A 57518-nucleotide genomic window follows, 5' to 3' on the forward strand; every position below is an offset into this window, starting at 1 on the left:
ACTCCTGGCTATAGCCGCCCAGATCAGTCCCCTTGGGGAAGTACTGCCGCAGCAATCCATTGGTGTTTTCGTTGGAGCCCCGCTGCCAGGGGCTGTAGGGGTCACAGAAGTACACCTTCATGCCCGTGTTCTCGGTGAGCTTGGCATGCTCTGCCATCTCACTGCCACGGTCATAGGTCAGGCTCTGGCGCATCGGGCTGGCAATGCCATTGAGCTTGTCGCTGAAGGCCTGCAGTACATGTGCCGCTGTCGCCGGGTTGGGGTGCGGCAGCTTGACCAGCACCACCAGGCGGGTCGTGCGCTCGAGCAGCGTGCCAATGGCACTGGCATTGCCTTTGCCCTTGATGAGGTCGCCCTCCCAGTGCCCGGGCAACTGACGATCCTCAATCTCGGGTGGGCGCACATGGATGCTCAGCAGGTCGGTGATTTGCCCACGCCGATCCTCGCCTTTGGAGCGCGGCCAGCGCTTGGCGCGGGCCATGCGCAAGCAGGCCACCAGCTCCTTCTTGAGCTCTCCGCGGGGCTGGGCGTAGATGCAGGTGTAGATGCTCTCGTGGGACACTTGTTTGCGCTTGTTGTCAGGGTGCAGTTTCTTCAACTGCCCAGCGATTTGCTGGGGAGACCAGTGCCGGAGCAGATAGTCGCGAACGATCTTGAACAAAGGTCCATCGCGGTGCAGTTTGGGCTGGGGACGGGCAAAGCATCTGCGCCTGTCGCTGCGTTGCTGGGCGAACTTGGAGGTGTAGGCCTTGGCGCCCGCATTGCGTTGGCATTCCCGGCTGATGGTGCTCTTGCAGCGCCCCAAGGCCCGCGCTATGGCACTGAGGCTTTGCTTTTGCTGCAGCCCCAAGGCTATCGCATGGCGTTCGCTCTGGCTCAAATGCTGGTAGTTCTTCTTTGTCATCTTGACCTCAATTCTCGGTGTTGCACTTCGGAATTGAGGCCGCCAAGCGCTACAGGCGGATTTCTTGCCCGTCCGGAAAATTCTCACGCCCCGGGGCGGATGTCATGGCATAACTCGGGAGTGTCGGTGCCTACCACCCACCACCCACCGCCCTCTTGCTGCGCGCCGGCAGCCGCCCGGGGCAATCCATCCCGATGACTTCTGCGCAGCCGGCAGCCGTGGGGGTGATGGTCACTTTGGCGCGTACCAGACGTAGCCGTAGTGCGCGGCAGGCGTGCCCTCGCGCACCATGTGAAACGGCAGGTCGATTGAGCGAACCGGCTGCGGTGCAACGCGTGAAAGTGCCTGCTCCCACCAGTCGGGAGCAATACGGTCTGCGCGCGAGACCAGCAGCAACCCCTTGCCGGCCTGCCTGCTGCGCTCGGCGTGGTCCGCCACGCATTGCGGGACACTGTTCTTGGCAGACATGCAGGCATCCACCAGGGCTTGGGGGAAGCGCACGCGCAGCATGCCCGCCAGCATATGGTCCGATGCCACGATTGTGCCCAGGCCGTCGTAGCCCGCCGTGCGCAGTTCCTGGGCTAGCTCAACGGCGGGGTGATTGAGCTCATCCACCTCGCCGCGCAGCCCGCTGAACCAGGGGCGCACGCCGGCCGCAACGAGGAGGATGACCGCCATGCCGAAAATCGCCACCGAATAGCGGCCAGCACGCGGATCCTGCTGCAGCTGAGGCCGTGCCGCAAAGGCGACCAGGGGTGCCACGCACAGTAGCGGCAGTATCCAGCGGCCCTTGAAGCTCGTAACCCCGGCAAACAGCACCATGCCAGCCAGCGTCAGCATGACCAGCATCAGAAAGCGCAGCAGCATTTGATGGATCGCGGGGGAGGCGGGCGCAACGGGTGTGCGCCACCAGTGCGCCCGAAAGGCCCACAGCGCGATCAATACCCACAGCAGCAGTGAGGCTGCCACACCGTCGATAAGGCTCAAAAAGCCTTGGGCCCGGCCAACTTCCGGCTGGATGTTCATTTTTCCGATGGTTTCGGCGGTGGCCTCGTGCAGGTGTGAAAACAGCCAAACCGCATGTGGCAGCACCACCAGCAGCCCGATGAACGGAGCCCACCACCAGCCACGGGACAGCAGGGCGCTGCGTGTCGTGCGAACCGACAGCGCCGCCACCAGCATGGCCACCGCCACCATCGCGAAGCTGTACTTGGCCAGCATGCCCAGCCCGCACACCAGCCCCAGCAGGGCAAAATCCAGTGAGCGCGGCTTGCGCGCAATGCGCAGCAGCAGCCACCAGGCGGCGCAGACCATGGCCGTAACCAACACCGTGTGGGTCTGGTCGCGCACCGAATACCAGCCCAGGGGGGGCATCAGCAGCATGCTGGCGGATGCCCAGAAGGCACCGCGCTCATCAAGCACTTCGCGGGCCGCCAGGTACATGAACGCATAGGTCATGGCCAGCAGAGAATGCTTGAGCACCGACAGCGACAGCACGCTGGGCCCCAGAACCTGGTTCACCAGCCACTGCAGCCAGGTGTAGAGCGGTGGCTGGGAGCCGTAACCCATGGACAGCTGCTGGGTCCACAACATCTGCTCGGCCTCGTCCCATTTGAGTGCGGGCGAGACTGCCACGCGCACAGCAATGTGCGCGAACGCAAAAAATGCCAGCCAGAACAGAGGGTGCGCCCATACGGGGCCTGACGAAAACGCGCGGGGCGCAGTGGGGGCGGTCATGAAGCGAGTGATAGGGGTGCAGCGGCCGGGGGCGGTTTCCCCGGAGCATGGGGTGCTCAAGGCACAATCGTATCCATTTTCTCGCTACAGTCTGTTGCTTCCATGACCACCGCCTTTCCCTCCACGCCCGATGTATCCATCGTGGTGCCCATCTATAACGAGGTCGAAAATCTGCCCGATCTCGTGGAGCGCATCGCCCATGCCATGTCTGCGCAGCCTCTCAGCTTCGAATTGCTGGCAGTGGACGATGGTTCGCGCGATGGCAGCGCGGACAAGTTGCGCGAGCTTGCCGCGACGCGCCCCTGGCTGCGCCCGGTGTTCCTGGCGCGCAACTACGGTCAGTCCAGCGCGCTGCAGGCGGGCTTTGATCGCGTGCGCGGGCGCTATGTGGTGACGTTGGACGCCGACCTGCAAAACGAGCCGGACGATATTCCGCTGCTGCTGACGCGTCTGGAAACCGACCCCGGCGTGGACATGGTCAGTGGCTGGCGTAAGGACCGGCAGGACGCCGAGCTTTCGCGCAAGCTGCCCTCGCGTATCGCCAACCGCATCATCTCGCGCACCACCGGCGTGTACCTGCATGACTATGGCTGTGCGCTCAAGGCCTACCGCCGTCCCATCATCGACCGCATACGGCTGTATGGCGAGCTGCACCGCTTCATTCCCTCGCTGGCCAAAGACGTGGGCGCGCGCATCACCGAGGTGCCGGTACGCCACCATGCCCGCACGCGCGGGGTGTCCAACTACGGCATCGACCGCACCTTCCGTGTCATCCTGGACCTGATCCTCATCGTGTTTTTCATGCGCTACCGCCAGCGGCCGCTGCACGCCTTCGGTGGATTGGGGCTGTGGCTGGCCGCGCCGGGTGGGCTGATCCTGACTTGGCTGCTGGTGCTAAAGCTGCTGGGTGAAAGCATTGGCGGCCGCCCGCTGCTGCTGGCCGGTGTGATGCTGGTGCTGATGGGCGTGCAAATGATCGCTGCCGGGCTGATCGGCGAACTGCTGATGCGCGTGTACCACGAAGCCGGGGGCGCGGCGCAGTTCCATGCGCAGGAATATGTGCCAGCAAACAGGCCAGAGCGGGCTGAATCTGGCGTACTTGTGGCGCAAGATGCTATTGATAAAGTAGCGTGAAGCGCCCCGGCAAAGCCCTGCTGCGCGGCCTGTTGGGGCTATCCCTGCTCGGCCTGGTTGTGGCGCTGACCGATCCGGCGCGCGTGGCGGCGCAATTGCGCCAGGCACAGCCCGGGTGGCTGCTGGTGGGGCTGCTGGCCGCGATGGCATCCAACATCGTTTCCGCACTGCGCTGGCGCGCGCTCGCGCGCTGGCTGGGGCCGAGGTGGGCTGGCTGGACGCCTGCCGCTGGTACTTCCAGGCCATGGGGCTCAACGCGCTGCTGCCGGGCGCTGTGGTGGGCGGCGACCTGTACCGCGCCATGGCGCTGCGTCGCGCGGGGCAGGACACGGCGGCGGCCGGCTGGTCGGTTGTGCTCGATCGCGTCAGCGGCCTGTGGATGCTCTGCGCGATGGGCGGCCTCGGCGCCGCAGCCTGTGCCGATGTGCTGGCACCGTGGCTGCGCTTGCCGGCGGGCGCTTTCGCCATGCTGATGGTGGCCGGAACGCTGCTGTGGCTGGCGCTGCCTTGGGCGCTGCCGCTGCTGCTGCGTTGGAGCCCCGCCCGACTGCAGGGGGGCTGGCTGGTGCCGCTGCGGGAGGCGGTGGAGCGGCCAGACTTTCGCCGCCAGTGGATGGGGCAGGCGCTGGCCTCGGCTGCGGTGCAGGTGCTGTCGGCGGCGGCGCTGGCTGCGGGCGGCATGGCGCTGGGCGTGGTCCTGCCTGCGCTCGTGTGGGCCTGGGCGATGGCCCCCGTTTTTCTGATGGCCGCGCTGCCCCTGAGCGTGGGCGGCTGGGGCACGCGCGAGGCCGCCGCTGTGGCTGCGCTGGCGCCCTTTGGCGTAGCAGCGCCGGCCGCCGTCGGCGTGGGGATGATCTATGGTCTCTACGGACTGGCGCAGGGCGCATTGGGGGCGCTGGCGCTGGGCTTGCCGCGCGGCGCGCCGCGGTGAGGGCGCTGGCAGTTTCGGCTGGTTTGGTATTGAAATGATAGCTACCAGCGCTTAGTGGATAAGAGCTAGAGGCATTTCCGGCTCAAAATTGTGCCGCTGCAGGCAGTGCCCCACCGGGCGTCAATCCGCTGGGCCCTCGTCCTGGCGGATTTGAAGTGCCTGCGAATACAGCGCATTGCGCGGCGCGCCCGTGATGTCGGCGGCCAGCTTGACGGCCGTCTTGGTCGGCAACTCGCCGAGCAGCAGGCGCAGCACGCGCTGTGCGTCGGCGCCATCGTCCTGTTGGGATGGCAGCGGGTGCAGCAGCACCACGAATTCCCCCTTCACCCGCTGCGGGGCGCCCGCCAGCCAGCCCGCCAGATCCCGCGCAGGGTGCGTGGAGATCTCCTCGAACTGCTTGGTTAGCTCGCGCGCCAGCGTCACCGGGCGCTCCCCCAGCACGGCCAGGGCGTCGGCCAGGTCTTCAATGCGGTGCGGGGCCTCCAGCAGCACCACGCAGCGGGGCTCGCTGGCAAGCTGCTGCACGGCCGTGGCCCGCTCGGCATTCTTCACCGGCAAAAAACCGGCAAAGAGAAAGCCGCCGCTTTCGGTGTTGTGCGCCACGGCGCCGGCCACGCTCAAGGCCGTGGTGATGCTGCTGGCGCCCGGCAGCGGCAGGGCGCGCAGGCCGGCCGCGTGCACGGCGGCCACCAGGCGCGCGCCGGGGTCGCTCACGCCGGGGGTGCCTGCGTCGCTCACGTAAGCAATGCGCTGGCCCTGCTGCAGCCGCTGCACCACGGCCAGTGCGGCTTCGGCCTCGTTGTGCTGGTGCACGGCCAGCAGCTGCGCGCTGGACTTGTCGATGCCATAGGCGCGCAGCAGCGCCTGGGTGTGGCGCGTGTCCTCGCAGGCAATGGCGTCTGCCAGTTGCAGCACATGCAGCGCGCGCAGGGTGATGTCGGCCAGGTTGCCGATCGGCGTGGCCACGACATACAGCGTGCCCTGCGGATAATGCTGTGCAGCCGCCGCATCGCGTGCGGCGTTCAAGGCAGATGCGAAAGATGCGCTCAATGAATTTCCTTGGAAAAATGCTATCCAGTGCCCGCCCAGGGGGCGCTGATGCCGCCAGCGGCCGCACCACGCGGCAGCGGGGCGATGCGGCCGAAGACCAGGCGCTGGCCTGTTTGCAGGCTGCGGGCCTGAAGCTGCTGGAGCGTAATTATCGGACGCCCGGGCGCGGCGGTGGCGAGATTGATCTGGTGATGCGCGATCGGGATGGCACCGTGGTGTTTGTCGAGGTGCGCAGCCGCGCCAGCAATGCCTTCGGTGGGGCCGGTGCGAGCATCGGCGCCGTCAAGCAGCGGCGCATCGTGTTTGCGGCGCGCCATTACCTGCTGCGCATGTCGGTGCCGCCGCCGTGCCGTTTCGACGTGGTGCTGGTGGATGATGCCTCGGTGCAATGGCTCAAGGCCGCCTTCGACGCCCAGTAAACACGTTCTGAGGGCGGATCACGAAAAGCCCTGTACGCCACGCCAGTAGCTACGGTTTGCTACAAAACCTATAACAACCCGAGGGTATCATCGGGCCTCCATGCTAGAGCAACGCATCCAACAACACTTTATCGACAGCGCCGACCTGAAATACCAGGCGGCGCAGGCCCTCAGTGCGCCCATCGCTGCGGCCGTGCAGGCCATTCTGGCCTGCGTGACCAGTGGCGGCAAAGTGCTGGCCTGCGGCAACGGCCCTTCGGCGGCCGAGGCGCTGCAGTTTGCGGCCTTTTGCGTGGCAGGGTTTGAGCGGGACCGGCCCGAGTTGGCCGCGCTGGCCCTGACCTCCGACAGCACCCTGCTCACGGTGGCCGGCGGCGGCAGTGATGTGGCCCAGCAGTTCGCCCGGCAGGTACGCGCGCTCGGCCAGGCGGGCGATGTCTTGCTGGCGCTGTCTGTCACCGGCAACGATGCCAACGTGATCGCCTCCACCGAAGCCGCCCACGAGCGCGACATGACGGTGGTGATTCTCACCGGTCGCACGGGCGGCAAACTGGCGGCCATGGTGCGCGAGACCGACGTGCTGATCAGCGTGCCGCACGACCGCGCCGCGCGGGTGCGCGAGGTCCATGCCCTGGTGTTGCACTGCCTGTGCGACGGCGTGGATGCCCAGTTACTTGGAGAACAGGAAATACCGCTATGAAGCTGACCATGAACCGTACCGCCTGCACCCTGCTGGCTGCCGCTGCGCTGGCCGCAGGCCTGTCCGCTTGTGCCCCCCTGGTTGTCGGAGGGGCGGTGATGGGCGGCATGATGGCCTCGGACCGCCGCACCACCGGCACCCAGGTGGAAGACGAAGGCATCGAGTTGCGTGCCGCCAACCGCATCCGGGAGGTGCTGGGCGACCGGGCCCATGTCAACGTCACCAGCTTCAACCGCCAGGCCTTGCTGACCGGCGAGGTGCCCACGGCGCAAGACCGTGCCACGGTGGAAAAAATCGTGACGGAGGTGAACAATGTGCGCGCGGTGGTGAACGATGTGGCCGTGATGCCCAACAGCTCGCTGGGCCAGCGCTCCAATGATGTCCTGATCACCGGCAAGGTCCGCGCAAGCTTTGTGGACGCCAAGGATGTTTTTGCCAGCGCCTACAAGGTGGTGACCGAACGCAATGTGGTCTACCTGCTGGGCCTGGTGACCCCGCGCGAGGCCACACGCGCCACCGAGATTGCGCGCGGCGTGGGCGGCGTGAGCAAGGTGGTGCGGGTGTTCGAGATGATCACGGAAGACGACCTGCGCCGCAACAGCATGCAGCCGCCCCGGCCATGACCACCGACAGCCCTCCGTCAAAGGGTAACTGACACCGGCAACAACGCCCGGCGGCGCAGCGGGTGCCCCCGCTGCGCCGTTTCGGGGCCGATTTCAGGTCAGGCGCTTGATCAGGCTGGACGTGTCCCAGCGGTTTCCGCCCATCTTCTGCACATCGGCATAGAACTGGTCTACCAGCGCGGTCACCGGCACGCGTGAGCCATTGCGGCGGGCTTCGTCCAGCACCAGGCCCAGGTCCTTGCGCATCCAGTCCACGGCAAAACCGAAATCGAATTGGCCGTCCACCATGGTCTTGCCGCGGTTGTCCATCTGCCAGCTCTGCGCCGCGCCCTTGCCAATCACGTCCAGCACCTGCTTCATGTCCAGCCCGGCATTCTGGCCAAAGGCCACTGCTTCGGACAGGCCCTGCACCAGGCCTGCGATGCAGATCTGGTTGACCATCTTGGCCAGCTGTCCCGAGCCACTGGCACCCAGCAGCGTGAACGCCCGCGAAAAGGCCATGGCCACGGGCTGGGCGGCGTCAAACGCGGCCTGGTCGCCGCCGCACATTACGGTGAGCTGACCGTTTTGTGCACCGGCCTGGCCGCCGGAGACCGGGGCATCGACAAAGTGCAGCCCCAGTGTGCGCGCGGCGGCATACAGCTCCCGCGCCACCTCAGCCGAGGCCGTGGTGTGGTCCACAAAGATCGCGCCCGGCTGCATGCCGGCGAACGCGCCGTCGGCGCCCAGCGTCACCGAGCGCAGGTCATCGTCGTTGCCCACGCAACAGAAAACGATGTCCGCACCCGCCGCTGCCTCGCGTGGCGTTGTGGCATGTTTTGGGGCTTTGGTACTTGCGTATTCTGCGCACCATGCTATTGATTTTGTGGTGGTGCGGTTGTACACCGTGACCGCATGGCCCGCCAGCGCGAGGTGGCCGGCCATGGGGTAGCCCATCACGCCCAGGCCGAGAAAGGCGACCTTGCGCGAAGGGGTTGCGTCGTAGTTGCGAGGGTTGGTGCTTGGCATGGGAAGGTTCAGGAAAAGGATGAAAACGAAGCCCGCCAGAACAAGGCGGGCAGCGAAAGCTGGTGAAGGAAATCCGCATCAACGGTCAAAGCCTGCGAATACCTGGCAACCTGTGCAAGGGGTGCAAATAATGCCAGCGTCACCGTGGAACGGGCTTTGCCCGGCCACTGGTGGCGTCCCCCTGAGGGGGAAGCGGCGTAGCCGCTCAGGGGCATCACACGATGGCGAAATGCTCGGTGCCCGAGGCCAGGTCGGGCGACTTGGCGCGCTGGCTGTTGAGCTTGATCTGCAGGCGCAGGTCGTTGAGCGAGTCGGCGTTGCGCAGCGCGTCCTCGTAGCTGATCACATTGGCCTCGTAGGCATCGAACAGCGCCTGGTCGAAGGTCTGCATGCCCAGGTTGCGGCTCTTTTTCATGACCTCCTTGATCTCGGCGACTTCGCCCTTGAAGATCAGGTCGGCAATCAGCGGGGTGTTGAGCATGACCTCCACCGCCGCAGCCCGGCCCTTGCCATCCTGCTTGGGGATGAGGCGCTGCGAAACCATGGCGCGCAGATTCAGCGAAAGATCCATCAGCAACTGGGCGCGGCGCTCTTCGGGGAAGAAGTTGATGATCCGGTCCAGCGCCTGGTTGGCACTGTTGGCGTGCAGCGTGGCCAGGCACAAGTGGCCGGTTTCGGAGAAAGCCACGGCATGTTCCATGGTCTCGCGGTCGCGGATTTCGCCCATCAGGATCACGTCGGGCGCCTGGCGCAGCGTGTTCTTCAGCGCCGCTTCCCAGCTGTCGGTGTCCAGCCCCACTTCACGCTGCGTCACTACACAATTCTTGTGCGCATGCACAAATTCGATGGGGTCTTCCACTGTGATGATGTGGCCGAACGAGTTTTCATTGCGCCAGTCCACCATGGCCGCGAGCGTGGTGGACTTGCCCGAGCCCGTGGCACCCACCAGGATGCACAGGCCGCGCTTGGTCATCGTCACTTCCTTGAGAACCTGCGGCACGCCCAGTCCGTCAATGGTGGGCAGCGTGAGCGGAATCGTCCGCAATACCATGCCGACCTTGCCCTGCTGGATGAAGGCGTTCACGCGAAAGCGGCCAATGCCGGCCGGCGAGATGGCGAAGTTGCATTCCTTGGTGCGCTCGAAGTCGGCCACCTGCTTGTCGCTCATGACGGCGCGCGCCAGCGTGAGAGTGTGGGTGCCCGTCAGCGGCTGGGGCGATACCTTGGTCACTTTTCCGTCGACCTTGATGGCCGGCGGAAACTCGGCTGTGATGAACAAGTCGCTGCCATTGCGGCTCACCATCAGTTTGAGCAAGTCGTTGATGAATTTACTGGCCTGATCGCGTTCCATCAGAGATCCTTCCGGGGGGCTGTGTCTGCAGGACGGGTGTTCATTATTTCTGGTTGTCGCTCAGCCGGGCGCTCACGACCCGCAGGCGCAGCGACAGCTTGCGCGCCAGCAGCGCAACCAGGCTGGCGGCCAGTTGGGGGTCTTCGGCCATCATCTGGTCCAGGGCTTCGGCGCTCAGCACGGCAATTTCGCAGTCGGTGAGGGTGGTGCAGGCCGAAAAGCGGATGCCGCTGTCGAGCAGCGACATTTCGCCCAGGATGTCGCCAGGCCGGGTCTCGGCCAGGCGCAATTGCTCACCCCAGGGCTGAAGGCGGTCCACCGCGATGGTGCCGGTGAGCAGCACCACCATGAAGTTCCCGTATTCGTCCTGCCGGATCACATCGCGGTTGGCTGGAACGGCGGCAAACTCAAAAAAACGCTCCATGCGCTCCACAGCGTCCGTGTCGAGGTGGGCCATGTATTTGTCCTTGGCCCACAACGCCTGCAGCAGACTGCCTCCGCGGCTGGGTGGCAGGCGCTTGGCGCCCACTTCCACGGCGCGTGCCTCCCAAGGCACAAGCATGGATACATCCACGCCCTGGCTGGCAAAGGCGGTGGAGAACAGCACGGAGTCGGTGTGCTCCTCCAGCGTCTTGGTGCCGCGGGTGTTGCGGCGCAGAAGGCTGAGAATGCCTTTCATAACTGGCTCCAATGTGCGGCGTCTGCTGCCGCTGTGTCTGACTGGTGCTTTGGCTGCAACGGGGGCGGGATCAGCCGGGGAAATTCTCGGGGATCTTGGCCTTGCTGCGGGCTTCGGCCGGGCTGATGATGTTGCGCCGCACCAGATCGGTAAGGTTCTGGTCCAGCGTCTGCATGCCCACGCTGTTGCTGGTCTGGATGGTGGAGTACATCTGCGCCACCTTGGCCTCGCGGATCAGGTTGCGGATGGCGCTGGTGCCCAGCATGATCTCGTGTGCGGCAACGCGGCCCGAGCCGTCTTTCAGCTTGCACAGCGTCTGCGAGATCACGGCCTGCAGCGATTCGGACAGCATGGCGCGGACCATTTCCTTTTCTTCGGCGGGGAACACGTCAATGATCCGGTCGATGGTCTTGGCGGCGCTGGAGGTGTGCAGCGTGCCAAACACCAGGTGGCCGGTTTCAGCCGCCGTCATGGCCAGGCGGATGGTTTCCAGGTCGCGCATTTCGCCCACCAGGATGGCGTCGGGATCTTCGCGCAGCGCGGACTTCAGGGCGGCCGCAAACGACAGCGTCATCGGCCCCACTTCGCGCTGGTTGATCAGGCACTTCTTGGACTCGTGCACGAACTCGATCGGGTCTTCCACCGTGAGGATGTGGCCGTATTCGGTTTCGTTGAGGTAGTTGACCATGGCCGCCAGCGTGGTGGACTTGCCCGAACCCGTGGGGCCGGTCACCAGCACCAGGCCGCGCGGCTTGAGGGCCAGGTCGCCGAATATCTTGGGCGCGTTGAGCTGCTCGAGCGTCAGGATTTTGCTCGGAATCGTGCGGAACACGGCTGCGGCGCCGCGGTTCTGGTTGAAGGCGTTGACGCGAAAGCGCGCCAGGCCTTCGATCTCAAACGAGAAGTCCACCTCCAGAAACTCTTCATACGTTTTGCGCTGCGAGTCGCTCATGATGTCGTACACCATGGCGTGCACGGTCTTGTGGTCCAGCGCGTCCACATTGATGCGGCGCACATCCCCGTGGACCCGGATCATGGGCGGCAACCCTGAGGACAAGTGCAGGTCGGAAGCCTTGTTCTTCACACTGAATGCGAGCAACTGGGTAATGTCCACGGGTTCCCTCTCTCTTTTGATACGCTTATTGCTCATTATGACCACGATTGCTAGCAACCTCCAACAGGTCCGGGACCGCATCGCGCAGGCCTGCGGGGCTGCCGGCCGGGACCCTGCCAGTGTCTCGCTGCTGGCTGTTTCCAAAACCTTCGGGGCCGAGGCGGTGGTGCAGGCCGCCGCCGCAGGCCAGCGGGCGTTTGGTGAAAACTACATCCAGGAGGGGGTGGAAAAGATCGCTGTCGTGGGGCGTGCGTTCGATCCCGCGCTGCAGTGGCACTGCATTGGCCCCATCCAGAGCAACAAGACGCGCCTGGTGTCCGAGCACTTTGACTGGGCGCACACCGTGGACCGGCTCAAGACCGCCGAGCGCCTTTCGGCCCAGCGCCCCGATCATTTGCTGCCCCTGCAAATATGTATCCAGGTGAACATCGACGGCGGCTCCACCAAGTCGGGCGTGGCCCCGGAAGAAACTTTGGCGTTGGTGCGAGCTGTGGCAAAACTACCACGCCTGCGGGTGCGTGGGCTGATGAGCATCCCCGACCATGCTCCTGATTTCGAAGCGCAACTGGCAATTCACAAAAGGGCTAAAAGGCTTTTTGACCAGATTTCTGGGCTGGGAGAGCCCGGGCTCGAAGGCTTTGACACCCTGTCCATGGGCATGACCGCCGACCTGGAAGCAGCCATCCACGCGGGCAGCACCCTGGTGCGCGTTGGCACCGGCATCTTCGGCGGCCGGACTTACCAGGCGCCCTGATCGTTCGTCAGTACCCATCGTCCGGCTAGCTGGGCTGATGGGCTTGGTGAGGTGCCTGGCGCCGCAGCCCGTGCTAAGCTGATTCGGCCACTTCATGGCGCGCTGCCCGAGGGCGGTGTGAAGCCATCACAACCCGTCAACGGAGATCTTTCATGCCCGGATTGCTGCCCGATATCGACCCCGATGGCCTGCTCGAATTTTCGGTGGTGTACACCGATCGCGCGCTCAACCACATGTCCAAGCGCTTCACGGGGGTGATGCAGGACATCCTGGCCACGCTCAAGGAGGTCTACCACGCCCACACCGCGGTGCTGGTGCCCGGCAGCGGCACCTTTGGCATGGAAGCCGTGGCGCGCCAGTTTGCCAACCGCGAAAAGGTACTCATCGTGCGCAACGGCTGGTTCAGCTACCGCTGGACGCAGATTTTCGATGCCGACAAAGGCCTGGGCGGCGGCGCCGTGGTGTGCAAGGCGCGCCAGCAGGGCAGCGGCCCGCAGGCTCCCTGGGCCCCTTGCCCGGCCGACGAGGTGGCGGCCACCATCCGCGCCGAAAAGCCCAAGGTGGTGTTTGCGCCCCATGTGGAAACGGCCAGCGGCATCATCCTGAGCGACGACTACATCCGCACGCTGACGGCCGCCGCGCACGAGGTGGGCGCGCTGTTTGTGCTCGATTGCGTGGCGTCCGGGGCGATGTGGGTAGATATGCAAGCTACTGGCGTGGATGTGCTCATCAGCGCCCCGCAAAAGGGCTGGAGCGGCTCGCCCTGCTGCGCCATGGTGATGCTCAGCGAACGCGCGCACCAGGCGATTGAGGGCACCACGAGCAGCAGTTTCTCGTGCGATCTCAAGAAGTGGATGCAGATCGCCGAGGGCTACGAAAAGGGCCAGCACGCCTACCACACCACCATGCCCACCGACGCCCTGGTGCGCCTGCGCGATGTGATGGCCGAGACCCGCGCCTACGGCTTCGCCAAGGTGCGTGACGAGCAGATCGCCCTGGGCACTGCGGTGCGTGCGCTGCTGGAGTCGCGCGGTTTTCCCAGCGTGGCGGCCGAGGGCTTCAAGGCGCCTGGCGTGGTGGTGAGCTACACCACCGACCCCGGCATCCAGAGCGGCAAGAAGTTCATGGAAGTTGGATTGCAGACCGCTGCCGGCGTGCCGCTGCAATGCGACGAAGGGCCCGACTTTAAGACCTTCCGCATCGGGCTGTTCGGCCTGGACAAATGGCACAACGTGGAGCGCACCGTGGGCCACCTGTCCAGTGCGCTGGACCAGATGGCGGCTGCGGTCTAGTGCCGGCACCTGCGCGCCGGCCGTGTTGCAAGGCTGGCGCTGCGGTCGTGCTCTTGGGCTTGCATGGACATGAAAAAAAGTGCCACCCTGGCCGCTGACTCCGCCGTTCTTGGCTTGCGGCGAGCCAAGCGGCAAGCACTCGCCCTGTTGCTGCTGGTGACGGCGGTGTTTGTGGCCACCAGCATGGTCGAGCGCGGCCTGCTGCTCGACTGCGTGAAAGCCATGGCCGAGGCTGCCATGGTGGGCGCCCTGGCCGACTGGTTTGCGGTGGTGGCGCTGTTTCGCCGGCCGCTTTCGCTGCCCATTCCGCACACAGCTGTGATCCCCCGCAACAAGGACCGCATTGGCACCAACCTGGCCGCCTTTGTGCGCGACCGCTTTCTCGACCCGCCGTCGCTGGTGGCGCTGCTGCGGCGCCACGACCCCGCGCTGCGGCTGGCCCAATGGTTGAGTGCTGCCGACAACGCCCGCCTGCTGGGGCAGCAGGCGGCACGGCTGCTCAGCGCGGCCCTCGATACCGTGCAGGATGCGCAGATGGAGCGCTTCATCCGCAAGGCGGCGCGCACCCTTATAGGGCGGGTGGATTTGTCGGGCACCCTGGCCACGGTGTTGGGGGCGCTCACCCACAACGGGCGCCACCAGGCGCTGCTCGACGATGCGCTGGGCCGGCTGATCGTGGTGCTGCAAGAGGAGGGCACGCGCCACCTGATTGCCACCACCATCGTGCAGTGGCTCAAAAAAGAGCATCCGCTCAAGGAAAAAATGCTGCCCACCGACTGGCTGGGCGACAAGGGCTCGGCCATGATCGCCAACGCACTCGAAGCCCTGCTGGCCGACGTGGCGCAGAACCCGCAGCACCAGTTGCGCGAACAGTTCGACGCAGCCGTGCAGCGGCTGGTGCACCGGCTGCAGACCGATCCCGACTGGGCGCGCAAGGGCGAGGAGATCCGGCGCTACCTGCAGACCAACGCCACCCTGGGCCGCTATGTGCAGGACTTGTGGCAAGGAATGCGCGCGGCCATCCAGCGCGATCTGGCCGATGAGCACTCGCCCATGGCGCGCAACGTGCACGCCATGGGCGCGTGGTTTGGCCGCTCGCTGGCGGGCGATGCGGCGCTGCGCCAGTCGCTCAACGAGCGGCTGGAAAGCTGGGTGCAAGGGCTGGCCCCCGATGTGGCGCAGTTTGCCGCGCAACATATCGAGGACACGGTGCAGCGCTGGGACGCGCAGGAACTGTCGCAGCTGATCGAGTTGAACATTGGCAAGGATTTGCAGTACATCCGCGTCAATGGCACGCTGGTCGGCGGCCTGGTAGGGCTGGTGTTGTACCTGGTTTCGCACGCGGGGGAGATTGGGCGGGCGGTGATGTCTGGGTGAGTTGCGGTAGGTTTTTGCTGTGGTGTCTGTGTCTGTGTCTGTGTCTGTGTCTGTGCTGAGTGCGGGAGCCGGGTCTCGGCCCGGCGGCCGACTCACTTTTCTTTGCTTCGCCAAAGAAAAGTAAGCCAAAGAAAGGCGACCCACAGTCTGCGACGGGTTTTGGGGTCAGAGCCCCAATTCACCGAGCCTTTGGCTCGCCCGGAGGGTCCGGTGCTGTGCACCGCAGTGAAATGGGTGTCTGACCCCAATAACCCGCGAACCTGCGTCGGGGCGCTTGCGGGGTGCGCCGTGGAACTCGCTTTGCGCTGCGCGCGCCGCTCGGACAACCACGGCGAGTCAGATAACGAAGCGTGTGTGTCCTGCGGCACACACGCTCACCCCGCAACCGCCCCGCCGCAGGCGCAGCCAGAAGGGGTGAGCCACCGAACAGCCATACGGGCCATCGCTGCGCAAGGTGCTTGCGCCTGCGCGTTTTGTGCCGAGCGCAGCGATGGCCCGCGAGGATGTCCGGCTTCGGGTTCCCTTCAGGATGCGCCGAGGAGCGCAGGGCGTGGGGCGTGGGGCGGGCGTGTGCCGAAGGACGCACGCCTTCGTCATCTGACTCGCTGCGGTTGTTTGAGCGAAGCGCGCAGCGCGAAGCGAGTTCCGCAGCGCGCCCCACGAACGAGCACCGCAGGTTGCCCGCAGCGAAGCGAAGGGACGCAGCGTGCAGGGTCGCCTTTTCTTTGCTTACTTTCTTTTGGCGAAGCAAAAGAAAGTGAGGCGCCCGCCGGGGCGAGACCCGGCCTCCGTCCTCAACTCACGCACGACGCCACCCATAAAAACCAGAGCTACCAGCGATTTGCAGAGCCAGCCAATTACGCTCAACAAAACCCAGCCCCACCCTCAAAACCTCGGCAACTCCGGATGCCTGATCTGCCCCCCCGCACCAGCATCTTCCCGTACTCCGCACACCGGTTCAGCGTCGGAATCACCTTGCCCGGGTTCAACAACCCCGCCGGGTCGAACGCATGCTTGAGGCCCAGCATCTGCGCGTTTTCCTCCGCAGAGAACTGCACGCACATGCTGTTGAGCTTCTCCACCCCCACGCCATGTTCGCCCGTCACCGTGCCCCCCATGGCCACGCTGGTCTCCAGGATGTCGGCGCCAAACAGCTCGCAGCGGTGCAGCTGGTCGGCATCGTTGGCGTCGAACAGGATCAGCGGGTGCAGATTGCCGTCGCCCGCGTGGAACACGTTGGCGCAGCGCAGCTGGTATTTTTTTTCCATCTCCTGGATCGCCAGCAGGATGTCGGCCAGGCGTTTGCGCGGGATGGTCGAGTCCATGCACATGTAGTCGGGGCTGATGCGGCCGCTGGCGGGGAAGGCGTTCTTGCGGCCGCTCCAGAATCGAAGGCGTTCGGCTTCATCGTTGCTGACGGATATGGCCGTGGCGCCGGCTGCGCGCAGAACGTCGCTCATGCGGCCGATTTCTTCCTCTACCTCTTCAGGTGTGCCGTCGCTTTCGCACAGCAGGATGGCTTCGGCCGTGAGGTCGTAGCCGGCGTGCACAAAGTCCTCTACGGCGGCGGTCATGGGCTTGTCCATCATCTCCAGGCCGGCGGGGATGATGCCCGCCGCGATCACGGCGGCCACCGCATCGCCCGCTTTGCGCACGTCGTCAAAGCTGGCCATGATGCAGCGCGCCAGCAGGGGCTTGGGGATGAGCTTGACCGTCACTTCGGTGGTCACGGCCAGCATGCCTTCGCTGCCGATCACGGCGGCCAGCAGGTCGTAACCGGGGGCGTCCAGCGCCTCACTGCCAAACTCCACGGGCTCACCCTCCACCGTGAAGCCCTTCACCTTGAGCACGTTGTGCACCGTGAGGCCGTATTTGAGGCAGTGCACGCCGCCCGAGTTTTCGGCCACGTTGCCGCCGATGGTGCAGGCAATCTGGCTGCTGGGGTCGGGGCGTAGTACAGCCCGTAGGGCGCAGCCGCCTCGCTGATGGCCAGGTTGCGCACGCCGCATTGCACTACCGCCGTGCGGCTTTCGGGGTTGAGGTCGAGGATGCGGTTGAACCTGGCCAGCGACAGCGTCACGCCCATGGCGTGGGGCATGGCGCCGCCCGACAGGCCCGTGCCTGCGCCGCGCGCCACCACCGGCACCTGCAGCCGATGGCACACCTGCAGCACGGCCTGCACCTCGTCATACGTTTCAGGCAGGCACACCACCAGCGGGCGCTGGCGGTAGGCGGTAAGGCCGTCGCATTCGTAGGGGGTGGTGTCTTCGGTGTGCCACAGCAGCGCGTGTGCAGGCAATACGCGGCCCAAGGCCTGGACAACCTCTGCCTGGCGCGCGGCGCGTTCTGAAGACGTAGGCACTGCTGCGGTGGGAGCGGAAACGGTGTCGTTCATGGCCGCCACTGTAGGGGATGGCCATGCAGGCAGGCTTGAGCTTTTTTGCGCGTGGCCGTGAAAAATGGCGCGAGGCAGGATTAATCGCTATCGTAATAATAGCTATTGGCGCTTATCCAGAAAGCGCTGGACCCATATTTTGCTTGAAAAAGGCTACGCCATGGTCTTGCGCAGCCACTCCGCAAACGCCGCGCACTCCCAGCGGTCCATGGTGCCCGTGCGCCAGCACAGGTAGTGCGCGTGGGGGCTGGCGGTGTCGGTGGCAAACAGGCGCACCAGCGTGCCGTTTTCCAGCCACGGCGCACCCAGCTTGAGGCGCACCAGGGCCACGCCCATGCCGGCGGCGGCGCCGTCGCACATGAGGCCGATGTCGTTGAACTGCGAGCCCTCGCTGGGCTCGGCCCAATCGAGGCCCGTGGCGGCAAACCAGGTGCGCCAGGGCTCCAGCGGGCTGCGCAGCAGGGGCACGCCTTCAAGGTCTTCGGGGCGCTCGAATGGCCCGTGCTCGCGCACGAAGGCGGGCGAGGCCAGGGGTGTAACCACGTCGCGCGCGATCTCCGCGTGTTCGACATCGGCATAGTGGCCGGCGCCAAAGCGCACCATCAGGTCGGCGTCCTCGGCCACCACATCCAGCAGCGGAATGGACACCTGCAGCGCCAGATCGATCTCGGGGTAGGCCTCGGTGAACTGGCGCAGGCGCGGGATCAGGATGGCGCGCGCAAACGTGGGCGTGACAGCCAGCTTGAGCCTGCGGCGCCCCGGTGCTGATGCCGCCCCCGGAAACCGTTGAAGCGCCCCGAGTCCTTCGCGCACATGCGCCAGGTAGGCGCTGCCCTCGGTGGTCAGCGAAAAATCGGCCCGGCCAAACAGCTGCACGCCCAGGATCTGTTCGAGTTGCTTGACGCGGTGACTCACGGCGCTGGGCGTGACACACAGCTCGTCGGCCGTCTGCGTCACGCTGCGCAGGCGTGCCAGCGCTTCAAACGTCAGCAGGCACTGGATGGGCGGAATGCGCCTTGCGGCGCTGCTGAGGAAGGATGAGGGGGCTGCCGTGGCCATCTCAGTAATCCAATGCGCTGCGCGCCGTCTGGGCTGCATGACACGGGCGCTGCCCGCGGCCGCTGCGGAACTGGCTGTGCCAGGCCGCCAGTGGCGTCCCCCTTGTGGGGGAAGGCGCGAAACGACTCAGGGGGGAAGCCATCGCTCTAGCGGAAGATGACGGTTTTGTGGCCGTTCAGCAGCACGCGGTGCTCGCTGTGCCACTTCACGGCGCGGGCCAGCACCTGGCTCTCGGTGTCGCGGCCCCGGGCCGTGAGGTCTTCCACCGTGTCGGTGTGGTCGGCGCGCGCCACGTCCTGCTCGATGATGGGGCCTTCGTCCAGGTCGGCCGTCACATAGTGGGCGGTGGCGCCAATCAGCTTCACGCCCCGGTCATGCGCCTGGTAATACGGCTTGGCGCCCTTGAAGCTGGGCAGGAAGCTGTGGTGGATGTTGATGGCCCGTCCGGCCAGTTTTTGACATAGATCAAGAGATAGTATCTGCATGTAACGGGCCAGCACCACCAGTTCGGCCCCTTCGGCCTCGATAATCTCGTACTGTTTGGCCTCGGCCTGCGCCTTGGTGGTGCCGGTGAGGGGAATGTGGTGGAACGGCACGTTGTAGCTGGCCGCCAGTTGGTAGAAGTCGCGGTGGTTGCTGATGATGGCGCGGATGTCGATGGGCAGCAGGCCGCTTTTCCAGCGAAACAGCAGATCGTTCAGGCAATGGCCTTCCTTGCTGACCATGAGCACGGTTTTGACGGGCTGGGCCGTGGCATGCAGGCTCCAGCGCATCTGGTGGGGTTCTGCAAAGCTGGCCAGGCGGGCCTGGAGGGTGGCGTGGTCGTGCTGGTCGCAGGCAAACTGAACCCGCATGAAAAACAGGCCCGTGGCGTGGTCGTTGTACTGCGCGGCTTCTTCGATGTTGCCGCCGTGCTCCAGCAAAAAGCCCGAGACGGCGTGCACCAGGCCCAGGCGGTCGGGGCAGGACAGGGTAAGGATATAGGCGTTGGTCATAGCTGTGCGATTGTCGCAGCTAGGAGTCTGTCAGGCTCCTGGGCCCGCAGGTGTTGGAACAAGGAACTTCATGCGAATCACGGGTTGCATCCCGAAACTGGCGCCCTGGTGGGGCGTGGTCCTGTACCTCGTCTTTGGCGTGGCCTGGGTGTTCGTGGGCGACGCATTGTTGGCGCAATGGTCCGGCACGCCCGAGCAGATCGCGCATTTCCAGACCTGGAAGGGCTGGCTGTATGTGTTTGTCACCAGCGCCATGGCTGGCTGGCTGCTGGGGCGCATGCGCAAGGTGGAGCGGCAGCGCTCGGCGGTGGCGCGCGAGCTGGCGCAGATCGTGCACCACGCGCCGGTGGGCATGGCGCGGGTGGCGATCGACGGACGCATTCTGTGGGCCAATGGCTGCCTGTGCAGGATGCTGGGCGAGGACCTGCAGGCCCTGCAGGTCCTGAATTTTCGCGACGTCGTCCGGGCCGCAGACCCCGACCACGCCACGCAGCAGATCGAGCGCCTGCTGGCCGGCGAGATCGACCATTACCTGGGCGCGAGGCAGTGCCACCGGCCGTCCGACGGGCGCATCGTGCATGTGCTCAACACCGTGACCTTTGTGCCCGCAGAAGGCGATGAGCCGGCGCATCTGGACTGCGTGCTGCAGGACATGGGCGAGATCCAGGCCGCGCGCACAGCGCTCGAGCGCAGCGAGACGCGCCTGCGCCTGGCGGTGGAGGGCAGCGGGGGCGGCATGTGGGACCGCGACCTGCTGCGCGCCCGCACCGTCTTTTCGCCCAGCGTGGCGCGCATGCTGCATTACAAGGGCGACGATTTTGCGCGGGATTTCCGCCTGCGCGAGCGTCTGCATCCCGACGACAGCGAGCGGGTGCGGCTCGCTGTGCGCTACGCCCTGGCCTCGGGCGAGCCCTTTGTCGAGAAGGCCCGGCTGCGCTGCTTTGACGGCGACTACCGCTGGTTCATGGCGCGCGGGGTGCGCCACCTGAACGAGGCGGGGCAGCCCGAGCGCTTCTCGGGCATCCTGACCGACCTGACCCGCGAGCGCCAGATTGATGAGCGCCAGCGCCTGGCATCCACCGTGATGGACCACATGAGCGAAGGCGTGATCGTGACGGACACGCACAACCGCATCCTCTCGATGAACGCCTCGGTCACGCGGTTGCTGGGCTACTCTGAAGACGAACTGCTGGGCAAGACACCACGCGTCTTCAAGTCGGAGCGGCACGACCGCGCGTTTTACGAGGCGATGTGGGAGTCGATGAAGCGTACTGGCCGCTGGCAGGGCGAAATCTGGAACCGGCGCAAGAACGGCGAGGTGTTTCCGGAGCACATGTCCATGAGCGTGGTGCGCGATGCCGCTGGCACCGCAACGCACTATGTGTGCATGTTCACCGACATCTCGGACGAGAAGGCGCAACACCAGCGCCTGGAGTTTCTGGCGCACAACGACGCGCTCACCGGCCTGTCCAACCGCCTGTGGTTTTGCGGGCAGCTGGAAGACGCGGTGGTGCAGGCGCGCGCCAGCGGCGAGCGCATGGCCGTGCTGCACCTCAACCTCGACCGCTTCAAGGACGTGAACGACAGCTATGGCCATGCCATTGGCGACCAGGTGCTCAAGGACATCGCACGCCGGGTGCAAGCGGCCATGCGGCCGGGCGATCTGCTGGGCCGCATGGCCGGGGATGAGCTGGCCGTGGTGGTGCGCCATCTGCGCCACGCCGATGGTGCGGCAGCGGTGGCACGCCAGTTGATCGCCGCGGTAGCGGAGCCCTGGCGCTCGCCCGATGGGTTCGAGGTGGTGGCCGGTGCGAGCGTGGGCATCTGCATGTTTCCGGACCATGCGGCCACGGCCCAGACGCTGCTGCAGGGCGCCCATGCCGCCGTGTACGGGGCCAAGGCGCTGGGGCGCGGGGCCTGGTGCTTCTACACCGAGGAAATGACCCAGTCCGCGCGTGACCGGCTGACGCTGGAGTCGCGCTTGCGCCTGGCGCTGGCGCACGGGCACATGGTGCTGCATTACCAGCCGCAGATCGACATCGCCACCGGGCGCATCGTGGGCGCCGAGGTGCTGGTGCGCTGGAACGACCCCGAGGAGGGCCTGATTGCGCCAGGCCGCTTTATTCCTGTGGCCGAGGTGTCGGGCATCATCGGCCCCCTGGGAGAATGGATCATTGGCGAGGCGTGCCGCCAGGGCCAGCGCTGGCGCGAAGAAGGGCTGCCCGCGCTGACGGTGGCGGTGAACGTGTCGCCGCGCCAGTTTCAGCTCACCGATCTGGTGGGCTGCACCGCGTCGGCGCTGCAAGAAACCGGATTTCCCGCCGCGATGCTGGAGCTGGAGATCACCGAGAGCGCGCTGGCCGAGCGCGAAGACGAGGCGCGGCAAACCATGCGGCGCCTGCGCGACCTGGGGCTGCGGCTGGCGGTGGACGATTTCGGCACCGGCTATTCATCGCTGGCGCAGCTCAAACGGTTTCCCATCGACGTGCTCAAGATCGACCAGGGGTTTATCCGCGACATTCCCCACAGCGCCGACGACATGGCCATCAGCGCCGCGATCATTGCCATGGGCCACAGCATGGGCCTCAAGGTGCTGGCGGAGGGGGTCGAAACGGCCGAGCAACTGGCGTTTCTGCGCGAGCGGGGCTGCGACAGTTTTCAGGGCTACCACTGCAGCCGCCCCGTTCCGGCCGCGGCGTTTGCCGCCCTGGTGCGCGCCCAGCAAGCCGGGTAGGCGCGGACGCGGCCGGCCATCGGGCGGGCCAGGGGCAAGGCCCGCTACTTGGGCGGGCGCAACGCGGCGCACGCGTCATAGGGCGGCAAAGGCGCGGTGGTGATAACCATGTCCACTCCTGTTTTTATAGCTGCTTGCGCTTTATCTGTAAGCACTGATACCACTTTTGACGTCAAACTGGTCGGCCAGTGGGTGGGAATGCCCCGGTCGCGCAGCACATGTTCGCCGCCCGCCACCAGCAGCACGGTCTGGCCCGGGCGCACGGCTTCCTGCGCCGTCCGGGCCAGGCTGGCATCGCGCGCGATCTGGATGCGTGCCATGGCAGGCAGCCGCGCCTCGGGCAGCAGGCCGCAATGGCCGTCCTGGAGGGCGTCGTGCAATTGCTGGCGGGCGGTGGCGGGAAGGTGGTCGTCCCAGCGGGTTTCCTGCATGGCAGCCGCCATCGCGCTGCGCGGCAGGTTACCACCCAGCACCGGCACACCGGCACGCACGGCGGCCATGGTCACCGGGCCATAGGCGGCCCAGGGCCAGGCCGCGTCCTGCCAATGCAGTGCCGCCTGCACCTGGGCTTCGGTGGCATCGCGTGGCAGCGCTGCGGTGCTGTGGCCGCGCTCGGCCATCTCCAGCACCAGGGCGGCCAGCCGCCCGCGCTCGGCCAGCCACTGCACCGTGTCGCGCTGCAGCCGCTGGTGGTCGGGGGCATCGTGCTGCTCGCCCAGTAGCAGGACGTCGGTGGGGGGCTCGGCCGCCAGCGGCGCCTGCCACTGGGCAGGCGGAATCACGGCAGGGCGGCCGGCGCAGCCCGCCAGGGCCAGGGCGGTGAAGGCGGCTCCCAGGCGCCACAGGAACCGGGTAGATGCAGGCGACATGGGGCCATGCTACGCGCCCTGGTCTTGATTCATATCAAGTTCAGTCCGGTGTGCCCTTCCTACACTGCGCCCATGCGCACCAAGTCCCCGCTGACCTTCAAGCTGCTGGCCATGGGCGGGGGCTTTCTGCTGGTGGCCCTGGCATCCATCGGGTTGACGCTGTGGGTGGCCTGGAAACTCGAAGGGGGTGCTGCGGCCGTCAACGAGGCCGGGCGCCTGCGCATGAACATGCTGCGCATGGTGCTGGTGCAGCAGACCGAGTCGCCCGAAGCGGTGCAAAGGCATGCGCGGGAGTTCGACGCCAGCCTGGAATTGCTGCGCACGGGCGATCCCTCGCGCCCCCTGTTTGTGCCGTGGGGGGCAGATACGCGGGCGCGATTCGAAGAAATCCGCTCCAGCTGGGCTGCATTGCACAAGGAGTGGGCGGTTGGCCTGGCGCCGGACCGTGCCCGCTCCCTGGCCCAGGCCGACCGCTTTGTGCAGAAGGTGGACGGCTTCGTCGAGGCCATAGAAATCCAGATTGCGGGCTGGACGGCCGTGCTGCATGTATTTCAGCTGGTCATGATGGCGGTGGCCATTGCGGCTGCGGTGACCTTCATGGCGGTGAGTTATCTGCTGGTGCTCAACCCGGTGTCGCAACTGCAGCAGGCGCTGGCGCGATTGCGTCAGGGGGACTGGGGGGCACGGTTGCCGATTGAGTCCGACGACGAATTTGGCCAGCTCTCGGCGGGATTCAACCTGATGGCCCATGCCTTGCAGGCCTCGCACGACGATCTGGAGCAAAAGGTGCGCGAGAAGACCGCCAGCATCGCCGTGCAGAACCAGCGCCTGGCGGCGCTGTACGAGGTCAGCGCGCTGACTTCCACAGCGACCGAGCTGGACGCCCTGGCCCAAGGCTTTGTCAGGCAGATCCGCCGTGTGGCGGGCGCGGATGCCGCTGCGGTGCGCTGGTCCGACGAGGCCAATGAGCGCTATGTTCTGCTGGCCGGTGACGGCATGCCGCGCGCCATGACCGAACAGGAGCATTGCCTGCACACGGGTGCTTGCATGTGCGGCCAGCCGCAAAGCCAAGCGCACACCCGCGTCATACCGATTGTGGCGTCCACCGCGCTGGCGTTTCCCCATTGCCGCGATGCCGGTTATCAGACCCTGGTGGCTATACCCGTGCAGATGCAGCAGCGGATGCTCGGCGAGGTCAATCTGTTCTTTCGTTCTTCTGCCGAACTGACGGATGAGGTGCGTGAACTTCTGGAAGCCATGACGCGCCATCTGGCCAGCGCCATGGAGGGCTTGCGCGCCACCGCCCTGGAGCGCGAGGCCGCCGTCGCGCAGGAGCGCAGCCTGTTGGCGCGCGAGCTGCACGATTCGATTGCCCAGTCGCTGGCTTTCCTCAAGATCCAGACGCAGCTGCTGCGCGATGCCGTGGCCAAGGGCGACGTCGCGGCGCGGGACCGCAGCATGGGCGAGCTCGACGTAGGCGTGCGCGAGTGCTATGCCGATGTGCGCGAACTGCTGGTGCACTTTCGCACGCGCACCAGCGAGGAAGACATCGAGGCGGCGCTGCGCACCACCCTGTCCAAATTCGAGCACCAGACCGGCATCGCCACCACGCTCACGATGGCGGGCCACGGCCTGCCCCTGCCGCCTGATGTGCAGATCCAGGTCCTGCACATGGTGCAGGAAGCCTTGTCGAATGTGCGCAAGCATTCGGGTGCGACGCGGGTGGAGCTGCGCGTCCACCGGCATCCCCGCTGGCGCTTTGAAGTGCAGGACAATGGGACGGGGTTTGAAGCTCGGGCGGTACCGCCCGACTCCATGCATGTCGGCCTGGGCATCATGCGCGAGCGCGCTCAACGCATCGGAGCGGCCGTGCAGGTCGATTCGTCGGCGGGTGCGGGCACCTGCGTGCGCATCGAGCTTCCCACCCTGTCAGCAACGCAGCAACCCCGCGAATTGCCCCTGCCGGTCGCTGTCCACTCCGTTCATTGATGCCTATGCCTGCGCTTCGACCTGTCACCTTGCTCGTGGTGGACGACCACAATCTGTTTCGCCGGGGCCTGGTGGCCTTGCTGGGGCAGGACCCGAGACTGAAGGTGGTGGGCGAGGCGGGTGACGCCGCGCAGGCGTTGCGCCTGGCCCCCGCACTGCGACCCGACGTGATCCTGCTGGACAACCATTTGCCCGGGGTGACCGGGGTGGATGCGATCCGGGGTCTGCGTGAAGTGTCGCCGGCCTCGCGCGTGCTCATGCTCACCGTGAGCGAAGACGAACAGGATCTGGCCACTGCGCTGCGCAACGGCGCGCAGGGCTATCTGCTCAAGACCATTGACGGGGATTTGCTGGCGCAGGCGATTCACCGCGCTGCCGCAGGCGAGCCCGTTGTCAGCCCCGAGCTGATGGGCAAGCTGGTGGCAGCCTTCCAGTCGCAGGGGGCTCCGCAGGCCGACGGTGCCCTTGACGCGGCGGTGCCCGGCCAGGTGCAGGCAGCTGCAGAGCCGAGCACACCCCTGTCGCCACGCGAGGAAGACGTGCTGCGCGAGATCGCACGGGGCGCCAGCAACAAGGAAATCGCGCGGGTGCTGGATATTGCCGAGACCACCGTGAAGATCCATGTACAGCACATCCTGCGCAAGCTGGGGTTGAGTTCGCGCGTGCAGGCCGCTGTTTACGCCTCCGACCGCCAGCGGTAGGCCGCATCCCCCGCTTTTTACCCCTCACTAGTTCTTTCGAACGATGGGGCGGTAACCCCCTCATCCTTTTTGCCGTGCTGGCCCGTCCTGAAGAGGGATAGGCAAAACCCTGCCTTCGCGGGACGATGCCTGCCATACAGGAAAAGAGGGAACAACCCATGGCAAACGCACCGCTTTCGGTAGGCGACAGTCCGCAACGCAGCCGGCAGGCTTGGTCGGTGCTCTTGGTGAGCACGCTCGCCTTCACCGTCTGTTTCATGGTGTGGATGATGTTCGGGGTGATCGGCATTCCGATCAAGAAAATGCTGAACCTGAGCTCCACGCAATTCGGCTTGCTCACGGCCATGCCGGTGCTCACCGGCTCGCTGGTGCGTGTGCCGCTGGGCATCTGGACCGACCGATTCGGCGGGCGGATCGTCATGACGGTGCTAATGGCGCTGACCGTGCCCGCAATCTGGCTCATGAGCTATGCCACCGAGTACTGGCACTTCCTCACGATCGGCCTGTTTGTCGGGCTGGCGGGTGGCTCGTTCTCGGTGGGCACGCCCTATGTGGCGCGCTGGTTTCCCAAGAACCGCCAGGGCATGGCGATGGGCGTTTATGGTGCGGGCAATTCGGGGGCGGCGGTGAACAAGTTTGTCGCGCCGGTGCTGCTGGTGGCCTTTGGCTGGGCCATGGTGCCGCAGGTGTATGCCGCCATCATGCTCGGCACCCTGGTGCTGTTCTGGCTCTTCAGCTACAGCGACCCGGCCCATCTGGTGCCCAGCAATGTCAAGTTCACCGACCAGCTCAGGGCGCTCAAGGACCCCAAGGTCATCAAGTATTGCCAGTACTACAGCATCGTATTCGGTGGCTATGTGGCGCTGTCGCTGTGGATGGTGCAGTACTACGTGGGCGAGTACGGCCTGGACATCCGCGTGGCGGCGCTGCTGGCGGCCTGCTTCTCCCTGCCGGGCGGCGTGCTGCGCGCCATTGGCGGTGTGCTCAGTGACAAGTATGGCGCCCACAGCGTGACCTGGTGGGTGATGTGGGTGAGCTGGATCTGCCTGTTCCTGCTGAGCTACCCGCAGACCGATTTCACCATCCTCACGGTCGATGGGCCCACCACGTTCCACATCGGTTTGAACGTCTATGCCTTCACCGCGCTGATGGGGGTGCTGGGCGTGGCGTTCGCCTTCGGCAAGGCCAGTGTCTTCAAGTACATCAGTGATGACTATCCGAAGAACATTGGCGCCATCAGCGGCATTGTCGGCCTGGCTGGCGGTTTGGGGGGCTTTGTGCTGCCCATCATGTTTGGCGCCCTGATGGACTTCACCGGCATTCGTTCCAGCGCCTTCATGCTGATGTATGGCGTGGTCTGGGTATCGCTGATCTGGATGTATTTCACCGAAGTCCGTCGCACCGATGTGATGGACCCGACCGGGGCTTCGCCGGCCGGTGCAGCCCGCTGAACTTTTAAGGTAACTACCATGTCTGCCAACCAACAAAGCGGTCGCCAGGGGCGTCTGCTCACCCTGTGGGCCCCAGAGGACAAGTCGTTCTGGGAGCGTGAAGGCGAAGCCGTCGCCAAGCTCAACCTGTGGATCTCGGTGCCCGCGCTGTTCCTGGCCTTTGCCATCTGGCAGGTCTGGAGCGTCGTGGCCGTCAGCCTGCCCGGGCTGGGGTTCAAGTATTCCACCAACCAGCTGTTCTGGCTGGCCGCAGCGCCTGCGCTCAGCGGCGCCACGTTGCGCATCTTCTACTCGTTCATGGTGCCGCTGGTGGGCGGGCGTCGCTGGACTTCCATCTCCACCGCAACCTTGCTCATCCCCGCCATCGGCATCGGTTACGCGGTGCAGGACAACACCACCAGCTATCCGACGATGCTGGTGCTGGCGCTGCTGTGTGGTCTGGGGGGGGGCAATTTCAGTTCCAGCATGGCCAACATCAGCTTCTTCTTTCCGAAGGAGCGCAAGGGTTCGGCCCTGGGGGTGAATGCGGGCCTGGGTAACCTGGGCGTGTCGGTGGTGCAGTTCCTGAGCCCGCTGGTGGTCACGGCAGGCATCTTCGGCATTTTTGGCGGGGATCCGCAGACGATCGTGAAGAACGGCCAGTCAGTGCAGGTATGGACGCAGAACGCCGCCTTCATCTGGGTGCCGTGGATCGCGCTGGCTTCGCTGGCCGCATGGTTCGGCATGAACGATATTGCCGATGCCAAGGCGTCGTTTGCCACCCAGGCCGCCATCTTCCGGCGCAAGCACAACTGGCTGATGTGCGTGCTGTATCTGGGCACGTTCGGTTCGTTCATTGGCTATGCCGCTGGTTTCCCCTTGCTGATCAAGAGCCAGTTTCCCGGCATCAACCCCCTGGCCTACGCCTGGCTGGGCCCGCTGGTGGGCGCCGTGGTGCGCCCCTTTGGCGGCTGGCTGGCGGACAAGCTCGGGGGCGCGCGCGTCACGTTGTGGAACTTCATCGTCATGGCGCTGGCCGTGGTGGGCGTTATCTACTTCCTGCCATCGGGCTCCTCGGCGGGGCAGTTCTCCGGGTTCTTCGTGTGCTTCCTGGTGCTGTTCCTGACCACGGGGATCGGCAATGGCTCCACCTTCCGCATGATTCCCGTGATTTTTCTGGCCGAGGCCATGCGCGGCGTGGACCGCAACAACACCGCCGCAGTGGCGCAGGCCAACAAGGAAGGCAACACGCTGGGCGCAGCCACTCTGGGCTTCACAGCCGCCATGGCCGCCTACGGGGGCTTCTTCATTCCCAAGAGCTACGGCAGCTCCATTGCGCTGACCGGTGGCCCCGAAGCCGCACTGTGGACCTTCGTTGCCTTCTACGTCATTTGCATCGTGATCACCTGGTGGTACTACGCCCGCAAGCACGCCGAGATGCCTTGCTGATCACCCCCTGAACAGAACAGAAAAAGGAGCCCCCGATGAGCCACTTCCTCGATCGCCTCTCGTACTTCTCGCAACCGCGCGAAACCTTTGCCCAGGGCCACGGCGAAACCAACGGTGAAGACCGCACCTGGGAAGACGCCTACCGTGACCGCTGGGCGCACGACAAGATCGTGCGCTCCACGCACGGCGTGAACTGCACGGGCTCGTGCTCGTGGAAGATCTACGTCAAGGGCGGCATCGTCACCTGGGAAACCCAGCAGACCGACTACCCCCGCACGCGCCCCGACCTGCCCAACCACGAGCCCGTGGCTGCGCGCGCGGCGCCAGCTACAGCTGGTACCTGTACAGCGCTAACCGCGTGAAATACCCGATGGTGCGCGGCCGCTTGCTCAAGCACTGGCGTGCTGCCATCGCACTGGCCAAGAGCCCGGTGGACGCCTGGGCCAGCATCGTCGAGAACGACGCCTCCAAGCGCGAATGGCAAAAGCAGCGCGGCCTGGGCGGCTTCGTGCGCAGCACCTGGGACGAAGTCAACCAGATGATCGCTGCGGCCAACGTGTACACCATCAAGAAGCACGGGCCGGACCGCATCATCGGCTTTTCGCCCATCCCGGCGATGTCGATGATTTCGTACGCCGCAGGCAGCCGCTACCTCAGCCTGATCGGCGGCGTGTGCATGAGTTTTTACGACTGGTACTGCGATCTGCCCCCAGCAGCCCGCAGACCTGGGGCGAGCAGACCGACGTGCCCGAGTCGGCCGACTGGTACAACAGCTCGTACATCATTGCCTGGGGCTCCAACGTGCCCCAGACGCGCACGCCAGATGCCCACTTCCTGACCGAGGTGCGCTACAAGGGCACCAAGGTGGTGTCCATCACGCCCGACTATTCCGAAGTGGCCAAGCTCGGCGATTTGTGGATGCACCCCAAGCAGGGAACCGATGCCGCCGTGGCCATGGCCATGGGCCATGTGATCCTGAAGGAGTTCTACTTCAAGGACGGCGGCAAGGGCCGCAGCACCTACTTCGACGACTACGCGCGCCGCTACACCGACCTGCCGCTGCTGGTGGTTTTGAAGGAAAAGACGTTGCCCGATGGCCGCACGGTGATGGTGCCCGACCGCTATGTGCGCGCCAGCGACTTCCCTGGCCAGCTCGACCAGTCGAACAACCCCGACTGGAAGACCGTCGGCTACGACGAACTGGGTCAGGTCACGCTGCCCAATGGCTCCATCGGTTTTCGCTGGGGTGCCGACGGCCGTGCCGACCAGGGCCTGTGGAACCTGGAGAACAAGGAAGCACGCACCGGCAACACCGTCAAGCTCAAGCTGTCGGTGATCGAAGACGGCGCCCAGGCCTATGACGTGGCCGATGTGGCCTTCCCGTACTTTGGCGGCGTGGCAACGCCCAACTTCACGGCCAATGAACAAGGTGGCGACGTGATGGTGCGCCGCGTGCCGGTGTCCCATCTGGAACTGGCCGGGCACGAAGCCCAGGGGCGCGTGATGGTGGCCACCGTGTTCGACCTGCTGGCCGGCAACTACGGCATCGACCGGGGCCTGCCCGGCGAAGAGCCAGGTGGCAGCTACGACGCCGACCGCGCCTACACGCCCGCATGGCAAGAGGCCATCACTGGCGTGCCGCGCGAGCAAATCATCACCGTGGCGCGCCAGTTTGCCGACAACGCCGACAAGACGCATGGCAAGTCCATGGTCATCATCGGTGCGGCGATGAACCATTGGTACCACTGCGACATGAACTACCGCGGCATCATCAACATGCTGATGCTGTGCGGCTGTATTGGCCAGAGCGGCGGCGGCTGGGCGCACTATGTGGGCCAGGAAAAGCTGCGACCCCAGACCGGCTGGACGGCGCTGGCCTTTGCGCTGGACTGGATCCGCCCACCCCGCCAGATGAACAGCACCAGCTTCTTCTACGCCCACACCGACCAGTGGCGCTACGAGAAGCTGGGCATGGAAGAAATCCTCTCGCCCCTGGCCGATGCCAGCGCTTACCACGGCGCCCAGATCGACTACAACGTGCGCGCCGAGCGCATGGGCTGGCTGCCTTCGGCCCCCAGCTCAAGACCAGTCCTCTGCAGGTGGCCAAGGACGCGGCCGCGAAGGGCATGGACGCCAAGGACTATGTGGTGCAGTCGCTCAAGGACGGTAGCCTGGAGATGAGCTGCGAAGACCCGGACCACCCCGCCAATTGGCCGCGCAACATGTTTGTGTGGCGCTCCAACATCCTGGGCTCGTCGGGCAAGGGGCATGAGTATTTCCTCAAGCACTTGCTGGGCACCACCCACGGCGTGCAGGGCAAGGATCTGGGCAAGGACGAAGCCAAGCCCGAGGAAGTGCAGTGGCACGCCAACGCACCCGAAGGCAAGCTGGACCTGCTGGTCACGCTCGACTTCCGCATGAGCACGACCTGCCTGTACTCCGACATCGTCCTGCCCACCGCCACCTGGTACGAGAAGAACGACCTCAACACCAGCGACATGCACCCCTTCATCCACCCGCTGTCCACAGCGGTGGACCCTGCCTGGCAGGCCAAGAGCGACTGGGAGATCTACAAGGGTTTCGCCAAGGCCGTAAGCGAGGTCAGCGTAGGCCACCTGGGCGTCGAAAAGGACGTGGTACTCACGCCCATCATGCACGACACCCCCGGTGAAATGGCACAACCGTATGGCGTGCGCGACTGGAAGAAAGGCGATTGCGAACTCATCCCCGGCAAGACCGCACCGCAGGTCACGGTGGTCGAGCGCGACTACCCCAACCTTTACAAGCGCTTCACGGCCCTGGGCCCGCTGATGGAAAAGGCCGGCAACGGCGGCAAGGGCATCGGCTGGAACACGCAGACCGAAGTCGGCCAGCTGGGCGACCTGAACGGCCGCGTGAATGAAGAGGGCGTGACTCAGGGCATGCCCCGCATCGTGACCGACATCGACGCCACCGAAGTGGTGATGATGCTGGCCCCCGAAACCAATGGCCACGTGGCCTGCAAGGCCTGGGAAGCCCTGGGCAAGCAGACCGGGCGCGACCACGTGCACCTGGCGCTGCACCGCGAGGACGAGAAGATCCGCTTCCGCGACATCCAGGCGCAGCCGCGCAAGATCATCAGCTCGCCCACCTGGTCGGGCCTGGAAAGCGAGAAGGTCAGTTACAACGCCGGCTACACCAATGTGCACGAGTACATCCCATGGCGCACCCTCACGGGCCGCCAGCAGTTCTACCAGGACCATCCGTGGATGCGCGACTTCGGCGAGGGCTTTGTGAGCTACCGCCCACCCGTGCATCTGAAGACGCTCCACGAAGTCGAAGGCAAGAAGCCCAACGGCAACAAAGAGATCCAGCTGAACTTCATCACGCCGCACCAGAAGTGGGGCATCCACAGCACGTACAGCGACAACCTGATGATGCTCACGCTGAACCGAGGCGGCTCGGTGGTGTGGTTGAGCGAAGACGACGCCAAGGTCGCCGGCATTGTGGACAACGACTGGGTCGAACTCTTCAACGCCAACGGCGCCATTGCGGCCCGCGCGGTGGTGAGCCAGCGTGTGAACCCCGGCATGGTGATGATGTACCACTCGCAAGAGAAGATCATCAACACGCCCGGCTCCGAGATCACCGGCACCCGTGGCGGTATCCACAACTCGGTCACGCGCATCGTGCTCAAACCCACCCACATGATTGGCGGCTACGCACAGTTCAGCTACGGCTTCAACTACTACGGAACCATCGGCACCAACCGCGACGAGTTCGTGCTGGTGCGCAAGATGGACCGCATCGACTGGATGGACGGTGAAGATGCGTCCGCTTCGGCCCACAGCGGCGCACACGCCTGAGCTCCAAGGAGAAACACGATGAAAATTCGCGCACAAATCGGCATGGTGCTGAACCTGGACAAGTGCATTGGTTGCCACACCTGTTCGGTCACCTGCAAGAACGTCTGGACCAGCCGCCCCGGGGTGGAGTACGCCTGGTTCAACAACGTCGAGACCAAGCCCGGCATCGGCTACCCAAGGAATGGGAAAACCAGGACAAGTGGAACGGCGGCTGGGTACGCAACCCGGACGGCTCCATCGCCCCGCGCCAGGGCGGCAAGTGGAAGCTGCTCATGCGCATCTTCGCCAACCCCAACCTGCCGCAGATCGACGACTACTACGAGCCCTTCACGTTCGACTACGACCACCTGCAGTCCGCGCCCGAAAGCAAGGCCGCACCCACGGCCCGTCCGCGCAGCCTGATCACCGGCAAGCGCATGGAGAAGATCGAGTGGGGCCCGAACTGGGAAGAAATCCTGGGCGGCGAGTTCAGCAAACGCAGCAAGGACAAGAACTTCGACGATGTGCAAAAGGACATCTACGGCCAGTTCGAAAACACCTTCATGATGTACTTGCCGCGCCTGTGCGAGCACTGCCTGAACCCGGCGTGCGTGGCATCGTGCCCCAGCGGCTCGATCTACAAGCGCGAGGAAGACGGCATCGTGCTGATCGATCAGGACAAGTGCCGCGGCTGGCGCATGTGCGTCTCGGGCTGCCCCTACAAGAAGATCTATTACAACTGGCAGTCGGGCAAGGCCGAGAAGTGCATCTTCTGCTACCCCCGCATCGAGGCCGGTCAGCCCACCGTGTGCTCCGAAACCTGCGTGGGCCGCATCCGTTACCTGGGCGTGCTGCTGTATGACGCAGACCGCATCCAGGAAGCCGCCAGCGTGGAGCGCGACCGTGACCTGTACCAGGCGCAACTCGACATCTTCCTCGATCCGAACGACCCCGATGTCATCAAGCAGGCGCGTATCGACGGCATCCCCGACAGCTGGATGGACGCAGCCCGCAACAGCCCGGTCTACAAGATGGCCGTGCAGTGGAAGGTCGCCCTGCCGCTGCACCCCGAGTACCGCACTCTGCCCATGGTCTGGTATGTGCCGCCCCTGTCGCCCATCACGGCCGCCGCCAACGCAGGCCATGTCGGCGTGAATGGCGACATCCCTGACGTGTCGCAGCTGCGCATCCCCGTGCAGTACCTGGCCAACCTGCTCACCGCCGGCGACACCGGCCCCGTGGTGCGCGCGCTGGAGCGCATGCTGGCCATGCGCACCTACCAGCGCGACAAGCATGTGGAGCAGCGCCAGAACCTGTCGGTGCTCAAGCAGGCGGGCCTGTCGATGGCCGAGGTCGAGGAGATGTACCACGTGATGGCGATTGCCAACTACGAGGACCGTTTCGTCATTCCCTCGGCCCACCGTGAATACGCCGAGAACGCGTTCGACATCCGGGGCGGCTGCGGCTTCTCGTTTGGCAACGGGTGCTCGGACGGCGCCACCGAGGTCAGCATGTTTGGCGGCAAGAAGCCCCGCACGATCCCCATCAAGGCCACTGTTTGAGTGCAACGGAAGGAATCACCATGTTCAAGAAGAACCCGACCTCCGTGCGCCTGACCTTGCGTGCCCTGGGCTACCTGCTGAGCTACCCCGACGCGCAACTGCGCAGCGTGATGCCGCAGCTCATCGACGCGCTGCAGGTGGAACAGGCCCTGACCACCGAACGCATGGCGGAGCTTGAAGCCGTGTGCCAGCACCTTGCGGCGCTCGACCCACTGGAAGCAGAAGCCCGCTACGTGGACAACTTCGACCGGGGTCGCCAGACCTCGTTGCACCTGTTCGAGCATGTGCACGGTGATTCGCGCGACCGGGGCCCGGCACTCATCGACCTGCTGCAGACCTATGAGAAAGCCGGTTTGAAGTTCGACGCCGAAGAACTGCCTGACCATCTGCCGGTGGTGCTGGAGTTCGCCTCCACCCAGCCGCCCGAAGTGGCCAGGGAGTTCCTGGGCGAAATGGCCCACATCCTGAACGCACTGTTCAGTGCGCTGGTGGCGCGCAGCAGCCCCTACGCCAGCGTGATTGCCGCCGTGCTCGAAGTGTCGGGCCAGCGTGTGCAGTCGGTGGCGCTCACCCCCGAGCCCGAGATGGACGAGGTGTGGGCCGAGCCCGAAGCGTTTGGCGGTTGCAGCACCCAGGGTCAGTCCAAACCTGACCAGCCGCAGCCAATGCATTTTGTTCGTACTCCCCGCGCCGAGCGGGCACCAGAAGGAGTCTCCGTATGACCGCCTGGCTTGATACCCTGTTGTTTGGCATCTACCCCTATATTTGCCTGGCCGTCTTTTTCATTGGTAGCTGGGCGCGGTTTGACCGCGACCAGTACACCTGGAAAAGCGATTCGTCCCAACTGCTGCGCACCGGTAGCCTGCGCTGGGGCAGCAACCTGTTCCACATTGGCGTGCTGTTCCTGTTCTTCGGGCACACGGTGGGCATGCTTACGCCGCACTTCTTGTACGAGGGTTTTATCAGCGCGGGCAACAAGCAGCTGATGGCGATGGTGTCGGGCGGGATCGCCGGGCTGTTGGGCTTTGTGGGGGTGTCCATCTTGCTGCACCGCCGCTTGTCGGACCCGCGCATTCGTGCCACGTCGAAGACCAGCGACATCGTCCTGCTGTTGCTCCTGTGGCTGCAACTGGCATTGGGCCTGGCCACGATTCCGTTGTCCGCCAAGCACCTGGACGGCTCCATGATGATGTTGCTGGCCGAGTGGGCGCAGCGCGTCGTGACCTTCCGTACTGGCGGGGTGGAACTGCTGGCCGATGCCGGCTGGATCTTCAAGGCGCACATGGTGCTGGGCATGAGCATCTTCTTGATCTTCCCGTTCACGCGACTGGTGCATGTGTGGAGCGGCTTTGGCACGCTGGCCTATGTGCTGCGCCCCTACCAGGTGGTGCGTGCGCGCCGCCTGAACCTGCCGCCCGGCCATATGCAGTCGCAAGACCGCCGCGCCTGAAACACACGATCCAAGGAGCACACCATGAGCGGATGTGGAACCGGGAGCTGCGGCTGCAGCTCCACCGAAAGCAATAGCCATGCGGGTACACCCGCCAGCACGCTGACACCCACGCAGACGGCGGCCTACGAAGCCCTGGCAGCGACGATGGCTCAGGCCCCAGCCCTGGCCGGGCTGCCGCCCGATGTGGGCGGTATGAACCGTGTTGTTGCCGAGGTGGCGCGCATCAATGGCGTGGCTCTGAATGCACCGCACGAGCTGCTCGACGAAGAAGCCCTGCGCCAGCGCGCATGTACCGAGCTGCTGCGCCAGGCGGCACAGCAAGCTGGCTTGCTGGCCCTGGACGATGTGCCGGGTGTCGAAGGTGCCATCAGTGCCGCGGCCTCCAACGCCATCGAGCAATTGCTCGATCGTGAACTGCCCATTCCCGACCCGTCGGAAGAAGCCTGCCGCCGTTACCACGACGCCCACCCCGCCGCGCACGCCCACGGCGAGCGCGTGCAACTGCGCCATGTGTTGTTTGCTGTAACGCCGGGCGTGGATGTGAAGCTGCTGCGCCTGCGTGCCGAGGCCTTGCTGATCGAGCTGCGCTGCGCGGACGACGGCGGTGCCAAGTTTGCCCAGGCGGCTGCGCAGTGGTCCAACTGCCCGAGCGGACAGCAGGGCGGCAAGTTGGGCTGGCTCAGCCGTGCCGATTGCGCACCCGAGTTCGCCCGCGAGGTGTTTGGCAGTGCCGAAATCGGTGTGCTGGCGCGGCTGGTGCACAGCCGCTTTGGCCTGCATGTGGTGGAAGTGGTGGCGCGCGATCCGGGGCAGCAACCCGCGTTCGAGGAGGTGCGCCAGGCCATCGCGCTCACGCTGCGCCAGCAAGCCTGGGTGAACGCCTTGCGCCAATACCTGCAGCTGCTGGCTGGCGCGGCCGTGGTGGAGGGGGTGGCGCTGGACGCAGCCGATTCCCCGCTCGTGCAGTAGTGGCATCGCACGCCACCCGATTGCCCCATGCCCGACGAGCTGCTTGAACGCCTGCGCCGTTTCCACGACGACGCGTTCCCCCAATATCGCGAGCAGTTCCAGACGCTGGTGGATGAGGGACAGCACCCCACCACCTTGTTCATCGGCTGCTCTGACTCACGCCTGGTGCCCTACCTGCTGACCGGCGCGGGCCCGGGGGAGCTTTTTCTGGTGCGCAATGTGGGCGCGTTCATCCCGCCATACGACGGATCGCACGGCCACCATGGCACCACGGCGGCCATCGAGTTCGCGGTGCTCAACCTGCAGGTGCGCCGCATCGTGGTGTGCGGCCACAGTCACTGTGGGGCCATCAAGGCGATGTATGGTGAGGTGTCGCCCGAGGCGCCCAACCTGAACCGCTGGCTGGACCTGGGGCGCGAGGCCCTGTTGCCCATGCAGCCGGGTCCCGAGGTGTTGCGCCGCACCGAGCAGCGGGCCGTCGTGCTGCAGCTCGAGCGGCTGATGGAATATCCTATGGTCCGTAGCCGAGTGCAGACGGGCCAGATCAGTCTGCACGGCTGGCATTACGTGATCGAGGAGGGGGAAGTGCATGTGTTCGATGTCAAGACGGGGGGATTTGTGCCCGCGTCGCTGGCTGACAACAGTGGTACGGGGCCGTACCACCCCTATGTGGAGCATGACGGGCAGGTTCTTTTGGACGAGCTTTGATTCCTTCTTGATGGAGCGCAAGGCCACCCCAAAGCAGAAATCCAATCATCAGAAACCATGAAGCGCGAACCCAATCCCCCCATGAACTCCACCTCTTCGTTGCAGCCCATCAGCCTGGATGTGTTGCGTGAAAAATACCTCAAACCCGGTGAAACCAGCGCCGAAGACCTCTACCGCCGCGTGGCCCGCGCCCTGGCTTCGGTAGAAGCGCCCGACCTGCGCGACAAGTACGAAACACTGTTCCTGGAGAATCTGCATGCGGGCGCCATTGGCGCGGGCCGCATCATGAGCGCCGCGGGCACCGACATCCAGGCCACGCTGATCAACTGCTTTGTGCAACCCGTGGGCGATTGCATCCAGGGCGTGGACGACGAAGGCTTTCCCGGCATTTATGAAGCCTTGCGCGAGGCTGCTGAAACCATGCGCCGCGGTGGCGGCGTGGGCTATGACTTCTCGCGCATCCGCCCCAAGGGCGCCCAGGTCAAGGCCACGGCATCCATGGCGTCGGGGCCCTGCAGCTACATGAATGTGTTCGACCAGTCGTGCTCTACCGTGGAGAGCGCCGGCGCACGTCGCGGGGCACAAATGGGGGTGTTGCGCATCGATCACCCCGATGTGCACGAGTTCATCACGGCCAAGCGCACGCCAGGGCGCTGGAACAATTTCAACGTGTCGGTGGGGGTCTCGGACGAGTTCATTACCGCCGTGCAGGCCAACGCACCCTGGGAGCTGGTGCACAAGGCCAAGCCCGGTGCCAACCTGCTGGCTCAGGGCGCCCGCCAGCGCGCGGACGGACTGTGGGTCTACGCCACCGTGCCCGCACGCGAGTTGTGGGACACCATCATGAAGTCGGCCTACGACTTCGCCGAGCCCGGCATCCTGTTCCTCGACCATATCAACGAGGACAACAACCTCAACTACTGCGAAGACATCGCCGCCACCAACCCGTGCGGCGAGCAACCGCTGCCATCCTATGGTTGCTGCGACCTCGGTCCTGTCATCCTGACCCGGTTCGTGCGCCACCCGTTCGGATTCGACGGCCTGCCGTCGTTTGACTTCGAGGCCTTCGAAAAGGTGGTGGCCCTGCAGGTGCGCGCGCTCGACAACGTGCTGGATGTGACTTTCTGGCCCCTGCCGCAGCAGCGCGACGAGGCCATGGCCAAGCGCCGCATTGGTGTGGGCTTTACCGGTATGGGCAACACGCTGGCCATGCTGTGTCTGCGCTACGACATGCAGGAAGGGCGCGCCATGGCGGCGCGCATTGCGCAATCGATGCGCGATGCGGCCTATCTGGCATCGGTGGAGCTGGCCCGCGAGAAGGGTGCTTTCCCCAAGTTCGAGGCCGAGCCCTATCTTGCCGCCGGCACCTTCGCCAGCCGCCTGCCCGAGTCGATCAAGGAAGCGATCCGCACGCACGGCATCCGCAACAGCCACCTGCTCTCCATTGCCCCGACGGGCACCGTGAGCCTGGCCTTTGCCGACAACGCCTCCAACGGCATCGAGCCGCCGTTCTCGTGGATGTACAAGCGCAAGAAGCGCGAGGCCGATGGCAGCACCAGCGAATACTCGGTGGAAGACCACGCATGGCGCCTGTACCGCGATCTGGGCGGTGACGTGAATGCGCTGCCCGACTATTTCATCTCGGCGCTGGCCATGCCTGCCGAAGGGCATATCGCCATGATGGAGGCGGTGCAGCCCTATGTGGACACGGCGATTTCCAAGACCGTGAACATCCCGGCCGACTACCCCTACGACGATTTCAAGGACCTGTATCTGCAGGCCTGGCGCGCCCGCCTCAAGGGCCTGGCCACCTACCGGCCCAACGCCATCCTGGGCTCGGTGCTCGAAACCCATGCAGCAGCAGAGCCTGCAACGGTGGCCGCACCCGCGGCCCCGTCCGTGGACCCCATGCGCACGGTGATCGAAAGCCGGCCCAAGGGCGGCCTCTCGGCAGTGGCCGAAAAGGTGGAGTACTGGACGCAGGAAGGCCACAAGACGCTGTACCTCATCGTCTCGTTCCTGCCGGTGCCCACGGGCATCGGCTCGGGCACGGTCGACCGCGCCATCGAATTTTTCATGCCCGTGGGCCAGAGTGGCGAGTCGCAGCAGTGGATCACCGCCAGCATGCGACTGCTGTCACTGGCGGCGCGTGGCGGTTTTCTGGAGCGGGCTCTTTCTGACATGCGCAAGGTCGCCTGGGACCGCGGCCCCGTGCGCCTGGGCACGCACCAGAAGGACGACGGCACCCGCGTGCCGATGTGGCATGACTCCGAAGTGGCTGCCATGGCCTATGCCGTTCAGAACATCCTGGCGCGGCGCGTGACCGATCCGGTGCAACAGCAATTGCCGCTGGAAGAGCCTGCACCGCAGGCCAGCACCATGCCCCCCGCCATGGCGGGCAAGAAATGCACCGAATGCGGCGCGCACGCCGTGATCCGCAAGGACGGCTGCGACTACTGCACGCAGTGCGGCCACCTGGGAACCTGTGGGTGACCTCCCGGCCCGTCATTCCGGTGCGGACGGCGTCTGGCAAGCCGTCTGCGCAGGCGTTGGCGCAGATGGACAAGCGCTGGCGCATCCGCTACCTGATGCTGGCGCCGCACCGGCTGGGCTTTTTTCTGGCCATGGTGGTTCTGGTGGCGTCGGGCCTGTGGTGGGCGCTGGTGCAGCTCGACCGGTCCACGGCCTGGCTGGGCCTGCACTATGCGGTTTCCCCCACGCTGGTGCATTCGGCAGTGATGGCGTTCGGCTTCATTCCGCTGTTCTTTTCGGGATTTCTTTTCACCGCTGGCCCTAAATGGCTGGGGGTCGAGCCCCTGCCGGTGCAGGACTTGCGCGTGCCGCTGGTGTCGCAGGCGGCCGGCTGGCTGCTGTGGCTGGCAGGCGCGCACCTGCATGCCGCGGTGGCATGGGCGGGGCTGGCGCTGGCCGGTGCCGGGCTGGTCTGGATGACCGTGCAGTTCTGGGGGCGCATAAGGCGCAGCCAGGCGCAGGACCAGCTCCATGCCCGCGCCATCGGCGCAGCCTGCATGGTGGGCTGCGCCAGCCTGGCAGGGCTGTGGCTGAGCCTGGTTTTTGGCGCCCACGCCGCAGCGCGGGCCTGGATTTTCACGGGGCTTTGGGGCTTTGTGGTGGTGGTCTACGTCACGGTGGCGCACCGCATGATTCCGTTTTTCACGTCCAGTGCCATGCCCATGGTGCAGGCCTGGCGCCCGTTCTGGGTGCTGTGGCTGATGCTGGCTGCGGCAGGGCTGCAGGTGCTGGCTGCCTGGCTGGAGCTGGCGGGTGTGCCGTCCAGCGCTTCCGGCGCCGCGTGGCTGTTGGTGCATGGCACGCTGCAATTGGTGGTGGGCGGCGTACTGGTCTGGCTGGCCTGGGTGTGGGGGCTCGTGCAAAGCCTCAAGAACAAGCTGCTGGCCATGCTGCACATCGGCTTTCTGTGGCTGGGCGTGGCGTTCCTGCTGGGCGGACTGTCACAGTGGCTGTCGGTCACGCTGGGCATCGGTGTGCTTGCCCTGGGGGCGCTGCACGCGCTGACCATGGGCTGCCTGGCTTCGCTGATGCTGGCCATGGTCACGCGCGTGTCCTGCGGCCACAGTGGCCGCGCATTGGTGGCCGACCGCATTGCATGGTCGCTTTTCTGGTGCCTGCAAGCGGCGGCGCTACTGCGCATTGCGGCGGCTGTGCCTGGCATTGCCGGGCTGCCCTGGCCCTGGCTGCTGCCATTGGCCGCAGGCTTGTGGGCCGCCACCATGGGCGCCTGGGGGGTGCGGCTGGGCCGGTGGTACGGCTGCCTGCGTGCCGACGGGCGACCGGGCTGAACCGAGGATTTGCACATGACTCTCGTTGCCTCGCCCCTGCGTGACGCGTCCGGCGCAGCGCCCCCTGCCGCCGCGGACGAGGGCGCGTTGGTGGCCATGGCCACAGCGCTGATCCAGTCGCGCCAGACCATTTTGCCCAAGCGTCTGGGCGCGCCCGGTCCGGGGGCTGCCGAGCTGGCCACCATCCTGAACGCCGCGGCCCATGCGCCCGACCATGGGCAGTTGCTGCCCTGGCGCTTTGTGCTGGTGCCCGAGCCCGCACGCGCGCCGTTGGCCGAGGTGTTTGCCCAGGCGCTGCTGGAGCGCGACCCGTGCGCCACGCCCGAACAGTGCGGGCAGGCGCGCGAAAAAGCCTACCGTGCCCCGGTGCTGATGCTGGTGGTGGTGGATGGCGAGCGCGGCGACCCCGACATCGATCTGGCCGAGCGGCTGGTGTCCGCCGGCTGTGCCGTGCAGAACATGCTGCTGATGGCCACCGCGCAGGGCTATGGCTCGGCGCTGACCAGCGGCAAGGCCCTCAAGGCGGCCAGCCTGCGCGCGCTGTTTGGGCTGGCGGTCTCCGAGCAGGCCCTGTGTTTCATCAGCATCGGCACCGTGCTGTCGCGCAAAGCGGTGCGTGCGCGGCCCGTGGCAAGCGCCTATGTCAGCACGCTGGACCCGGACCAGGGCGTGGTGTCCGGGTTCTGACGCAGGCCAACTTCTTTCATTGCGAGATTTTTCATGGACGTTTCCAGTTTCGATGATCTGCTGCAAGCCGCGCGCCTGCAACCCGAACCCCAGCGCCTGTTGTTTGTGTTTGCCGCCGTCGAGTTGCCCGACGACGCCACGCCCGCCCAGCGCGAGCGTTTTGAAGCCGGGCAGGGCGGCGCCCTGGTACCGCTGATGTGTGTGGACAAGACACCGCAGGAACTGCCCTCGTTCACCGCGCTGGTGGAAGAGGCCCGCCAGTTCACCGCCCCGGGCCACGACTGGGCCATGGTGTTCGCGGCGGCCCTGTCTGGCACGCTGAACCAGGCCCCCAGCAGCGCCGATGCCGAGGCACCCCTGCAGCGCATGGTCGATGCCATCAAGGGCGGCGCGCATGGCGCCTATATTCCTTTTGACCGGCAGGGGCAGCCGGTCCGGTTCGGGTAGCCGCAGCCATGGCCACCCCCTCGGCCCTGCCCGGTTTCCACGCGCCTGCCGTGGGGTTCGAGCAGCCCTTCGCCATGCTCGAGGCCTGCCACGAGCGCGTGCAGCGCACGCTCACCCTGCTGCAGCGGCTGCGCGCCCATGTGCTGGAAAACGGCGCGGATGTCCCTGCGCAGCAGGCGGCGCACGACGTGCTGCGCTACTTCGACATCGCGGCGCCGCTGCACCATGAAGACGAGGAACTGCATGTGTTTCCGCTGCTTCTGGCGCAAGGCACCCCCGACGTGGCTGAGCTGGTGGCGCGCCTGCAGCACGACCACATCTGCATGACCGCAGACTGGGCGGCTGCACGCCTGCCGCTGCAGGCCCTGGCCGATGGCTTGCAGGACGGGTTCAGCGAAGCCGATGGCGCAGCGTTCGACTGCTTTGTCGCCCGCTACGACCGCCACATCGCCGACGAAGAGACCGTGGCCTATCCTGCAGCGCAGGCTCTGCTGGCCGCCCCGGCACTGGAGGCCATGGGCCGCGAGATGGCGCAACGCCGCAAGGTGTCACCGTCAGCGCGACAGTGATTCAAAATAGATAGCTGCTCGCGCTTGCTGTATAAGCGCTACGGCCGTATTTGACTAAAAATCGCGTCGCAAAGGGCGAGACCCGCCATGCCCCACAAGCATGGGCCCGCCCGGCACTGGCAGGGGTGCGGGCGTGGAGCCGCAGGATACTGGCAGGCTTGTATGCGTAATCAACTGCTTTTTGGCGCCCGTGTGGCCTTGACCCTGGCCCTGTCCTGGGCCGCCGCAGCCGCCTGTGTGGCGCTGCACACCCCGGTGCCCTGGATGATCGGCCCGCTGCTGGCCACCTCGTTGCTGTCGATCGGCGGTGCGCCCACCGAAAGCTGGGCCCCGCTGCGCAATGCCGGGCAGTGGTCGATTGGCGCCTCGCTGGGGCTTTATTTCACGCCGCAGGTGGTGGCGCTGGTGGCCAGCCTGTGGTGGGCCATTGCGCTGGGTATTGTCTGGGCGCTGGTGCTGGGCTGGCTGTTTGGTGCCTGGCTGTACCGGCTGCACGCGCCGCGCATGCATGGCGTGCCGGCGTCGATGCTGCGGGCCACCAGCTATTTTGCGGGGGCGATTGGCGCGGCGTCCGAAATGACGCTGCTGGCCGAGCGCGAAAACGCCCGCACCGACCTCGTGGCCGCCAGCCACAGCCTGCGCCTGCTGATCGTCACGGTGACCATTCCTTTTGCGCTGCAGTGGAGCGGCCTGCATGGCCTCGATATCCTGCTGCCCACGGTGCGCGCAGTGAACTGGCCGGGGCTGGCACTGCTGGCGCTCCTGACCGGGGCCGGAGCGCTGGTCATGGACCGGTTGCGTCGCGCCAACCCCTGGTTCATGGGCGCGCTGGTGGTCTCGATGGGGCTGGCCATGGCGGGCCTCACGCTGTCGGCGGTGCCACAGGAACTGGTCAACGCGGCGCAACTGGTGATTGGCGTGAGCCTGGGGGTGCGCTTTCGTGCCGACTTTCTGCACACCGCGCCGCGCTGGCTGGCGTCGGTGGTCGTGGGCACGCTGGTGCTGATGGGTGTGTGCGCCCTGTTTGCGGCGCTGCTGGCTTGGGCGACCGGCCTGCCCTGGGTGACATTGCTGCTGGGCACGTCGCCGGGGGGCATCACCGAAATGGCCATCACGGCCAAGGTGCTGCAGCTGGGCGTTCCGGTGGTGACGGCGTTTCAGGTGTGCCGGTTGATTGCGGTGCTGGTGCTGGTGGAGCCCTTGTTTCGGCGCATCTACCCGCCAGCGGCAGCTTGAGCGGCGACGTAACCCACTGGCCCGCTGTCGTGGCGTGGCGGGCAGTCGCAGGCAGAAAAAAAGGGGCGATGCCCCTTTTTTCTCATTGTTCGCCTCAGCTCAGTGCACCACCACCGGGTTCTGTGCCAGACCGGCATAGCGGTCCAGGGCGTCTTCCACTTCTTCCTGGGTCGGGGTGTCGCGCTGCCAGGCCAGGATCTGTTGTTGGAACATCTCGGCCCAGGAGCCGTCCAGATAGACCTCTTTGCCCGAGCGTTTGTCCACGATTTCAAAGCCGTGGCGGGCCAGTTGGGGTGCGGGCGGCGCGGTGTCGTGCAGCGGGGCGCCTTGTTGCTCCACGGCGTCGGGCAGCATGTGGACCACCACAAAGGAGTCAGAGTCGTAGAGCATTTGCATGGTGTTCCCCCAGTCGATATGTGAATCAGATGACAGCGGGTGGCCAGAGTTCAAGTCCCACAGCCTCCTGGCACCTGATGCTTTGCAGTATTTCACGAAAAAGGGCCTGTGCCAGGTTCGCGCCGGTTTTTCGCCGCCATGGCGCAAGCAAGCAACACTGGAATGCCGCCCAGGGGGTGATCAGGGCGGGCCGCTGCTGCGCAGGCGCAGGTCGGCAAAGTCGCCGTTGGCCTGGGTCAGGCGGATGCGCACGGGCATGTAGCCCAGGTCGGGGGCCAGCCACAGTTCGGCTTTCTGGTCGTAGTCGCGGCGCGGCAGGCGCTGCAGCTTCCAGGCCAGCAGGGGGCCGGTGGGCAGGTCCAGCGTTTCCTGCCCTTCGATCGAGAAGGTCCACCGGTCGGCGCTGCGGGCGCTGACGGTGGTTAGCGTGACCTGGGTGCCCGGCACAAACCGCCCGGGGTCGGCCGCCAGCATCGCGCCGAGCTGGATGAACACGCTCAGCCGGTCTTGCGCGCCGGGCCCGGCGGCCGCCTGCGGGGTGTTGGCGCTGAAGGTGACGCGGCCCTGGCCATGGTCGAAATGGGCCGCCTGCTCGCTGCGCGAGCGGTCGGCAAAGCGCTCGGGCTGCAATCCCTGCGGCGTGACATGGCCCACGCTGCGCTGCGAGCGGCTGCCCACCAGAAAAGCGCTGATTTCCTGGCGCGCTTCGTAGCGGCTGCCGTCGTGCTGCCACAGTAGTTCGGCGCGGGCGTTGTAGTTGAACTTTTTCGCTTGTCCGCTCACGTCAAACGCCAGGCGCACCGGCGCGGGCAGGCGCACGGCGGGCGCGGCCGTGCTGGATGGGCGGCCTGGTTCGCCGCCAGGGGGGCTGATGTCCACACCCGCGCCTGTGTTGTTGTCGGGCCCCGAGGCGGGGGCGGGGATTTCAGGGGTTGACGCGGCGGGCGCCGCAGCGCTGGCCGGGGGCTGCGGGGCTGCGGCCACGACGGCGTCAGGCGCCTCGGAAATGGGGGGCGCATCCACCGCCGGGGCGACGGTTGAGGCGTCACCGGGCTCGCCAGACGTTTCAGGCGGCGCTGGGGCATCGGGCAGCGCTGGCGTGTCGGTAGCCTTGGCTGCCTGGACTGGGTGTTGCGTCGCCGGGGGAGCGGCAGGCTTCTTGCGCGCGGCTGCGGGGCGGGCGGGCGCGGGCGGTGCAGTGGGCGCCGCTACCGGGCGTGGGGGCGGCGGTGGTGCAATGCTGCGCGTGCTGAAAACCTGCGCTGCGGGGGCTGCGGACGGGTTGCCATCCCAGGCCATGGGCATCCCTTGCAGTACCAGCCAGTGCAGCGCCAGCACCAGGGCCGTCAGAACAAGCAAAGGCCGGCGTGGCATCACAGGGCTCCAGCCAGCGCGAGGCGCACCGCATTGAGGCGCGACGGCGATACCAAGCCCCGCTTGGGCGCCGCCGGGCCCAGGTCGTGGCGCGCGGTGTGGCTGTCCTGCGCCACCAGTCCCAGGCGCTGAAAGCACACCAGGTCGCGGTGGGTCTTGGCCGCACCCATGCCAACCGGGGCAGCCAGGTCTTTCTGCATAGGTGGCCAGCGAGAGTGAGTCAGCCCTTCCAGCTGCGCAAAACCGGCTTCCACCGGCTGGGTGCCTGCACGTTCCTTGTCCATGTGCACTAAAGTTCGCGTGTTTTGTTAAGTTAATTTAGTTTTACCCGCCGTAGTTTGCGCGGGGTGCGCACCATTTCAACCAGAGACAAAGATCCTGCCCCCATGAAACTTGCCACCTACAAAGACGGCTCGCGCGACGGCCAGCTGGTTGTCGTCTCCCGCGACCTGGGCACAGCCCATTATGCGACCGGCATTGCCAGCAAACTCCAGCAGGTGCTGGACGACTGGAACTTCCTTTCGCCCCAGTTGCAGGACCTGTACGACCAGCTCAACGCAGGCCGCGCACGCCACGCCTTTCCTTTTGATCCGCAGCAATGCATGGCACCGCTGCCCCGGGCCTACCAGTGGGCGGATGGCTCTGCGTACATCAACCACGTCGAACTGGTGCGAAAAGCGTGCAACTCCGAAGTGCCGGCGAGTTTTTACACCGACCCCCTGATGTACCAGGGCGGCAGCGATGACTTCATCGGCCCCTGCGACGATGTGGTGGTGCCCAGCGAGGCCATGGGTATCGATTTCGAAGCCGAGATCGCCGTGGTCACCGGCGACGTGAAGATGGGTGCCAGCCCCGAGCAGGCGCTCGATGGCATCCGCCTCGTCATGCTGGCCAACGACGTGAGCCTGCGCAACCTCATTCCGGCCGAGCTGGCCAAGGGCTTCGGCTTTTTCCAAGCCAAGCCCGCCACCGCGTTCAGCCCCGTGGCCGTGACGCTGGATGAACTGGGTGATGCCTGGGACCACGGCCGGTTGAACCTCGTCGTGCAGTCCACCTGGAATGGCCGCAAGGTGGGCATGTGCGACGCCGGCCCGGAGATGACTTTCCACTTCGGCCAGCTCATCGCCCATGTGGCCAAGACGCGCAACGTGCGCGCCGGCTCCATCATCGGCAGCGGCACGGTCAGCAACAAGGGCGTGGAGCAGAACGGCCGCACCGAGTGGCCCCGGGGCTACAGCTGCATCGCCGAAAAGCGCTGCATCGAAACCATCCAGGACGGCCAGCCCAGCACGGAGTTCATGAAGTTCGGCGACACCATCCGCATCGAGGTCAAGGGACCCGACGGCGTCAGCATCTTCGGCGCCATCGACCAGGCCATCGCAGCGCCTGCGGACGCGTGAGTTGCAGTGAAAATCTGAGTGAAATATGGCTTTAGCGCTTTATTCATGAGTGCTAATAGCTATCGTAATAATAGCGTTTTTGAGGGCAACCCTCCTACGGCGCACGGCCCTGCCGCTGGATAAACCAGGCCAAGGCCACATCGGTGGAAGGGCTGTGCTTTGGGGGACTAGACGACCGGTCTAATTGCGGCACAATGTACGCCGTGATCACCGAACAGCAACCCCCCGTCAAGCACCACATCCTGCGCTGTGGCGAGCGCTTGGTTGCCGCCAAGGGCTTCGTCGGCGTCGGCCTGGCCGAGATTCTGGCGGCCGCGGGCGTGCCCAAGGGCTCGTTCTACCACTACTTCGGCAGCAAGGAGCGCTTTGGCGAAGCGCTGCTGGCGCAGTACCTGGAGCGCTACCTGGCGCAGCTCGATGCGCTGCTGCAGCCTGACGATGCCGGCACGCCGGCGCGGGCACGGCTGATGCGCTACTGGTCTTACTGGAATATGTCGCAGTGCGGTATAGCCACCGCCGGCGCGCCGGCCGAGGGTTGCGCCGACGAAGCTGCAGGCGCCAAATGCCTCATCGTCAAGCTCAGCGCCGAGGTGGCCGACATGTCCGAGCCCATGCGTCTGGCGCTGCGCCGTGGCACCGACGACATCGTGCAGCGCATCGACCAGTGCCTGCGCGATTGCCAGACCGAGGGCGCGCTGCCTGCCAGTGCCAACACTGCGGCGCTGGCGTTGACCTTGTACGAACTGTGGCTGGGCGCCAGCCTGCTGGCCAAGCTGCGGCGCGATGGCTCGGCGTTCGACCATGCGTTGCACAGCACCGAGCAGCTGCTGGGCGCGGCTGCGGCCTGAGAGACCGCCCATGCGCTCTGGCCCGCACCGCTGCCTCAGTCTCCCGGTACTTCTCCATCCGCCCACCGCCCTGCCGGTGCCTTTGTTCACCCCGCCCCCTCCATTCACCCACGAAGGATTGCCATGCTGAATTTTGACTTCCATAACCCCACCCACATCGCCTTTGGCAAGGGCCGCGTGGCCGACCTGGCCACGCTGGTTCCCGCCGCAGCCAAGGTGCTGATTTTGGTGGGCGGCGCCAGCGCCGAAAAGACCGGCACGCTCGCAGAGGTGCGCGCCGCGCTGGGTGAGCGCCAGCACGCCACCTTCAGCGGCATCGAGCCCAACCCGAGCTACGAAACCTCGATGAAGGCCGTGGCGCAGATCCGCGAGGGTGGCTTCGACTTTCTGCTGGCCGTGGGCGGCGGCTCGGTGATCGACGCGGTGAAGTTCATCGCCGCCGCCGTGCGCTTTGAGGGCGATGACGCCTGGGCCATCCTCGAAAAGCGCGGCCGCAACATCACGCAGGCCGTGCCGTTCGGCGCGGTGCTTACCCTGCCGGCCACGGGGTCGGAAATGAACAACGGTGGCGTCATCACGCACCGCGGCAAGGGTGCCAAGCTGGCCTTCAGCAGCGTGCACAGCTTCCCGAAGTTCTCGGTGCTCGACCCCACCAAGACCTACACGCTGCCACCGCAGCAGCTGGCCAACGGCGTGGTCGATGCCTTCGTGCACACCGTGGAGCAGTACCTGACCTACCCCGTCAACGCCCCCGTGCAGGACCGTTTTGCCGAAGGCATTTTGCAGACGCTGATCGAGATCGGCCCGCGCCTGCTGACCGCGCCCGAGCCCGTGTACGACGACCGCGCCAACCTCATGTGGGCGGCCACCATGGCGCTCAACGGGCTGATTGGCGCCGGTGTACCGCAAGACTGGGCCACGCACATGATCGGGCACGAACTGACGGCACTGCACAACATCGACCACGCGCGCACCTTGGCCATCGTGCTGCCCGCATTGCTCAACGAACGCCGCGTGCCCAAGCGTGAAAAGCTGCTGCAATTCGGCGAGCGGGTGTGGGGCATCACCACCGGCACTGACGATGAACGCATCACCGCCGCCATCGAGCGCACGCGCGCCTTCTTTGAAAGCATGGGCATCGCCACACGCCTGTCGGGCTACGGCCTGGGCGCGGACACCATCGACACCGTGGTGGCGCAACTCGAAGCGCATGGCATGGTGCAACTGGGCGAGCAGCGCGAGGTGACACCGGCGGTGAGCCGGCGCATCCTCGAAGCCGCGCTGTAAGCAGTTGGTAGCCCCCTGAAGACAACCGTTTACCAAGGACATGACATGCCAAAGATATTGATGGTTCTCACCTCCCACGACCAGTTGGGCAACACCGGCGCCAAAACCGGCTTCTGGCTGGAAGAGTTTGCCGCGCCGTACTACGTGTTCAAGGACGCGGGCGCAGACGTGACCCTGGCCTCGCCCCAGGGCGGCCAGCCGCCGCTGGACCCCAAGAGCGACGACCCTGGCGCGCAGACCGACGCCACGCGCCGCTTCAAGGCCGACGCCGCCGCGCAAAAGCAGCTGGCCAGCACCCAGCGCCTGGCCGACGTGAATGCCTCCGACTACGACGCCGTGTTCTACCCCGGCGGCCACGGCCCGCTGTGGGACCTGGCCGAAGACGCGCACTCCATCGCGCTGATCGAGGCCACGCTGAACGCCGGCAAGCCCGTGGCCGCCGTGTGCCACGCACCTGCCGTGCTGCGCCACCCCAAGGGCAAGGACGGCCAATCGGTGGTCAAGGGCAAGAACGTGACCGGCTTCACCAACACCGAGGAAGCCGCCGTGGGGTTGACGGATGTGGTGCCGTTTCTGGTGGAAGACATGCTCAAGGCCAATGGCGGCCACTACGCCAAGCTGGGCGACTGGCAGCCCTATGCGATCACCGACGGCCTGCTGATCACGGGGCAAAACCCGGCGTCATCCGAGCCTGCGGCGCATGCGCTGCTCAAGAAGCTGGGCTGACGACAGCAGCGTCAGATGCGGGCGACAAGGATTTGAATAAAAATGGGCTCTAGCGCTTATGCGGTAAGCGCTGGCAGCTATTGTTTTTGAGGCATTTTTGGGGCGGGTTCAGGCGTCCAAAGCCCCATGCCTATCAAGCCTTGAGCGGGGTGTCAGTCGCCTCCGGCTGGCTGCAGGCCTCGACCTGCACCAGGCAGTCGTAAAACGTCGGCGCCCGGCCCAGGTCGGTGAGGGCCTGGCTGGTGACCTGGTTCACGTTGGTGCCGTCCAGTCCCAGCTTGCGCCACCAGACGCCCAGGCCGTTGACCACGCCGGGGCGTGCGCGTCGCGATACCGCCGCGTGGCAACGGTAGCTGCCGCGGTCATTGAACACACGCACCACGGCACCGTCGTCGATGCCGCGCGCTTGGGCATCGTCGGGATGGAGCTCCAGCACCGGACGGCCTTCGATGGCGCGCAGGCTTTGCACGTTGACGAAGGTGGAGTTCAAGAAATTGCGCGCGGGCGGCGAGATCATGGCCAGCGGGTAGCGGGCCGAGTTGCCCTGCAGCTCGTGGTTGGGCAGGTGGTCCGGCAGACCGTCCAGACCCTGCGCGGCCAGGCGGGCGCTGTAGAACTCGCACTTTCCACTCGGCGTGGGAAAGCCGCCCTCGGCAAACGGTGCATCGGGCAGCGCCAGCGTGGCAAAGCCCTGCGATTCGAGCAGCGCGTAGTCCACCGCGTCGCCGAAGGCCTGGCGGCACAGGGTTTCGTCGCTGTCGGCAAAACAGGGCTCGGTGAAGCCCATGCGCGCGGCCAGGTCGCGGAAGATCTGTGCATTGCTGCGGGCCTGGCCCAGGGGTTCAATAGCGGGGCGGTTGAGCAGCACGTCGGTGTGGCCGTAGCTCAGATGCACGTCCCAGTGCTCCAGCTGCGTGGTGGCGGGCAGGATGAAGTCAGCGTAGTCGGCCGTGTCGGTCTGGAAATGCTCCAGCACCACGGTGAACAGGTCTGAGCGCGCAAAGCCCTGAACCACCTTGCTGGAATCGGGCGCCACGGCCACGGGGTTGCTGTTGTAGACCACGATGGCCTCGACCTTTGGGCCGAAGGCTGGCGAGGCGTCGCGCAGCAGGGCGTCGCCGATGGTGGACATGTTGATGGTGCGCGGTGTGTTCGCCGGCATCAGGTCGGGCCGCTGCAGCACCGCGCGCTGCGCCGGGAACTGGCCCGAGCTCGACAGCAGCAGGCCGCCCGCGCGGTGGCGCCAGGCGCCCGTCAGCGCGGGCAGGCAGGCGACAGCGCGCACGGCGTTGCCGCCGCCGCGCACGCGCTGCATGCCGTAGTTCAGGCGGATGGCTGCGGGCTTTGTGGTGCCGTAGTCCTTGGCGAGCTGGCGGATTTGCTCGACCGACACGCCGCACACCTCGGCGGCGCGCTCCGGCGGCCACTGCAGGGCGCGTTCGCGCAGTTGTTCCCAGCCCAGTGTGTGGCGGGCGATGTAGTCGTGGTCGATCCAGTCGTGGGCGATCAGCTCGTGCATCAGCGCCAGTGCCAGCGCGGCATCGGTGCCGGGGCGCAGCGCAATGTGCTCGTGGCATTTGTCGCCGGTTTCGGTCTTGCGCGGGTCGATGCACACCAGCCGCGCTCCGTTGCGTTTGGCCTGCTGGGCGTAGCGCCAGAAATGCAGGTTGCTGCCAATCGAATTGCTGCCCCAGATCAGGATGAGCTGCGCCTCGGCAAAAAACTCCACCTTCATGCCCACCTTGCCGCCCAGCGTCTGCACCAGGGCCTCGGCGCCAGCCGATGCGCAGATGGTGCGGTCGAGCTGCGACGCACCCAGGCGGTGAAAGAAGCGCCGGTCCATGCTCTCGCCCTGCACCATGCCCATGGTGCCCGCGTAGCTGTAGGGCAGGATGGCCTCGGGGTTGCGCGCTGCGATGGCCGAAAGCCGTGCCGTGATGTCGTTCAGCGCCTCGTCCCAGCCAACCGGGGTGAACTGCCCGCTGCCCTTGGGGCCGCTGCGCTTGAGGGGCGTGAGGATGCGCTCGGGGTGGTAGCTGCGCTCGGTATACCTGGACACCTTGGTGCACAGCACGCCATCGGTGTGCGGGTGGTCGGGGTTGCCTTGCACGCGGGTGGCCACGCCGTTGTCCACCGTGGTCAGCAGGGCGCAGGTGTCGGGGCAGTCATGCGGGCAGGCGCCGCGCACCTGCACCGGCGCAGACCGTGGCGTATTTGCAGCAGAAGACATGGGCATACCGTGGGTTGATCGCTAAACTGGCATACAGGGCTGGTGTCGGAGTGCAGTCTTGCGTCCGATCCAGGGAGACTGCCTACCGGCAGCGCAGAGGGGATTGCCCTCGATTCACAAGAGCATAGATTTCACCATGAACCAAACGGCAATAGGGCGCAGACAATTTTCGGTGGGCCTGGGCGCGGCAGCGCTGGGCGGTTTCAATCTGGCACGCGCGCAGGGCGAAGGCCGCATCGTGCTGGGGCAGTCGGCGGCCTTTACAGGTCCCGCCGCGCAACTGGGTATCCAGTTCAACCTGGGCGCCAAGCTGTATTTCGACCGGCTCAACGCCCAGGGCGGCGTAGGCCGGCGCACCGTGGAAATTCGCACCATGGACGACGGCTACGAGCCCGACCGCTGTGCCGAGAACACCCGAAAGCTGATTGCCGAAGACGTGTTTGCGCTGTTTGGCTACATCGGCACCCCCACCAGCCTGGCGGCGCTACCGATTTTCACCCAGGCCAAAGTGCCTTTTTTCGGCCCCTTCACGGGTGCCGAGGCGCTGCGCCAGCCGTTCAACCGCCTGATCTTCCATGTGCGCGCGTCGTATTACGACGAAACTGCACTCATCGTTCGCCAGCTCACCAACCTGGGTCTCAAGAAGATCGCCGTGTTCTACCAGAACGATGCCTACGGCAAGGCGGGGCTGGACGGCGTGACCAAGGCGCTGGCCGAACTCAAGCTCGCCCCGGTGGCCACGGCCACGGTGGAGCGCAATTCCACCGATGTGAAGGCCGCCGTGGACAAGCTGGTGCCCGCCATGCCCGACGCGGTGGTGCAGATCTCGGCCTACTCCGCGAGTGCCGCTTTTGTGCGCGCGGCGCGCAAGGCGGGCTTTGGCGGCACGTTCTACAACGTGTCGTTCGTGGGCACGCAGGCGCTGGCCGATGAACTGGGCAAGGACGGCGCAGGCGTGGTGGTGTCGCAGGTCGTGCCTTCGCCCTACCAGCCCTCGCGCCCGATCACGCGCGAGTTTCTGGAGGCTATCAAGAAGGGCGGCGACAAGGTGCAGGCCAACTATTCCAGCCTGGAAGGGTATCTGGCGGCCCGCGTTTTCACCGAGGGCCTGCGCCAGGCGCTTTCCGGCGGCAAGCTCAGCCACGACAGCTTCATTGCAGGCCTCGAATCCCTGGGCTCGCAGGTGATTTCCGGGTTTCCGGTGTCCTTCAGCAGCTCAGACCACTCGGCATCGAATTTTGTGGAAATGTCCATGCTGACCGGTGACGGGCGCGTGCGCACCTGAGCGGCGCCGCGCTGCTGCGCAGGCTCAGCCCAGGGCCTGCGTGCGCGCAAGTTTTTGCATGAACTGCTCGCAGCGCGCCAGCTGCGCCAGGCTCACATATTCATCGGGCTGGTGCGCCTGCTGGATGCTGCCCGGTCCGCACACCACGGTGGGAATGCCGGCGTTCTTGAACAGGCCGGCCTCGGTGCCAAAGGCCACCAGCGTGGTGCCGGGCTCGCCGCTCAGCGCCTGGGCCAGCCGCGTCACGGCATCGTCCTTGTTGCCGAGAAAGCTGGGGATCTCGCAGATCGTCTCGAACTCGAAGCCCGCGGCGGGTGCCACCCTCTTCATCGCGGGTTCCAGCGACCTGGCGTAGGCCACCACCTCGGCCTGCATCTGCGCGGCGTTGGCGGTGGGCAGGTCACGAAACTCATAGCGGAACTCGGCGTCGCGCGGCACCACGTTGTCGGCAATGCCGCCATGGAACTGGCCTACGCTGGCGGTGGAAAACGGCACGTCAAAGCCCGCAAAGCGCGGCTCGTTGCGCTCGAACCCCTCGGCCATGTCGCGCACCCGGCCCACCACGCGGGCGGCCATTTCGATGGCGTTGACCGAATGCGGCGTGAGTGACGAATGCGCCTCCTTGCCGCGCACGCAGCACTTGTATCGGTACACGCCCTTGTGCGCGATGGCGGGCACCATGCTCGTGGGTTCGCCCACGATGCAGGCCAGGGGCTTGATGCCTGCGTGGTGCAGGTCGGCAATCAGTTCCTTCACGCCAAAGCAGCCAATTTCTTCCTCATAGCTGAACGCGAAATGGATGGCGAACGGTGCATCGCTTTTCAGGAACTGTTCGGCCTGCGACAAGGCCACGCCGATGAACGCCTTCATGTCGGCGCTGCCGCGGCCATACAGGCGCGGCCCCTCGGGGCCGTCCTGCACCACCGCGCCCAGCGGGTCCACGCTCCAGTCCTGGCCGTCCCAGGGCACGGTGTCGGTGTGGCCCGAGAGAATCACCCCGGCGGGCTTGCCCTCGCCCAGCGTGGCAAACAGGTTGGCCTTGGTCTTGTCGGCATTGAAGCTCAGCCGGCTCTTGACACCCAGAAGGGCCAGGTGGTCGCGGATGAAGTGGATCAGCTCCAGGTTGGAGTGGTGGCTGACGGTGTTCATGCGCACCAGGGTTTGCGCAAGTTCGAGGGCGTGGGCAGAAATCATGGTGTGGGGCTGCAATCGGCCGCGTTGGCAGGCATCTGGATACCGGGCTAGACTGTCAATTCGTAAGGATGCACATCATGAACGTTATCGATTCCATCGTCACCCAGGCCGCCAGTATTGCAGCAGTGCGCCGCGACATCCATGCCCATCCCGAGCTGTGCTTCGAAGAAGTTCGCACCGCCGACGTGGTGGCGCAAAAGCTCACCGAGTGGGGTATTCCCATCCACCGGGGGCTGGGCAAGACCGGCGTGGTTGGCATCGTGAAAGGGCGCGATGGCGGCGCCAGCGGCCGTGCCATTGGCTTGCGTGCCGACATGGACGCGCTGCCCATGCAAGAGTTCAACACCTTTGCGCATGCCAGCCAGCACCACGGCAAGATGCACGCCTGCGGCCACGACGGCCACACGGCCATGCTGCTGGCCGCTGCGCAGCACTTTGCCAAACACCGCAATTTTGACGGCACCGTGTACCTGATTTTCCAACCGGCCGAAGAGGGCGGCGGCGGCGCGCGCGTGATGATGGAAGACGGCCTGTTCGAGCAATTCCCCATGCAGGCTGTGTTTGGCATGCACAACTGGCCGGGCATGAAGGCGGGGCAGTTCGCCGTGAGCCCGGGGCCCGTGATGGCGTCCAGCAACGAATTCAAGATCACCATCCACGGCAAGGGGGGGCATGCCGCCATGCCGCACACCGGCATCGATCCGGTGCCGATTGCCTGCCAGATGGTGCAGTCTTTCCAGACCATCATCAGCCGCAACAAGAAACCGGTGGATGCGGGCGTGATCTCGGTCACCATGATCCACGCGGGCGAGGCCACCAACGTGGTGCCCGACAGCTGCGAGCTGCAGGGCACGGTGCGCACCTTCTCCATCGAGGTGCTGGACATGATCGAGGCACGCATGAAACAGGTGGCTGAGCACACCTGTGCCGCGCACGATGCCACCTGCGAGTTCGAATTTGTGCGCAACTACCCGCCCACGGTGAATTCGGCCGCCGAGGCCGACTTTGCGCGCCAGGTGATGGCGGGCATCGTGGGCGAGGCCAACGTGGTGGTGCAAGAGCCGACCATGGGCGCCGAGGATTTTGCCTTCATGCTGCAGGCCAAGCCGGGCGCCTATTGCTTTATTGCCAACGGCGATGGCACGCACCGCGACATGGGCCATGGCGGCGGCCCCTGCACGCTGCACAACCCGAGCTACGACTTCAATGACGACCTGATTCCGCTGGGCGCCACCTACTGGGTGCGGCTGGCCGAGGAGTGGTTGGCAGCGGCCCGCGCCTGACCGGCGCAATGGCGCAGGTGCCCTGGCTTTTTCCACGGCCGGGTGCTCGTCTCTTCCCTTGGCATCCCGGCGCGCGCTCCTTCAGTCATCTGTTCAGGAAATCCCATGATCGGTATCGTCCAGGCGTTTGCTCCCACCTATGCGCGCGCACGCACGCAGTTTCTGGAGGCTGCCGCCACGTCCGGCCTGCCGATCGAATCGCACCGCCATCCGCTCCTGGGGCGCGATGGCGAAGACCTGGCCATGGATGTGGTTCGCGATGGTCCGCCAGACGCCGACAAGCTGCTCATCGTGAGCAGCGGCTGCCATGGGGTGGAGGGCTTTTGCGGCAGTGGCGTGCAGGTTTTTGCACTGCACGACCAGGAGTGGCGCAACCTGGCGCATGCGCAGGGCGTGGCCGTGCTCTACATCCACGCGCTCAACCCCTATGGGTTCTCGCACATCCGCCGCACCACGCACGAGAACGTGGACCTGAACCGCAATTTCCACGACTTCAGCCAGCCCCTGCCCGTCAATGCCGCCTACCGTGAAGTGGCACCGCTGCTGTTGCCCAATGCGTGGCCGCCGCAGGCGGACAACCTGCTGGCTGTGCAGGCCTATATCGCCGCGCATGGCGCAGCCGCCTGGCAGGCGGCCATCACGCGCGGGCAGCATGAGTTTGCCCAGGGCCTGTACTTTGGTGGCACGGCGCCAACCTGGAGCAACCAGACGCTGCGCGCGGTGCTGCGCCAGCACGGCAGCCGGGCCGCGCGCGTGGGCTGGATCGATCTGCACACGGGCCTGGGCCCCAGTGGTCTGGGCGAGCGCATCTACTGCGGGCCCGACGATGCCGTCGCCGTGCAGCGCACGCGCGACTGGTGGGCGGGCGGTGGCGCCACGCCCGTCACGTCGATTCATGACGGCTCGTCCACCTCGGCATTCCTTACGGGGCTGATGTGGACCGCCATCCAGGACGAATGCCCCCAGGCCCAATTCACCGGCATTGCCATGGAATACGGCACGCAGCCGCTGCAGGATGTGCTGCAGGCCCTGCGTGCCGAACACTGGCTTTATCTCCATCCCGAGGCCCCCGCCGAGCAAGCCGCGCACATCAAGGCGCAGATGCTGGCCGCGTTCTACACCGACACCGATGCCTGGAAGGGCCAGGTCATCAGCCAGGCGCGGCAGTCGATGTTCCAGGCGGTGCAGGGCCTGAGCAGGCACTAAGATGCAGCGCAGGTAAATTTTGCCGACACTGTTTTTTTCCAACTTTTCTACCAAGGACAAACGACATGGCCGACCTGAATGCCACTTTCGAAGCCGCTGTGGCCAATTCCAAGAACCTTAGCGAGCGTCCCGACAACGTCACGCTGCTGAAGATCTATGCGCTGTACAAGCAGGCCACGGCGGGCGACAACACCGAAAAGAAGCCCAGCTTCTCCGACGTCGTGGGCCGGGCCAAGTGGGACGCATGGGAAAAGCTCAAGGGCACCGGTCTTGACGCCGCCAAGCAGCAGTACATCGACCTGATTGAGTCGCTGAGCTG

Annotated in this window: 45 protein-coding genes and 5 pseudogenes (2 of these 50 only partly in view); 33 read left to right on the forward strand and 17 right to left on the reverse strand. The window is 65.7% G+C overall.

Annotated elements, in window-relative coordinates:
- Window positions 1-904: the 5' portion of an IS30 family transposase gene (locus CBP34_RS01660; protein ID WP_094097092.1), read on the reverse strand. 125 nt of this gene lie to the left of the window's left edge; 904 of the gene's 1029 nt are visible here — the first part of the coding sequence; the start codon lies at window positions 902-904; its stop codon lies off the left edge, out of view.
- Window positions 905-1135: 231 nt separating this feature from the next.
- On the reverse strand, window positions 1136-2641 hold the full coding sequence (locus tag CBP34_RS01665) for a glycosyltransferase family 39 protein (protein WP_094097093.1): 1506 nt from the start codon (window positions 2639-2641) through the stop codon (window positions 1136-1138).
- A gap of 102 nt (window positions 2642-2743) precedes the next feature.
- Between CBP34_RS01665 and CBP34_RS01670 the strand changes: the two genes are divergently transcribed.
- Together CBP34_RS01670 and CBP34_RS01675 are read left to right on the forward strand one after the other, a co-directional pair.
- Window positions 2744-3775, forward strand: a complete 1032-nt coding sequence (locus CBP34_RS01670; protein WP_094097094.1) for a glycosyltransferase family 2 protein — start codon at window positions 2744-2746, stop codon at window positions 3773-3775.
- Window positions 3772-4706 (forward strand): annotated as a pseudogene (locus CBP34_RS01675) (lysylphosphatidylglycerol synthase transmembrane domain-containing protein). Before CBP34_RS01670 ends, CBP34_RS01675 begins: the two are co-directional and overlap by 4 nt.
- 120 nt (window positions 4707-4826) lie before the next feature.
- Here CBP34_RS01675 and rsmI read toward each other — a convergent pair.
- Window positions 4827-5756 (reverse strand): 16S rRNA (cytidine(1402)-2'-O)-methyltransferase, encoded by a 930-nt coding sequence (gene rsmI, locus CBP34_RS01680; protein ID WP_167372718.1) that lies wholly within the window; start codon window positions 5754-5756, stop codon window positions 4827-4829.
- Here rsmI and CBP34_RS01685 point away from each other — a divergent pair.
- From CBP34_RS01685 to CBP34_RS01695, 3 genes and pseudogenes are all read left to right on the forward strand, one after another.
- Window positions 5756-6175, forward strand: coding sequence for a YraN family protein (locus CBP34_RS01685; protein ID WP_094097095.1), 420 nt, complete (start codon window positions 5756-5758; stop codon window positions 6173-6175). The genes rsmI and CBP34_RS01685 overlap by 1 nt on opposite strands.
- Before the next feature lie 100 nt (window positions 6176-6275).
- Entirely contained in the window at window positions 6276-6875 is a 600-nt protein-coding gene (locus CBP34_RS01690) for an SIS domain-containing protein (RefSeq protein WP_094097096.1), read from the forward strand.
- A pseudogene (locus CBP34_RS01695) lies at window positions 6872-7530 on the forward strand (BON domain-containing protein). Before CBP34_RS01690 ends, CBP34_RS01695 begins: the two are co-directional and overlap by 4 nt.
- A gap of 61 nt (window positions 7531-7591) precedes the next feature.
- Here CBP34_RS01695 and CBP34_RS01700 read toward each other — a convergent pair.
- The 4 genes from CBP34_RS01700 to CBP34_RS01715 form a co-directional block, all read right to left on the reverse strand.
- Window positions 7592-8506 (reverse strand): NAD(P)-dependent oxidoreductase, encoded by a 915-nt coding sequence (locus CBP34_RS01700; RefSeq protein ID WP_094097098.1) that lies wholly within the window; start codon window positions 8504-8506, stop codon window positions 7592-7594.
- 214 nt (window positions 8507-8720) lie between these two features.
- Complete coding sequence (locus CBP34_RS01705) at window positions 8721-9857, reverse strand: PilT/PilU family type 4a pilus ATPase (protein WP_094097099.1); 1137 nt, start codon at window positions 9855-9857, stop codon at window positions 8721-8723.
- A 43-nt stretch (window positions 9858-9900) separates the two neighbouring features.
- The gene (locus tag CBP34_RS01710) at window positions 9901-10536 is read right to left on the reverse strand and encodes a cyclic nucleotide-binding domain-containing protein (protein WP_094097100.1); all 636 of its coding nucleotides are present in this window, start codon (window positions 10534-10536) and stop codon (window positions 9901-9903) included.
- Window positions 10537-10606: 70 nt separating this feature from the next.
- Window positions 10607-11650 (reverse strand): type IV pilus twitching motility protein PilT, encoded by a 1044-nt coding sequence (locus CBP34_RS01715; protein ID WP_024813830.1) that lies wholly within the window; start codon window positions 11648-11650, stop codon window positions 10607-10609.
- A gap of 37 nt (window positions 11651-11687) precedes the next feature.
- Between CBP34_RS01715 and CBP34_RS01720 the strand changes: the two genes are divergently transcribed.
- The 3 genes from CBP34_RS01720 (at window position 11688) to CBP34_RS01730 (ending at window position 15073) form a co-directional block, all read left to right on the forward strand.
- Entirely contained in the window at window positions 11688-12404 is a 717-nt protein-coding gene (locus CBP34_RS01720; RefSeq protein WP_094097101.1) for a YggS family pyridoxal phosphate-dependent enzyme, read from the forward strand.
- A 152-nt stretch (window positions 12405-12556) separates the two neighbouring features.
- Window positions 12557-13696: an aminotransferase class V-fold PLP-dependent enzyme gene (locus CBP34_RS01725; protein WP_094097102.1), complete on the forward strand. Its 1140-nt coding sequence runs from the start codon at window positions 12557-12559 to the stop codon at window positions 13694-13696.
- 69 nt (window positions 13697-13765) lie between these two features.
- The gene (locus CBP34_RS01730) at window positions 13766-15073 is read left to right on the forward strand and encodes a DUF445 domain-containing protein (RefSeq protein WP_094099010.1); all 1308 of its coding nucleotides are present in this window, start codon (window positions 13766-13768) and stop codon (window positions 15071-15073) included.
- An 863-nt stretch (window positions 15074-15936) separates the two neighbouring features.
- On the opposite strand, the gene CBP34_RS20390 is transcribed toward CBP34_RS01730, so the two are convergent.
- The 4 genes and pseudogenes from CBP34_RS20390 to purU all read right to left on the reverse strand — a co-directional run bounded on the left by CBP34_RS20390 (window position 15937) and on the right by purU (window position 19522).
- Window positions 15937-16812, reverse strand: a complete 876-nt coding sequence (locus CBP34_RS20390) for an FAD-linked oxidase C-terminal domain-containing protein (RefSeq protein WP_418134712.1) — start codon at window positions 16810-16812, stop codon at window positions 15937-15939.
- 123 nt (window positions 16813-16935) lie between these two features.
- Window positions 16936-17468 (reverse strand): annotated as a pseudogene (locus tag CBP34_RS20395) (FAD-binding protein); the annotation flags it as partial.
- Window positions 17469-17621: 153 nt separating this feature from the next.
- Window positions 17622-18527, reverse strand: coding sequence for a LysR substrate-binding domain-containing protein (locus tag CBP34_RS01740; protein ID WP_094097103.1), 906 nt, complete (start codon window positions 18525-18527; stop codon window positions 17622-17624).
- A gap of 146 nt (window positions 18528-18673) precedes the next feature.
- Window positions 18674-19522 (reverse strand): formyltetrahydrofolate deformylase, encoded by an 849-nt coding sequence (gene purU / locus CBP34_RS01745; protein ID WP_094097104.1) that lies wholly within the window; start codon window positions 19520-19522, stop codon window positions 18674-18676.
- A gap of 70 nt (window positions 19523-19592) precedes the next feature.
- Here purU and CBP34_RS01750 point away from each other — a divergent pair, with 70 nt between their 5' ends.
- On the forward strand, window positions 19593-22256 hold the full coding sequence (locus CBP34_RS01750; RefSeq protein ID WP_094097105.1) for a sensor domain-containing protein: 2664 nt from the start codon (window positions 19593-19595) through the stop codon (window positions 22254-22256).
- Window positions 22257-22300: 44 nt separating this feature from the next.
- Here the strand turns inward: CBP34_RS01750 and CBP34_RS01755 are convergent, their stop codons facing one another.
- On the reverse strand, window positions 22301-23125 hold the full coding sequence (locus tag CBP34_RS01755) for a ChaN family lipoprotein (protein WP_094097106.1): 825 nt from the start codon (window positions 23123-23125) through the stop codon (window positions 22301-22303).
- Between the two features lie 72 nt (window positions 23126-23197).
- Between CBP34_RS01755 and CBP34_RS01760 the strand changes: the two genes are divergently transcribed.
- The 16 genes and pseudogenes from CBP34_RS01760 to CBP34_RS01835 all read left to right on the forward strand — a co-directional run bounded on the left by CBP34_RS01760 (window position 23198) and on the right by CBP34_RS01835 (window position 43970).
- Window positions 23198-25114 carry a type IV pili methyl-accepting chemotaxis transducer N-terminal domain-containing protein gene (locus tag CBP34_RS01760; protein WP_094097107.1) on the forward strand — a complete coding sequence of 639 codons (1917 nt, stop codon included), beginning with the start codon at window positions 23198-23200 and terminating at the stop codon, window positions 25112-25114.
- A complete protein-coding gene (locus CBP34_RS01765) occupies window positions 25114-25815 on the forward strand; it encodes a response regulator (protein ID WP_208616363.1) in 702 nt (233 codons plus the stop codon). Before CBP34_RS01760 ends, CBP34_RS01765 begins: the two co-directional genes overlap by 1 nt.
- 158 nt (window positions 25816-25973) lie before the next feature.
- Window positions 25974-27266: an MFS transporter gene (locus CBP34_RS01770; protein ID WP_086926399.1), complete on the forward strand. Its 1293-nt coding sequence runs from the start codon at window positions 25974-25976 to the stop codon at window positions 27264-27266.
- A gap of 18 nt (window positions 27267-27284) precedes the next feature.
- Window positions 27285-28694, forward strand: coding sequence for a NarK family nitrate/nitrite MFS transporter (locus tag CBP34_RS01775; RefSeq protein WP_086926400.1), 1410 nt, complete (start codon window positions 27285-27287; stop codon window positions 28692-28694).
- Window positions 28695-28729: 35 nt separating this feature from the next.
- Window positions 28730-32539 (forward strand): annotated as a pseudogene (locus CBP34_RS20220) (nitrate reductase subunit alpha).
- Between the two features lie 18 nt (window positions 32540-32557).
- Window positions 32558-34080: pseudogene (gene narH / locus CBP34_RS01785) on the forward strand (nitrate reductase subunit beta).
- Window positions 34081-34100: 20 nt separating this feature from the next.
- The gene (gene narJ, locus CBP34_RS01790; protein WP_086926402.1) at window positions 34101-34802 is read left to right on the forward strand and encodes a nitrate reductase molybdenum cofactor assembly chaperone; all 702 of its coding nucleotides are present in this window, start codon (window positions 34101-34103) and stop codon (window positions 34800-34802) included.
- Entirely contained in the window at window positions 34799-35530 is a 732-nt protein-coding gene (gene narI / locus CBP34_RS01795; RefSeq protein ID WP_094097108.1) for a respiratory nitrate reductase subunit gamma, read from the forward strand. Before narJ ends, narI begins: the two co-directional genes overlap by 4 nt.
- A 147-nt stretch (window positions 35531-35677) precedes the next feature.
- A complete protein-coding gene (locus CBP34_RS01800; protein WP_418134713.1) occupies window positions 35678-36502 on the forward strand; it encodes a peptidylprolyl isomerase in 825 nt (274 codons plus the stop codon).
- A 27-nt stretch (window positions 36503-36529) separates the two neighbouring features.
- Window positions 36530-37210, forward strand: coding sequence for a carbonic anhydrase (locus CBP34_RS01805; protein ID WP_086911125.1), 681 nt, complete (start codon window positions 36530-36532; stop codon window positions 37208-37210).
- 57 nt (window positions 37211-37267) lie between these two features.
- Window positions 37268-39703 (forward strand): adenosylcobalamin-dependent ribonucleoside-diphosphate reductase, encoded by a 2436-nt coding sequence (locus CBP34_RS01810; RefSeq protein WP_094097109.1) that lies wholly within the window; start codon window positions 37268-37270, stop codon window positions 39701-39703.
- Window positions 39700-41031: an NnrS family protein gene (locus tag CBP34_RS01815; protein WP_236748488.1), complete on the forward strand. Its 1332-nt coding sequence runs from the start codon at window positions 39700-39702 to the stop codon at window positions 41029-41031. The genes CBP34_RS01810 and CBP34_RS01815 overlap by 4 nt, the downstream gene beginning before the upstream one ends.
- Before the next feature lie 15 nt (window positions 41032-41046).
- Entirely contained in the window at window positions 41047-41718 is a 672-nt protein-coding gene (locus tag CBP34_RS01820) for a nitroreductase family protein (protein ID WP_094097110.1), read from the forward strand.
- A gap of 33 nt (window positions 41719-41751) precedes the next feature.
- The gene (locus tag CBP34_RS01825; protein ID WP_094097111.1) at window positions 41752-42165 is read left to right on the forward strand and encodes a ribonucleotide reductase subunit alpha; all 414 of its coding nucleotides are present in this window, start codon (window positions 41752-41754) and stop codon (window positions 42163-42165) included.
- An 8-nt stretch (window positions 42166-42173) separates the two neighbouring features.
- Complete coding sequence (locus CBP34_RS01830; RefSeq protein WP_094097112.1) at window positions 42174-42734, forward strand: hemerythrin domain-containing protein; 561 nt, start codon at window positions 42174-42176, stop codon at window positions 42732-42734.
- Window positions 42735-42896: 162 nt separating this feature from the next.
- A complete protein-coding gene (locus CBP34_RS01835; protein ID WP_094097113.1) occupies window positions 42897-43970 on the forward strand; it encodes an AbrB family transcriptional regulator in 1074 nt (357 codons plus the stop codon).
- Between the two features lie 99 nt (window positions 43971-44069).
- On the opposite strand, the gene CBP34_RS01840 is transcribed toward CBP34_RS01835, so the two are convergent.
- From CBP34_RS01840 to CBP34_RS01850, 3 genes are all read right to left on the reverse strand, one after another.
- The gene (locus tag CBP34_RS01840; protein WP_086911130.1) at window positions 44070-44366 is read right to left on the reverse strand and encodes a BTH_I0359 family protein; all 297 of its coding nucleotides are present in this window, start codon (window positions 44364-44366) and stop codon (window positions 44070-44072) included.
- 180 nt (window positions 44367-44546) lie between these two features.
- A complete protein-coding gene (locus CBP34_RS01845; RefSeq protein WP_094097114.1) occupies window positions 44547-45740 on the reverse strand; it encodes a DUF3108 domain-containing protein in 1194 nt (397 codons plus the stop codon).
- On the reverse strand, window positions 45740-46024 hold the full coding sequence (locus CBP34_RS01850) for a hypothetical protein (RefSeq protein ID WP_418134700.1): 285 nt from the start codon (window positions 46022-46024) through the stop codon (window positions 45740-45742). The genes CBP34_RS01845 and CBP34_RS01850 overlap by 1 nt, the downstream gene beginning before the upstream one ends.
- 102 nt (window positions 46025-46126) lie before the next feature.
- On the opposite strand from CBP34_RS01850, the gene CBP34_RS01855 reads away from it, so the two are divergent.
- The 4 genes from CBP34_RS01855 (at window position 46127) to CBP34_RS01870 (ending at window position 50001) form a co-directional block, all read left to right on the forward strand.
- A complete protein-coding gene (locus tag CBP34_RS01855; protein WP_094097115.1) occupies window positions 46127-47140 on the forward strand; it encodes a fumarylacetoacetate hydrolase family protein in 1014 nt (337 codons plus the stop codon).
- A 206-nt stretch (window positions 47141-47346) separates the two neighbouring features.
- On the forward strand, window positions 47347-47988 hold the full coding sequence (locus CBP34_RS01860) for a TetR/AcrR family transcriptional regulator (protein ID WP_094099014.1): 642 nt from the start codon (window positions 47347-47349) through the stop codon (window positions 47986-47988).
- Window positions 47989-48111: 123 nt separating this feature from the next.
- A complete protein-coding gene (locus CBP34_RS01865) occupies window positions 48112-49275 on the forward strand; it encodes an iron-containing alcohol dehydrogenase (protein WP_094097116.1) in 1164 nt (387 codons plus the stop codon).
- 45 nt (window positions 49276-49320) lie between these two features.
- Entirely contained in the window at window positions 49321-50001 is a 681-nt protein-coding gene (locus CBP34_RS01870) for a type 1 glutamine amidotransferase domain-containing protein (RefSeq protein WP_094097117.1), read from the forward strand.
- Between the two features lie 133 nt (window positions 50002-50134).
- Here the strand turns inward: CBP34_RS01870 and CBP34_RS01875 are convergent, their stop codons facing one another.
- Window positions 50135-52237, reverse strand: a complete 2103-nt coding sequence (locus tag CBP34_RS01875; RefSeq protein WP_094097118.1) for a molybdopterin-containing oxidoreductase family protein — start codon at window positions 52235-52237, stop codon at window positions 50135-50137.
- 130 nt (window positions 52238-52367) lie between these two features.
- On the opposite strand from CBP34_RS01875, the gene CBP34_RS01880 reads away from it, so the two are divergent.
- Window positions 52368-53516 carry an ABC transporter substrate-binding protein gene (locus CBP34_RS01880; RefSeq protein ID WP_094097119.1) on the forward strand — a complete coding sequence of 383 codons (1149 nt, stop codon included), beginning with the start codon at window positions 52368-52370 and terminating at the stop codon, window positions 53514-53516.
- A gap of 24 nt (window positions 53517-53540) precedes the next feature.
- Here the strand turns inward: CBP34_RS01880 and argE are convergent, their stop codons facing one another.
- Window positions 53541-54710, reverse strand: a complete 1170-nt coding sequence (gene argE, locus CBP34_RS01885) for an acetylornithine deacetylase (RefSeq protein ID WP_094097120.1) — start codon at window positions 54708-54710, stop codon at window positions 53541-53543.
- Between the two features lie 77 nt (window positions 54711-54787).
- Here argE and CBP34_RS01890 point away from each other — a divergent pair, with 77 nt between their 5' ends.
- From CBP34_RS01890 to CBP34_RS01900, 3 genes are all read left to right on the forward strand, one after another.
- The gene (locus CBP34_RS01890; RefSeq protein WP_094099015.1) at window positions 54788-55993 is read left to right on the forward strand and encodes a M20 aminoacylase family protein; all 1206 of its coding nucleotides are present in this window, start codon (window positions 54788-54790) and stop codon (window positions 55991-55993) included.
- A 105-nt stretch (window positions 55994-56098) separates the two neighbouring features.
- Entirely contained in the window at window positions 56099-57199 is a 1101-nt protein-coding gene (locus tag CBP34_RS01895) for a M14 family metallopeptidase (RefSeq protein WP_094097121.1), read from the forward strand.
- Window positions 57200-57264: 65 nt separating this feature from the next.
- Window positions 57265-57518 carry the 5' portion of an acyl-CoA-binding protein gene (locus tag CBP34_RS01900; protein WP_024813151.1) on the forward strand. 1 nt of this gene lie beyond the right edge of the window, so only the first 254 of its 255 coding nucleotides appear in the window; it begins with the start codon at window positions 57265-57267; its stop codon straddles the right edge of the window (only 2 of its three bases are visible, at window positions 57517-57518).

The organism is Acidovorax carolinensis, from assembly GCF_002157145.1.
In the GTDB taxonomy this organism is placed as follows: Bacteria; Pseudomonadota; Gammaproteobacteria; order Burkholderiales; family Burkholderiaceae_C; genus Acidovorax; species Acidovorax carolinensis.

Coding starts and splice junctions, on each gene's coding strand:
- CBP34_RS01750 (WP_094097105.1), top strand. CDS start 19,593: ATGCGAATCACGGGTTGCATCCCGAAACTGGCGCCCTGGTGGGGCGTG.
- CBP34_RS01670 (WP_094097094.1), top strand. CDS start 2,744: ATGACCACCGCCTTTCCCTCCACGCCCGATGTATCCATCGTGGTGCCC.
- CBP34_RS01895 (WP_094097121.1), top strand. CDS start 56,099: ATGATCGGTATCGTCCAGGCGTTTGCTCCCACCTATGCGCGCGCACGC.
- CBP34_RS01830 (WP_094097112.1), top strand. CDS start 42,174: ATGGCCACCCCCTCGGCCCTGCCCGGTTTCCACGCGCCTGCCGTGGGG.
- CBP34_RS01845 (WP_094097114.1), bottom strand. CDS start 45,740: ATGCCACGCCGGCCTTTGCTTGTTCTGACGGCCCTGGTGCTGGCGCTG.
- CBP34_RS01820 (WP_094097110.1), top strand. CDS start 41,047: ATGACTCTCGTTGCCTCGCCCCTGCGTGACGCGTCCGGCGCAGCGCCC.
- CBP34_RS01730 (WP_094099010.1), top strand. CDS start 13,766: ATGAAAAAAAGTGCCACCCTGGCCGCTGACTCCGCCGTTCTTGGCTTG.
- CBP34_RS01840 (WP_086911130.1), bottom strand. CDS start 44,366: ATGCAAATGCTCTACGACTCTGACTCCTTTGTGGTGGTCCACATGCTG.
- CBP34_RS01740 (WP_094097103.1), bottom strand. CDS start 18,527: ATGGCCACGGCAGCCCCCTCATCCTTCCTCAGCAGCGCCGCAAGGCGC.
- CBP34_RS01755 (WP_094097106.1), bottom strand. CDS start 23,125: ATGTCGCCTGCATCTACCCGGTTCCTGTGGCGCCTGGGAGCCGCCTTC.
- CBP34_RS01725 (WP_094097102.1), top strand. CDS start 12,557: ATGCCCGGATTGCTGCCCGATATCGACCCCGATGGCCTGCTCGAATTT.
- CBP34_RS01690 (WP_094097096.1), top strand. CDS start 6,276: ATGCTAGAGCAACGCATCCAACAACACTTTATCGACAGCGCCGACCTG.
- CBP34_RS01825 (WP_094097111.1), top strand. CDS start 41,752: ATGGACGTTTCCAGTTTCGATGATCTGCTGCAAGCCGCGCGCCTGCAA.
- CBP34_RS01800 (WP_418134713.1), top strand. CDS start 35,678: ATGGCTCAGGCCCCAGCCCTGGCCGGGCTGCCGCCCGATGTGGGCGGT.
- CBP34_RS01805 (WP_086911125.1), top strand. CDS start 36,530: ATGCCCGACGAGCTGCTTGAACGCCTGCGCCGTTTCCACGACGACGCG.
- CBP34_RS01770 (WP_086926399.1), top strand. CDS start 25,974: ATGGCAAACGCACCGCTTTCGGTAGGCGACAGTCCGCAACGCAGCCGG.
- CBP34_RS01835 (WP_094097113.1), top strand. CDS start 42,897: ATGCGTAATCAACTGCTTTTTGGCGCCCGTGTGGCCTTGACCCTGGCC.
- CBP34_RS01890 (WP_094099015.1), top strand. CDS start 54,788: ATGAACGTTATCGATTCCATCGTCACCCAGGCCGCCAGTATTGCAGCA.
- purU (WP_094097104.1), bottom strand. CDS start 19,522: ATGACCAACGCCTATATCCTTACCCTGTCCTGCCCCGACCGCCTGGGC.
- CBP34_RS01810 (WP_094097109.1), top strand. CDS start 37,268: ATGAAGCGCGAACCCAATCCCCCCATGAACTCCACCTCTTCGTTGCAG.
- narI (WP_094097108.1), top strand. CDS start 34,799: ATGACCGCCTGGCTTGATACCCTGTTGTTTGGCATCTACCCCTATATT.
- CBP34_RS01685 (WP_094097095.1), top strand. CDS start 5,756: ATGAATTTCCTTGGAAAAATGCTATCCAGTGCCCGCCCAGGGGGCGCT.
- CBP34_RS01880 (WP_094097119.1), top strand. CDS start 52,368: ATGAACCAAACGGCAATAGGGCGCAGACAATTTTCGGTGGGCCTGGGC.
- CBP34_RS01705 (WP_094097099.1), bottom strand. CDS start 9,857: ATGGAACGCGATCAGGCCAGTAAATTCATCAACGACTTGCTCAAACTG.
- CBP34_RS01765 (WP_208616363.1), top strand. CDS start 25,114: ATGCCTATGCCTGCGCTTCGACCTGTCACCTTGCTCGTGGTGGACGAC.
- CBP34_RS01855 (WP_094097115.1), top strand. CDS start 46,127: ATGAAACTTGCCACCTACAAAGACGGCTCGCGCGACGGCCAGCTGGTT.
- argE (WP_094097120.1), bottom strand. CDS start 54,710: ATGATTTCTGCCCACGCCCTCGAACTTGCGCAAACCCTGGTGCGCATG.
- CBP34_RS01870 (WP_094097117.1), top strand. CDS start 49,321: ATGCCAAAGATATTGATGGTTCTCACCTCCCACGACCAGTTGGGCAAC.
- CBP34_RS01850 (WP_418134700.1), bottom strand. CDS start 46,024: ATGGACAAGGAACGTGCAGGCACCCAGCCGGTGGAAGCCGGTTTTGCG.
- CBP34_RS01710 (WP_094097100.1), bottom strand. CDS start 10,536: ATGAAAGGCATTCTCAGCCTTCTGCGCCGCAACACCCGCGGCACCAAG.
- narJ (WP_086926402.1), top strand. CDS start 34,101: ATGTTCAAGAAGAACCCGACCTCCGTGCGCCTGACCTTGCGTGCCCTG.
- CBP34_RS01865 (WP_094097116.1), top strand. CDS start 48,112: ATGCTGAATTTTGACTTCCATAACCCCACCCACATCGCCTTTGGCAAG.
- CBP34_RS01700 (WP_094097098.1), bottom strand. CDS start 8,506: ATGCCAAGCACCAACCCTCGCAACTACGACGCAACCCCTTCGCGCAAG.
- CBP34_RS20390 (WP_418134712.1), bottom strand. CDS start 16,812: ATGCTGGCCGTGACCACCGAAGTGACGGTCAAGCTCATCCCCAAGCCC.
- CBP34_RS01720 (WP_094097101.1), top strand. CDS start 11,688: ATGACCACGATTGCTAGCAACCTCCAACAGGTCCGGGACCGCATCGCG.
- CBP34_RS01775 (WP_086926400.1), top strand. CDS start 27,285: ATGTCTGCCAACCAACAAAGCGGTCGCCAGGGGCGTCTGCTCACCCTG.
- CBP34_RS01875 (WP_094097118.1), bottom strand. CDS start 52,237: ATGCCCATGTCTTCTGCTGCAAATACGCCACGGTCTGCGCCGGTGCAG.
- CBP34_RS01665 (WP_094097093.1), bottom strand. CDS start 2,641: ATGACCGCCCCCACTGCGCCCCGCGCGTTTTCGTCAGGCCCCGTATGG.
- CBP34_RS01760 (WP_094097107.1), top strand. CDS start 23,198: ATGCGCACCAAGTCCCCGCTGACCTTCAAGCTGCTGGCCATGGGCGGG.